This is a genomic window from Enterococcus sp. ZJ1622 (assembly GCF_011038845.1).
Classification (GTDB): domain Bacteria; phylum Bacillota; class Bacilli; order Lactobacillales; family Enterococcaceae; genus Enterococcus_B.
On record NZ_JAAKDW010000003.1, the window covers coordinates 1 to 56,559 of the forward strand.

General features: G+C 41.3%; 67 protein-coding genes (1 of these 67 only partly in view). 60 read left to right on the forward strand and 7 right to left on the reverse strand.

Going from position 1 to position 56,559, the window contains the following annotated elements:
- On the reverse strand, positions 1-613 hold a 613-nt coding region (locus tag G7Y42_RS03230), incomplete at its 3' end, for a transposase family protein (protein ID WP_165037817.1).
- Between the two features lie 395 nt (positions 614-1,008).
- Between G7Y42_RS03230 and rpsJ the strand changes: the two genes are divergently transcribed.
- From rpsJ to truA, 33 genes are all read left to right on the forward strand, one after another.
- A complete protein-coding gene (rpsJ, locus tag G7Y42_RS03235) occupies positions 1,009-1,317 on the forward strand; it encodes a 30S ribosomal protein S10 (protein ID WP_005880808.1) in 309 nt (102 codons plus the stop codon).
- A gap of 30 nt (positions 1,318-1,347) precedes the next feature.
- On the forward strand, positions 1,348-1,977 hold the full coding sequence (rplC, locus tag G7Y42_RS03240) for a 50S ribosomal protein L3 (protein ID WP_002290445.1): 630 nt from the start codon (positions 1,348-1,350) through the stop codon (positions 1,975-1,977).
- Positions 1,978-2,004: 27 nt separating this feature from the next.
- Positions 2,005-2,628 (forward strand): 50S ribosomal protein L4, encoded by a 624-nt coding sequence (gene rplD / locus G7Y42_RS03245; RefSeq protein WP_165003951.1) that lies wholly within the window; start codon positions 2,005-2,007, stop codon positions 2,626-2,628.
- Complete coding sequence (gene rplW / locus G7Y42_RS03250; protein ID WP_002290449.1) at positions 2,628-2,918, forward strand: 50S ribosomal protein L23; 291 nt, start codon at positions 2,628-2,630, stop codon at positions 2,916-2,918. The genes rplD and rplW overlap by 1 nt, the downstream gene beginning before the upstream one ends.
- Positions 2,919-2,955: 37 nt before the next feature.
- Positions 2,956-3,789: a 50S ribosomal protein L2 gene (rplB, locus tag G7Y42_RS03255; protein ID WP_165003953.1), complete on the forward strand. Its 834-nt coding sequence runs from the start codon at positions 2,956-2,958 to the stop codon at positions 3,787-3,789.
- Between the two features lie 42 nt (positions 3,790-3,831).
- A complete protein-coding gene (gene rpsS, locus G7Y42_RS03260; RefSeq protein WP_002288655.1) occupies positions 3,832-4,110 on the forward strand; it encodes a 30S ribosomal protein S19 in 279 nt (92 codons plus the stop codon).
- A gap of 22 nt (positions 4,111-4,132) precedes the next feature.
- Entirely contained in the window at positions 4,133-4,480 is a 348-nt protein-coding gene (rplV, locus tag G7Y42_RS03265) for a 50S ribosomal protein L22 (RefSeq protein ID WP_002288657.1), read from the forward strand.
- Positions 4,481-4,493: 13 nt separating this feature from the next.
- Positions 4,494-5,150 carry a 30S ribosomal protein S3 gene (rpsC, locus tag G7Y42_RS03270; RefSeq protein WP_165003955.1) on the forward strand — a complete coding sequence of 219 codons (657 nt, stop codon included), beginning with the start codon at positions 4,494-4,496 and terminating at the stop codon, positions 5,148-5,150.
- A gap of 2 nt (positions 5,151-5,152) precedes the next feature.
- Positions 5,153-5,587: a 50S ribosomal protein L16 gene (rplP, locus tag G7Y42_RS03275; protein WP_002288661.1), complete on the forward strand. Its 435-nt coding sequence runs from the start codon at positions 5,153-5,155 to the stop codon at positions 5,585-5,587.
- A complete protein-coding gene (gene rpmC, locus G7Y42_RS03280; protein WP_002288664.1) occupies positions 5,577-5,765 on the forward strand; it encodes a 50S ribosomal protein L29 in 189 nt (62 codons plus the stop codon). The genes rplP and rpmC overlap by 11 nt, the downstream gene beginning before the upstream one ends.
- A gap of 24 nt (positions 5,766-5,789) precedes the next feature.
- On the forward strand, positions 5,790-6,056 hold the full coding sequence (rpsQ, locus tag G7Y42_RS03285) for a 30S ribosomal protein S17 (RefSeq protein ID WP_005880796.1): 267 nt from the start codon (positions 5,790-5,792) through the stop codon (positions 6,054-6,056).
- 57 nt (positions 6,057-6,113) lie between these two features.
- Positions 6,114-6,482: a 50S ribosomal protein L14 gene (gene rplN, locus G7Y42_RS03290; protein ID WP_002288669.1), complete on the forward strand. Its 369-nt coding sequence runs from the start codon at positions 6,114-6,116 to the stop codon at positions 6,480-6,482.
- 36 nt (positions 6,483-6,518) lie between these two features.
- Positions 6,519-6,827, forward strand: a complete 309-nt coding sequence (rplX, locus tag G7Y42_RS03295; protein WP_002288670.1) for a 50S ribosomal protein L24 — start codon at positions 6,519-6,521, stop codon at positions 6,825-6,827.
- A 28-nt stretch (positions 6,828-6,855) separates the two neighbouring features.
- On the forward strand, positions 6,856-7,395 hold the full coding sequence (rplE, locus tag G7Y42_RS03300) for a 50S ribosomal protein L5 (protein WP_002288671.1): 540 nt from the start codon (positions 6,856-6,858) through the stop codon (positions 7,393-7,395).
- 18 nt (positions 7,396-7,413) lie between these two features.
- Entirely contained in the window at positions 7,414-7,599 is a 186-nt protein-coding gene (locus G7Y42_RS03305; protein WP_002356214.1) for a type Z 30S ribosomal protein S14, read from the forward strand.
- A 35-nt stretch (positions 7,600-7,634) separates the two neighbouring features.
- Complete coding sequence (gene rpsH / locus G7Y42_RS03310; protein ID WP_002288675.1) at positions 7,635-8,033, forward strand: 30S ribosomal protein S8; 399 nt, start codon at positions 7,635-7,637, stop codon at positions 8,031-8,033.
- Between the two features lie 31 nt (positions 8,034-8,064).
- Positions 8,065-8,601 carry a 50S ribosomal protein L6 gene (gene rplF, locus G7Y42_RS03315; protein ID WP_165003957.1) on the forward strand — a complete coding sequence of 179 codons (537 nt, stop codon included), beginning with the start codon at positions 8,065-8,067 and terminating at the stop codon, positions 8,599-8,601.
- 166 nt (positions 8,602-8,767) lie between these two features.
- Positions 8,768-9,124, forward strand: coding sequence for a 50S ribosomal protein L18 (gene rplR / locus G7Y42_RS03320; RefSeq protein ID WP_002288679.1), 357 nt, complete (start codon positions 8,768-8,770; stop codon positions 9,122-9,124).
- 20 nt (positions 9,125-9,144) lie between these two features.
- On the forward strand, positions 9,145-9,645 hold the full coding sequence (gene rpsE / locus G7Y42_RS03325; RefSeq protein WP_002288681.1) for a 30S ribosomal protein S5: 501 nt from the start codon (positions 9,145-9,147) through the stop codon (positions 9,643-9,645).
- Positions 9,646-9,659: 14 nt separating this feature from the next.
- Complete coding sequence (rpmD, locus tag G7Y42_RS03330) at positions 9,660-9,839, forward strand: 50S ribosomal protein L30 (protein WP_206215433.1); 180 nt, start codon at positions 9,660-9,662, stop codon at positions 9,837-9,839.
- A gap of 48 nt (positions 9,840-9,887) precedes the next feature.
- Complete coding sequence (rplO, locus tag G7Y42_RS03335) at positions 9,888-10,328, forward strand: 50S ribosomal protein L15 (RefSeq protein WP_165003959.1); 441 nt, start codon at positions 9,888-9,890, stop codon at positions 10,326-10,328.
- Positions 10,328-11,623: a preprotein translocase subunit SecY gene (gene secY / locus G7Y42_RS03340; protein ID WP_165003961.1), complete on the forward strand. Its 1,296-nt coding sequence runs from the start codon at positions 10,328-10,330 to the stop codon at positions 11,621-11,623. Before rplO ends, secY begins: the two co-directional genes overlap by 1 nt.
- A 59-nt stretch (positions 11,624-11,682) precedes the next feature.
- On the forward strand, positions 11,683-12,330 hold the full coding sequence (locus G7Y42_RS03345; RefSeq protein WP_165003963.1) for an adenylate kinase: 648 nt from the start codon (positions 11,683-11,685) through the stop codon (positions 12,328-12,330).
- Positions 12,331-12,521: 191 nt separating this feature from the next.
- Entirely contained in the window at positions 12,522-12,740 is a 219-nt protein-coding gene (gene infA / locus G7Y42_RS03350) for a translation initiation factor IF-1 (protein ID WP_002288695.1), read from the forward strand.
- Between the two features lie 32 nt (positions 12,741-12,772).
- The gene (gene rpmJ / locus G7Y42_RS03355) at positions 12,773-12,889 is read left to right on the forward strand and encodes a 50S ribosomal protein L36 (RefSeq protein ID WP_002288710.1); all 117 of its coding nucleotides are present in this window, start codon (positions 12,773-12,775) and stop codon (positions 12,887-12,889) included.
- Between the two features lie 17 nt (positions 12,890-12,906).
- Positions 12,907-13,272, forward strand: coding sequence for a 30S ribosomal protein S13 (rpsM, locus tag G7Y42_RS03360; RefSeq protein WP_002288713.1), 366 nt, complete (start codon positions 12,907-12,909; stop codon positions 13,270-13,272).
- 27 nt (positions 13,273-13,299) lie between these two features.
- A complete protein-coding gene (gene rpsK, locus G7Y42_RS03365) occupies positions 13,300-13,689 on the forward strand; it encodes a 30S ribosomal protein S11 (RefSeq protein WP_002288714.1) in 390 nt (129 codons plus the stop codon).
- Between the two features lie 79 nt (positions 13,690-13,768).
- Positions 13,769-14,707 (forward strand): DNA-directed RNA polymerase subunit alpha, encoded by a 939-nt coding sequence (locus tag G7Y42_RS03370; RefSeq protein WP_002288715.1) that lies wholly within the window; start codon positions 13,769-13,771, stop codon positions 14,705-14,707.
- A 27-nt stretch (positions 14,708-14,734) separates the two neighbouring features.
- A complete protein-coding gene (gene rplQ / locus G7Y42_RS03375; protein WP_165003965.1) occupies positions 14,735-15,115 on the forward strand; it encodes a 50S ribosomal protein L17 in 381 nt (126 codons plus the stop codon).
- 272 nt (positions 15,116-15,387) lie between these two features.
- On the forward strand, positions 15,388-16,227 hold the full coding sequence (locus tag G7Y42_RS03380) for an energy-coupling factor ABC transporter ATP-binding protein (protein ID WP_165003967.1): 840 nt from the start codon (positions 15,388-15,390) through the stop codon (positions 16,225-16,227).
- On the forward strand, positions 16,203-17,072 hold the full coding sequence (locus G7Y42_RS03385) for an energy-coupling factor ABC transporter ATP-binding protein (protein ID WP_165003969.1): 870 nt from the start codon (positions 16,203-16,205) through the stop codon (positions 17,070-17,072). The genes G7Y42_RS03380 and G7Y42_RS03385 overlap by 25 nt, the downstream gene beginning before the upstream one ends.
- Positions 17,062-17,859, forward strand: coding sequence for an energy-coupling factor transporter transmembrane protein EcfT (locus G7Y42_RS03390; protein ID WP_165003971.1), 798 nt, complete (start codon positions 17,062-17,064; stop codon positions 17,857-17,859). The genes G7Y42_RS03385 and G7Y42_RS03390 overlap by 11 nt, the downstream gene beginning before the upstream one ends.
- Before the next feature lie 191 nt (positions 17,860-18,050).
- Positions 18,051-18,797, forward strand: a complete 747-nt coding sequence (gene truA / locus G7Y42_RS03395; RefSeq protein ID WP_165003972.1) for a tRNA pseudouridine(38-40) synthase TruA — start codon at positions 18,051-18,053, stop codon at positions 18,795-18,797.
- Positions 18,798-18,934: 137 nt separating this feature from the next.
- Here the strand turns inward: truA and G7Y42_RS03400 are convergent, their stop codons facing one another.
- The gene (locus G7Y42_RS03400) at positions 18,935-21,601 is read right to left on the reverse strand and encodes a YfhO family protein (protein ID WP_165003973.1); all 2,667 of its coding nucleotides are present in this window, start codon (positions 21,599-21,601) and stop codon (positions 18,935-18,937) included.
- A gap of 335 nt (positions 21,602-21,936) precedes the next feature.
- Positions 21,937-22,125, reverse strand: coding sequence for a 50S ribosomal protein L28 (rpmB, locus tag G7Y42_RS03405; RefSeq protein WP_002290463.1), 189 nt, complete (start codon positions 22,123-22,125; stop codon positions 21,937-21,939).
- 270 nt (positions 22,126-22,395) lie between these two features.
- On the opposite strand from rpmB, the gene G7Y42_RS03410 reads away from it, so the two are divergent.
- The 20 genes from G7Y42_RS03410 (at position 22,396) to G7Y42_RS03505 (ending at position 47,703) form a co-directional block, all read left to right on the forward strand.
- The gene (locus tag G7Y42_RS03410; protein ID WP_165003974.1) at positions 22,396-22,758 is read left to right on the forward strand and encodes an Asp23/Gls24 family envelope stress response protein; all 363 of its coding nucleotides are present in this window, start codon (positions 22,396-22,398) and stop codon (positions 22,756-22,758) included.
- Positions 22,759-22,809: 51 nt separating this feature from the next.
- On the forward strand, positions 22,810-24,492 hold the full coding sequence (locus tag G7Y42_RS03415) for a DAK2 domain-containing protein (RefSeq protein WP_165003975.1): 1,683 nt from the start codon (positions 22,810-22,812) through the stop codon (positions 24,490-24,492).
- Positions 24,493-24,595: 103 nt separating this feature from the next.
- Positions 24,596-26,632 carry an ATP-dependent DNA helicase RecG gene (gene recG, locus G7Y42_RS03420; protein ID WP_165003976.1) on the forward strand — a complete coding sequence of 679 codons (2,037 nt, stop codon included), beginning with the start codon at positions 24,596-24,598 and terminating at the stop codon, positions 26,630-26,632.
- 47 nt (positions 26,633-26,679) lie between these two features.
- Entirely contained in the window at positions 26,680-27,681 is a 1,002-nt protein-coding gene (plsX, locus tag G7Y42_RS03425; protein ID WP_165003977.1) for a phosphate acyltransferase PlsX, read from the forward strand.
- Between the two features lie 113 nt (positions 27,682-27,794).
- Positions 27,795-28,037 carry an acyl carrier protein gene (gene acpP / locus G7Y42_RS03430; RefSeq protein ID WP_002294295.1) on the forward strand — a complete coding sequence of 81 codons (243 nt, stop codon included), beginning with the start codon at positions 27,795-27,797 and terminating at the stop codon, positions 28,035-28,037.
- 277 nt (positions 28,038-28,314) lie between these two features.
- A complete protein-coding gene (locus G7Y42_RS03435) occupies positions 28,315-29,319 on the forward strand; it encodes an ABC transporter ATP-binding protein (protein WP_165003978.1) in 1,005 nt (334 codons plus the stop codon).
- Complete coding sequence (locus G7Y42_RS03440; RefSeq protein WP_165003979.1) at positions 29,320-30,264, forward strand: ATP-binding cassette domain-containing protein; 945 nt, start codon at positions 29,320-29,322, stop codon at positions 30,262-30,264.
- Positions 30,264-31,226 carry an oligopeptide ABC transporter permease gene (opp4B, locus tag G7Y42_RS03445; RefSeq protein ID WP_165003981.1) on the forward strand — a complete coding sequence of 321 codons (963 nt, stop codon included), beginning with the start codon at positions 30,264-30,266 and terminating at the stop codon, positions 31,224-31,226. Before G7Y42_RS03440 ends, opp4B begins: the two co-directional genes overlap by 1 nt.
- 27 nt (positions 31,227-31,253) lie before the next feature.
- Positions 31,254-32,174: an ABC transporter permease gene (locus G7Y42_RS03450; protein WP_165003983.1), complete on the forward strand. Its 921-nt coding sequence runs from the start codon at positions 31,254-31,256 to the stop codon at positions 32,172-32,174.
- Between the two features lie 20 nt (positions 32,175-32,194).
- Positions 32,195-33,973, forward strand: a complete 1,779-nt coding sequence (locus tag G7Y42_RS03455; protein WP_165003985.1) for an oligopeptide ABC transporter substrate-binding protein — start codon at positions 32,195-32,197, stop codon at positions 33,971-33,973.
- A gap of 239 nt (positions 33,974-34,212) precedes the next feature.
- Positions 34,213-34,899 (forward strand): ribonuclease III, encoded by a 687-nt coding sequence (gene rnc, locus G7Y42_RS03460; protein WP_165003987.1) that lies wholly within the window; start codon positions 34,213-34,215, stop codon positions 34,897-34,899.
- Between the two features lie 22 nt (positions 34,900-34,921).
- Positions 34,922-38,503, forward strand: coding sequence for a chromosome segregation protein SMC (gene smc, locus G7Y42_RS03465; RefSeq protein WP_165004004.1), 3,582 nt, complete (start codon positions 34,922-34,924; stop codon positions 38,501-38,503).
- Positions 38,504-38,512: 9 nt separating this feature from the next.
- Positions 38,513-39,322, forward strand: a complete 810-nt coding sequence (locus G7Y42_RS03470; RefSeq protein ID WP_165004007.1) for a Cof-type HAD-IIB family hydrolase — start codon at positions 38,513-38,515, stop codon at positions 39,320-39,322.
- 11 nt (positions 39,323-39,333) lie between these two features.
- Positions 39,334-40,335: a signal recognition particle-docking protein FtsY gene (gene ftsY / locus G7Y42_RS03475; RefSeq protein WP_165004009.1), complete on the forward strand. Its 1,002-nt coding sequence runs from the start codon at positions 39,334-39,336 to the stop codon at positions 40,333-40,335.
- Between the two features lie 177 nt (positions 40,336-40,512).
- Positions 40,513-42,792, forward strand: coding sequence for a bifunctional glutamate--cysteine ligase GshA/glutathione synthetase GshB (gene gshAB, locus G7Y42_RS03480; protein ID WP_165004012.1), 2,280 nt, complete (start codon positions 40,513-40,515; stop codon positions 42,790-42,792).
- A 168-nt stretch (positions 42,793-42,960) separates the two neighbouring features.
- Complete coding sequence (locus tag G7Y42_RS03485; RefSeq protein ID WP_165004015.1) at positions 42,961-43,674, forward strand: hypothetical protein; 714 nt, start codon at positions 42,961-42,963, stop codon at positions 43,672-43,674.
- 107 nt (positions 43,675-43,781) lie between these two features.
- Positions 43,782-44,801, forward strand: coding sequence for a DUF916 and DUF3324 domain-containing protein (locus G7Y42_RS03490; RefSeq protein WP_165004017.1), 1,020 nt, complete (start codon positions 43,782-43,784; stop codon positions 44,799-44,801).
- Positions 44,798-45,121 (forward strand): LPXTG cell wall anchor domain-containing protein, encoded by a 324-nt coding sequence (locus G7Y42_RS03495; protein WP_165004019.1) that lies wholly within the window; start codon positions 44,798-44,800, stop codon positions 45,119-45,121. Before G7Y42_RS03490 ends, G7Y42_RS03495 begins: the two co-directional genes overlap by 4 nt.
- Positions 45,109-45,315 carry a hypothetical protein gene (locus G7Y42_RS03500; protein WP_165004021.1) on the forward strand — a complete coding sequence of 69 codons (207 nt, stop codon included), beginning with the start codon at positions 45,109-45,111 and terminating at the stop codon, positions 45,313-45,315. Before G7Y42_RS03495 ends, G7Y42_RS03500 begins: the two co-directional genes overlap by 13 nt.
- A gap of 21 nt (positions 45,316-45,336) precedes the next feature.
- Positions 45,337-47,703, forward strand: coding sequence for a BspA family leucine-rich repeat surface protein (locus tag G7Y42_RS03505; RefSeq protein ID WP_165004022.1), 2,367 nt, complete (start codon positions 45,337-45,339; stop codon positions 47,701-47,703).
- Positions 47,704-47,816: 113 nt separating this feature from the next.
- On the opposite strand, the gene G7Y42_RS03510 is transcribed toward G7Y42_RS03505, so the two are convergent.
- Positions 47,817-48,263: a YueI family protein gene (locus tag G7Y42_RS03510; RefSeq protein ID WP_165004024.1), complete on the reverse strand. Its 447-nt coding sequence runs from the start codon at positions 48,261-48,263 to the stop codon at positions 47,817-47,819.
- A 149-nt stretch (positions 48,264-48,412) separates the two neighbouring features.
- Here G7Y42_RS03510 and G7Y42_RS03515 point away from each other — a divergent pair, with 149 nt between their 5' ends.
- The 4 genes from G7Y42_RS03515 to G7Y42_RS03530 are packed head-to-tail and all read left to right on the forward strand — an operon-like array spanning position 48,413 to position 52,044.
- Positions 48,413-49,363 carry an iron chelate uptake ABC transporter family permease subunit gene (locus G7Y42_RS03515; protein ID WP_165004026.1) on the forward strand — a complete coding sequence of 317 codons (951 nt, stop codon included), beginning with the start codon at positions 48,413-48,415 and terminating at the stop codon, positions 49,361-49,363.
- On the forward strand, positions 49,356-50,315 hold the full coding sequence (locus G7Y42_RS03520; RefSeq protein ID WP_165004028.1) for an iron chelate uptake ABC transporter family permease subunit: 960 nt from the start codon (positions 49,356-49,358) through the stop codon (positions 50,313-50,315). Before G7Y42_RS03515 ends, G7Y42_RS03520 begins: the two co-directional genes overlap by 8 nt.
- Entirely contained in the window at positions 50,312-51,067 is a 756-nt protein-coding gene (locus G7Y42_RS03525; RefSeq protein ID WP_165004030.1) for an ATP-binding cassette domain-containing protein, read from the forward strand. Before G7Y42_RS03520 ends, G7Y42_RS03525 begins: the two co-directional genes overlap by 4 nt.
- Positions 51,068-51,090: 23 nt before the next feature.
- Positions 51,091-52,044 (forward strand): siderophore ABC transporter substrate-binding protein, encoded by a 954-nt coding sequence (locus G7Y42_RS03530; RefSeq protein ID WP_165004032.1) that lies wholly within the window; start codon positions 51,091-51,093, stop codon positions 52,042-52,044.
- 103 nt (positions 52,045-52,147) lie between these two features.
- On the opposite strand, the gene G7Y42_RS03535 is transcribed toward G7Y42_RS03530, so the two are convergent.
- A complete protein-coding gene (locus G7Y42_RS03535) occupies positions 52,148-52,447 on the reverse strand; it encodes a hypothetical protein (protein ID WP_165004034.1) in 300 nt (99 codons plus the stop codon).
- Between the two features lie 233 nt (positions 52,448-52,680).
- Here G7Y42_RS03535 and G7Y42_RS03540 point away from each other — a divergent pair, with 233 nt between their 5' ends.
- From G7Y42_RS03540 to G7Y42_RS03550, 3 genes are all read left to right on the forward strand, one after another.
- Positions 52,681-53,253 carry a GNAT family protein gene (locus G7Y42_RS03540; protein ID WP_165004036.1) on the forward strand — a complete coding sequence of 191 codons (573 nt, stop codon included), beginning with the start codon at positions 52,681-52,683 and terminating at the stop codon, positions 53,251-53,253.
- 61 nt (positions 53,254-53,314) lie between these two features.
- Positions 53,315-53,671, forward strand: coding sequence for an iron-sulfur cluster biosynthesis family protein (locus tag G7Y42_RS03545; RefSeq protein ID WP_165004038.1), 357 nt, complete (start codon positions 53,315-53,317; stop codon positions 53,669-53,671).
- Between the two features lie 9 nt (positions 53,672-53,680).
- Positions 53,681-54,580, forward strand: coding sequence for a metallophosphoesterase (locus G7Y42_RS03550; RefSeq protein ID WP_165004040.1), 900 nt, complete (start codon positions 53,681-53,683; stop codon positions 54,578-54,580).
- Positions 54,581-54,627: 47 nt separating this feature from the next.
- Here the strand turns inward: G7Y42_RS03550 and G7Y42_RS03555 are convergent, their stop codons facing one another.
- Together G7Y42_RS03555 and G7Y42_RS03560 are read right to left on the reverse strand one after the other, a co-directional pair.
- On the reverse strand, positions 54,628-55,749 hold the full coding sequence (locus tag G7Y42_RS03555) for a hypothetical protein (RefSeq protein WP_165004042.1): 1,122 nt from the start codon (positions 55,747-55,749) through the stop codon (positions 54,628-54,630).
- A gap of 185 nt (positions 55,750-55,934) precedes the next feature.
- Positions 55,935-56,559, reverse strand: partial view of a DeoR/GlpR family DNA-binding transcription regulator gene (locus G7Y42_RS03560; RefSeq protein ID WP_165004044.1) — the 3' portion only. It continues 146 nt past the right edge of the window; only the last 625 of its 771 coding nucleotides appear in the window; the start codon falls outside the window, past its right edge; the stop codon is at positions 55,935-55,937.

Genomic DNA, 56,559 nt, shown 5'->3' on the forward strand with positions numbered 1-56,559 from the left:
AATAAGCAACCAAATCTTTTTTTCTCCGGCTGGGCAAGATGTCAAAGAGTTTCCCTGTCTCTCCATCCATACAAGAAAAGGAGAACTTCCCATAGGAAGTTGAAAGAGAGCGAAACTCGTCGAATAGCAAACATTGAGGTAAATAGTCCAGTTTCTGCCGCATTGTTGCCGATAGAGCAGATAATGTCCGCTGAACGGTCGTCACTGAAAGATCACAACGTTTCGCAATTGTCTTTAACGCTTGACGCTCGGTCAACTCTTCTAATATTGTGTAATGGACTTGTTTCGAAATAAAACATGAAGGAGCGACAAGATACGTATGAGCAGTAAAATATTTCCCACATGCTCGGCAGTGATAACGTTGCTTTCTTAGTCGCAAGTAGGTTTGCTTATTTCCACTGCGGTTTAAGAGAACCATTGAAATCTTCTTGCCGTTTTTGACGATCTGCTTCGCAGATTCTTTACAAAATGGACAATGTTTAAAGGTCCGAACTAAATTTCCTTCGATTACGATGGCTTTCTTGTTCTTATAAATAGTTTCTTGAAAAGAATTAATTTCAATATTTTTATCTTTAATAGTGAAGAGCTCTTTGATAGAATGAGAGATGGACATACAAAAACTTCCTTTCAGATTGATGTTTTAGACGACTCTATTCTATCGGAATTTTTGTATGTCTGTTTGTTTTTTTACAAAAAAATCTAGGACCGACAGAAAATTCTATCAGTCCTAGAAATTATAGAGCCAATAAAAGAGTCGGCGTTTTCTAAATGAAAACTTATGAAAACAAATTGAGTTTTACAAAAAAAAGCCTTGCTTTGTGTGTTTAGATATATTATAATTACAAAGGTGCATTTACCATGGTAAATGCCACAGACGTGATCAATATGATTTCGTCGGCTAAGAAACGAGAGGTTGCGACACGCCCGGACGCTTTGCCACGAACGAGCGTGACGGAAATTTTCGTGGAGCTATGTCTACTTTTCAAAATAGGCGAAGGAGGGAACAAGATGGCAAAACAAAAAATTCGTATCCGTTTAAAAGCGTATGAACATCGTATTTTAGATCAATCAGCGGATAAAATCGTGGAAACTGCAAAAAGAACTGGAGCTAGCGTGTCTGGTCCAATTCCATTACCAACTGAACGCAGTCTTTACACTGTTATCCGTGCGACTCATAAATACAAAGATTCACGCGAACAATTCGAAATGCGTACACACAAACGTCTAATCGACATTGTGAACCCAACACCAAAAACTGTTGATGCTTTGATGAAGCTAGACTTACCATCTGGTGTGAACATCGAAATCAAATTATAAAACTAAAATAGAAATAATGGAGGTGTACTCATGACCAAAGGAATCTTAGGGAAAAAAGTGGGAATGACACAAATCTTCACTGAATCTGGTGAATTAATTCCAGTTACTGTTGTAGAAGCTACGCCAAACGTGGTATTGCAAGTGAAAACAATGGAAACAGACGGATACGAAGCTATCCAAGTTGGTTACCAAGATATGCGTGAAGTTTTATCAAACAAACCTGCGAAAGGTCATGTTGCAAAAGCAAACACGGCTCCTAAGCGCTTCATTCGTGAATTCAAAAATGTTGAGCTAGGAGAATATGAAGTAGGAAAAGAAATTACAGTAGATGTTTTCCAAGCAGGAGACATTATTGATGTAACAGGTACTACGAAAGGTAAAGGATTCCAAGGGGTTATCAAACGCCATGGACAAAGCCGCGGACCAATGGCTCACGGTTCTCGTTACCATCGTCGTCCTGGGTCAATGGGTCCAGTTGCACCTAACCGTGTATTTAAAAACAAACGTCTTGCTGGCCGTATGGGCGGCAACCGCGTAACAATCCAAAACTTGGAAGTTGTTCGCGTCGATGCTGAAAGAAATGTTATCTTGATCAAAGGTAATGTTCCTGGAGCGAAAAAATCATTAATCACTATCAAATCAGCTGTGAAAGCTAAATAATAGTAGGAAGAAAGGAGGAACTAAGGAATGCCGAATGTAGCATTATTCAAACAAGATGGAAGCCAAAACGGTGAAATCACACTTAACGAAGAAATCTTCGGAATTGAACCTAATGAAAGTGTTGTTTACGATGCAATCGTAATGCAACGTGCGTCATTAAGACAAGGAACACACGCGGTCAAAAACCGTAGCGCTGTTCGCGGCGGTGGACGTAAACCATGGCGTCAAAAAGGAACAGGTCGTGCTCGTCAAGGATCTATCCGCTCACCACAATGGCGTGGAGGTGGCGTAGTCTTCGGACCAACACCACGTTCTTACAGCTACAAACTTCCTAAAAAAGTTCGTCGTTTAGCAATGAAATCTGTTTTATCAGAAAAAGTTGCTGAAAACAACTTGGTAGCAATCGAAGGCTTGAACTTCGACGCACCAAAAACAAAAGAATTCAAACAAGTTCTTGCAAACTTATCTATCGACTCTAAAGTATTGGTTGTTCTAGAAACAGGTAACGACTTTGCTGCTTTATCAGCACGTAACTTGCCAAACGTTTCTGTAGTAACTTCTGATAATGTGAGTGTGCTAGACGTTGTTTCAAATACAAAAGTGTTAGCAACACAAACTGCTCTTACTCAAATTGAGGAGGTGCTTGCATAATGAACTTACTAGACGTAATCAAACGCCCAGTGATCACTGAAAAATCAATGCTTGCCATGGATGACAAGAAATATACTTTTGAAGTGGACACTCGTGCAAACAAAACTTTAGTAAAACAAGCGGTAGAAGCTGCTTTTGACGTAAAAGTCAAAAACGTGAATATCGTGAACGTACGTGCAAAATTCAAACGTATGGGCAAATATGCAGGATATACAAAAAAACGTCGCAAAGCGATCGTTACATTAACTGAAGATTCAAAAGAAATCCAATTATTCGAAGCTGCTGAATAAGCACTATAGCTAACTCATTAAATTAGGAGGGAAAAACGTGGCGATTAAAAAGTACAAACCTACCTCAAATGGTCGTCGTAACATGACAGGTTCTGATTTTGCTGAAATCACAACATCAACACCTGAAAAATCATTGTTACAACCATTGAAAAACCATGCTGGACGTAACAATAACGGCCGCATCACTGTACGTCACCAAGGCGGCGGACACAAACGCCAATATCGCGTGATCGACTTCAAACGTAACAAAGATAACGTTGTTGCAACTGTTCAAACGATCGAATACGATCCAAACCGTTCAGCTAACATCGCGTTAGTACACTATGAAGATGGAGTGAAAGCTTACATCTTAGCACCAAAAGGACTACAAGTTGGAATGAAACTTGTTTCAGGTCCAGATGCAGATATCAAGATCGGTAATGCTCTTCCATTAGAAAACATTCCAGTCGGTACTGTTATCCATAACATTGAAATGAAACCAGGAAAAGGTGGACAATTGATCCGTTCTGCTGGTACAAGTGCTCAAGTACTTGGTAAAGAAGGCAAATACGTATTGATCCGCTTGAACTCAGGTGAAGTTCGCATGATCTTAGCTGCATGCCGCGCAACAATCGGTTCTGTAGGTAACGAACAACATGAACTTATCAACATCGGTAAAGCTGGACGCTCTCGTTGGATGCGTAAACGCCCAACAGTACGTGGTAGCGTAATGAACCCTAATGATCACCCACACGGTGGTGGTGAAGGTAAAGCACCTATCGGACGTAAAGCACCAGTTTCTCCTTGGGGTCAACCAGCTCTTGGTTACAAAACACGTAACAAGAAAGCTAAATCAGACAAACTTATTGTTCGTCGTCGTAAAAATAAATAATTACTTTGACCATGTGTCGCACATTTTGAGAGGAGGTTCACCATGGGTCGTAGTTTAAAGAAAGGACCTTTTGTCGATGAGCATTTAATGAAAAAAGTTGAAGCTCAAGCAGGGGTTGAAAAGAAAAAAGTAATCAAAACTTGGTCTCGCCGTTCAACAGTTTTCCCAAGTTTTGTCGGATATACCATCGCAGTTTATGATGGACGTAAACATGTACCTGTTTACATCCAAGAAGACATGGTAGGACACAAATTAGGTGAATTTGCACCAACAAGAACTTATCGCGGACATGCTGCTGACGATAAGAAAACTAAACGCTAATTTGAGGGGAGGATAAATCCAAATGGCAGAACAAATCACATCAGCTAAAGCAACTGCAAAAACAGTTCGCACTTCACCTCGAAAAGCCCGTTTAGTAATTGACCTTATCAGAGGTAAAAGTGTTGCAGATGCAATTTCAATCTTGAAATTTACACCAAACAAATCTGCTGGAATCATTGAAAAAGTATTGATGTCAGCAGTTGCGAATGCAGAAAATAACTTTGACTTAGATGTTGAGAACTTGGTAGTATCTGAAGCTTTTGTTAACGAAGGACCAACAATGAAACGTTTCCGTCCACGTGCAAAAGGATCAGCTTCACCAATCAACAAACGTACAAGTCATATCACAGTAGTCGTATCAGAAAAATAAGGAGGGATAATCAGTGGGTCAAAAAGTACATCCAATTGGAATGCGTGTAGGCATCATCCGCGACTGGGATGCTAAATGGTATGCTGAAAAAGAGTATGCTGAGTTCTTACACGAAGATTTAAGAATCCGTAAATTTATTTCAACTAAACTTGCTGATGCTGCTGTATCAACAGTTGAAATCGAACGCGCAACAGGTCGTGTAAACATTTCAATTCACACAGCTAAACCAGGTATGGTTATTGGTAAAGGCGGTTCTGAAGTCGAAAGCCTAAGAAAAGAATTAAACAAATTAACTGGTAAAAGAATCCACATCAACATCGTGGAAATCAAAAAACCAGATCTAGATGCTAAATTAGTAGGTGAAGGAATCGCACGTCAATTAGAAAACCGTGTTGCTTTCCGTCGCGCTCAAAAACAAGCGATCCAACGCACAATGCGTTCTGGCGCTCAAGGGATCAAAACTCAAGTATCTGGACGTCTAAACGGTGCGGATATCGCTCGTTCAGAAGGATACTCAGAAGGAACTGTTCCTCTTCATACTTTACGTGCGGATATTGATTACGCATGGGAAGAAGCAGATACAACATACGGAAAACTAGGAGTTAAAGTGTGGATCTATCGTGGAGAAATTCTTCCAACTAAAAAAAACACTGAGAAAGGAGGGAAATAATCATGTTAGTACCTAAACGTGTAAAACACCGTCGTGAATTCCGCGGAAAAATGCGCGGGGAAGCTAAAGGCGGCAAAGAAGTAGCATTCGGTGAATACGGTTTGCAAGCTGTTGATTCACATTGGATCACTAACCGCCAAATCGAAGCTGCTCGTATCGCAATGACTCGTTACATGAAACGTGGTGGGAAAGTATGGATTAAAATTTTCCCTCACAAATCTTATACTGCCAAAGCAATTGGGGTACGTATGGGTTCTGGTAAAGGGGCACCTGAAGGATGGGTTGCACCAGTAAAACGTGGTAAGATCATGTTTGAAATCGCAGGCGTTCCTGAAGAAGTTGCTCGTGAAGCGTTACGTCTAGCTTCTCACAAATTACCAATGAAAACTAAGATCGTAAAACGTGAGGAAATGGGTGGTGAATCGAATGAAGGTTAAAGAAATCAGAGAATTAACCACTGCCGAAATGCTTGATCAAGAAAAACAATTGAAAGAAGAATTGTTTAATCTTAGATTCCAATTAGCAACAGGTCAATTAGAAAACACTGCACGTATTAAAGAAGTACGTAAATCGATTGCACGCATCAAAACTGTGTTGCGTGAACAAGCTAAGTAATTATGGAAGGAGGCCATTAAGCGTATGACTGAAGAAAGAAATCAACGCAAAGTTTATCAAGGTCGCGTGGTTTCAGACAAAATGGATAAAACAATTACCGTTGCTGTCGAAACAAAGAAAAACCACCCTATCTATGGCAAACGCATGAACTATTCTAAGAAATACAAAGTGCATGATGAAAACAACACAGCAAAAGTTGGCGACATCGTGAAAATTATGGAAACTCGTCCATTATCAGCTACAAAACGTTTCCGTTTGTTGGAAGTAGTCGAAGAAGCAGTTATTATCTAATAACACGAGATTTTCCTATATAGATTGAATGCAAAATCTGAAAGGAGGATACACAACGTGATCCAAGCAGAAAGTCGTTTAAAAGTCGCTGATAATTCAGGCGCACGTGAAATTTTGACGATCAAAGTCCTTGGTGGTTCTGGTCGTAAAACTGCTAATATCGGTGATGTGATCGTTGCTACGGTTAAACAAGCAACGCCAGGTGGGGTTGTCAAAAAAGGTGACGTCGTAAAAGCCGTTATCGTTCGAACAAAATCAGGAGCTCGTCGTACAGACGGTTCATATATTAAATTTGATGAAAATGCTGCAGTGATTATTCGTGATGATAAAAGCCCTCGTGGAACACGTATCTTTGGGCCAGTTGCACGTGAACTACGTGAAAACAACTTCATGAAGATCGTTTCACTAGCACCAGAAGTTTTATAATCTTGAGACACTTATCAAAGGAGGTGCGAAACAGTTATGTTTGTTAAAAAAGGCGATAAAGTTAAAGTTATCACTGGAAAAGACAAAAATAAAGAAGGCGTTGTGTTAGCAGCGTTTCCGAAAAAAGATAAAGTCATTGTCGAAGGTGTGAATGTTGTTAAAAAACACCAAAAACCTTCTCAAGCTGCTCCTCAAGGTGGAATCGTTGAGATGGAAGCGCCAATTCATGTTTCTAACGTGATGGTGGTCGACTCTACTGGCGTAGCTGGCCGTGTCGGCTATAAAGAAGTAGATGGCAAAAAAGTCCGTGTTTCTAAAAAAACCGGTGAAGTTTTAGATAAATAAAAAGTTTAAGGAAGGAGGGTCTTACTGAATGAACCGCCTAAAAGAAAAATATCTTAAAGAAGTAACTCCATCATTGATGGAAAAATTTAACTATAGCTCTGTTATGCAAACACCTAAAGTTGAAAAAATCGTCATCAACATGGGTGTTGGTGATGCGGTATCAAACGCTAAAAACTTAGACAAAGCAGTTGAAGAATTAACATTGATCACTGGTCAAAAACCAATGATTACAAAAGCTAAAAAATCAATCGCTGGATTCCGTTTGCGTGAAGGAATGCCAATTGGTGCAAAAGTTACATTGCGCGGAGAAAGAATGTACGAATTCTTAGACAAATTGGTTTCAGTTTCACTACCACGTGTACGTGACTTCCATGGTGTAAGTAAAAAAGCCTTTGACGGTCGTGGAAACTATACTTTAGGTATTAAAGAACAATTGATCTTCCCAGAAGTAGATTATGATTTAGTAGATAAAGTACGTGGTATGGACATCGTTATTGTTACAACAGCAAACTCAGATGAAGAATCTCGTGAGTTGTTGACACAATTAGGCATGCCATTCCAAAAATAATTAAAGGAGGCGAACTACGTGGCTAAAAAATCAATGATTGCTAAAAACAAACGTCCTGCAAAACATTCAACACAAGCTTATACTCGTTGCGAACGTTGCGGACGTCCACATTCAGTTTATCGTAAGTTCCATCTTTGCCGTATTTGCTTCCGCGAACTTGCCTATAAAGGTCAAATTCCCGGCGTGAAGAAAGCTAGCTGGTAAAAAAGTAAATTCGCATAGAAGGAGGTAAAAGTTCAATGGTCATGACAGATCCAATTGCAGATTTTCTAACTCGTATCCGTAACGCAAACATGGTTAAACATGAGTCTTTAGAAGTACCTGCATCAAAAATCAAACGCGACATCGCTGAAATCTTGAAACGTGAAGGTTTCGTTCGTGATGTTGAATACATCGAAGATGACAAGCAAGGCGTGATCCGTGTTTTCTTGAAATTCGGTAAAAACGGTGAACGTGTTATCACAAACTTAAAACGTATCTCTAAACCAGGTTTGCGTGCTTATGTCAAAGCTGACGAAGTACCAAAAGTATTGAACGGTTTAGGTATCGCAATCATTTCGACTTCTGAAGGTGTTGTCACTGATAAAGAAGCTCGTGAAAAAAATATCGGCGGCGAAGTTATCGCTTACGTATGGTAATCAAGTAGAATCTACAAGGAGGTGTCTTTAAGTGAGCCGTATCGGAAATAAAGTCGTTGTGATCCCTGAAGGAGTAACAGTTACTCAAGACGGAAACAACGTTACAGTTAAAGGACCAAAAGGCGAATTAACACGTACTTTCTCTTCAGATATCAAAATGAATATCGAAGGAAACGAAGTAACATTCACTCGTCCAAACGACAGTAAAGAAATGAAAACAATTCATGGAACAACTCGTGCGAACTTCAACAACATGGTTGTAGGTGTCAGCGAAGGATTCCAAAAAGCATTAGAATTAATCGGGGTTGGGTACCGTGCACAATTACAAGGATCAAAACTTGTATTGAACGTAGGTTACTCACATCCAGTAGAAATCATACCACCAGCTGGAGTAACTGTTGAAGTACCAGCTAACACACAAGTCATTGTGAAGGGTGCGAACAAAGAAGAAGTTGGCGAATTAGCTGCGAACATCCGCGGAACTCGTCCACCAGAACCTTATAAAGGTAAAGGTATTCGTTATGTTGGCGAATATGTACGCCGTAAAGAAGGTAAAACTGGTAAATAATAGAAGTTTAGAAAAATTGCATAGAAGCCAGCAGCAGGGAAAAAGGATTTTGCTGAAGTTTGCCTTCAATAAAAGAAGTTTTACTTGTGCCGCAGCTTCTATTTTTCGAAACTCATTTACTGCTTGAAATCAATAGTGGTACAATAAAAATAAAGAGGTGACAATTGTGATTACAAAACCAGATAAGAACAAAACACGTCAAAAAAGACATCGTCGTGTACGTAACAATATCTCTGGTACTGCTGAGCGCCCACGCTTGAACGTTTTTCGTTCTAACAAAAACATCTACGCGCAAATCATTGATGACGTAGCGGGTGTAACGCTAGCAAGTGCCTCTACCTTGGATAAAGAAATTTCAGGTGGAACAAAAACAGAAGCAGCACAAGCTGTCGGCAAACTAGTTGCTGAACGTGCAGCTGAAAAAGGCATTAAAGTAGTAGTCTTTGACCGTGGTGGATACCTTTACCATGGCCGTGTGCAAGCTTTAGCTGAAGCTGCTCGCGAAAATGGACTAGAATTTTAGAAGAAGGAGGAATACCATTCATGGTTTATATCGATCCAAAACATTTGGAATTAGAAGACCGCGTTGTTGCAATTAACCGTGTAACAAAAGTTGTTAAAGGTGGACGTCGTCTGCGTTTTGCTGCTTTAGTTGTTGTCGGTGACAAAAACGGACACGTAGGATTTGGTACAGGTAAAGCACAAGAAGTACCTGAAGCAATCCGCAAAGCAATTGAAGATGCGAAGAAAAACTTAGTTGAAGTGCCTATGGTTGGTTCAACAATCCCACACGAAGTAATCGGTGCTTTTAGTGGTGGTAGAATCCTAATGAAACCTGCTGTTGAAGGTTCTGGGGTTGCTGCTGGCGGACCAGTCCGTGCCGTATTGGAATTAGCTGGGGTAGCTGATATCACATCTAAATCTTTAGGCTCAAATACACCAATCAACGTTGTTCGCGCAACAGTTGAAGGTTTGAAACAATTGAAACGTGCAGAAGAAGTTGCAGAACTTCGCGGCAAATCAGTTGAAGAATTAATCGGATAAGGAGGACAAAAATAATGGCTGAATTAAAAGTTACTTTAAAACGCAGTATTATCGGACGTCCTCAAAACCAACGCGAAACAGTTAAAGCGTTAGGTCTTACAAAGATTAACAGTTCAGTGGTTAAGCCTTCTAATGAAGCAATCAAAGGCATGATCAATACTGTTTCTCACTTGGTGGACGTTGAAGAAGTTTAATTAAACATAAAAAAAATAGATTTAGAATATTAAGGAGGTGCCAAACCTATGAAACTTCATGAATTAAAACCTGCTGAAGGTTCACGCCAAGTACGTAACCGTGTTGGACGTGGTACTTCATCTGGTAACGGAAAAACTGCCGGACGTGGTCAAAAAGGACAAAAAGCTCGTTCAGGCGGCGGTGTACGTTTAGGATTTGAAGGTGGACAAACACCATTGTTCCGCCGTTTACCAAAACGTGGATTTACAAATGTGAACCGTAAAGACTATGCTGTTATCAACTTAGACGTATTGAATCGATTCGAAGACGGTGCTGAAGTAACACCTGTTGCTTTAGTCGAAGCTGGAATCGTGAAAAACGAAAAAGCTGGAATCAAAGTATTAGCTAATGGTGAATTAAGCAAGAAATTAACTGTGAAAGCAGCAAAATTCTCTAAAGCAGCTCAAGAAGCAATTGAAGCGGCTGGTGGATCAATCGAGGTGATCTAATGCTTAAACTATTAAAAGATGCTTTTAAAGTAAAGGACATTAGATCTAAAATCCTATTTACTGTATTTGTTTTGTTCGTATTCCGTCTAGGTGCGCATATCACTGTACCTGGCGTGAATGCTAGCTCTTTGCAGAATCTATCTTCTTTGCCATTTTTCAACATGTTGAACTTGGTCAGTGGTAGTGCGATGCAGAACTTCTCTATCTTCTCGATGGGGGTTTCTCCTTACATTACTGCCTCAATCGTCATTCAATTACTCCAAATGGATATCGTTCCTCGATTTGTTGAATGGTCGAAACAGGGTGAAGTCGGTCGTAAAAAGTTGAATCAGGCAACTCGATACTTGACATTAGTATTGGCATTCATCCAATCTGTCGGTATCACTGCTGGATTTAACCAATATGCCCAATTAGGTTTTGTGAACAACCCTAACGTAGCAACTTACGTAACGATCGGTCTGATCTTGACTGCTGGTACGATGTTTGTGACATGGTTAGGGGAACAAATCACAGAAAAAGGAATCGGAAATGGCGTATCAATGATTATCTTTGCAGGGATCATTTCACGTTTGCCTGAAAGTATCAAAGAGATTTATGAAGATTACTTTGTAAATATCGATCCTTCAGACATGTGGAAATCTGCTATTTTCATTGCCATTTTACTTGTAGCGGTCTTGCTGATCGTGACATTCGTAACATTTTTCCAACAAGCTGAACGCAAAATTCCGATCCAATACACAAAACGTGTAGCAGGCGCACCAACAAGCAGTTATCTGCCGTTGAAAGTCAATGCGGCTGGAGTTATTCCAGTTATCTTTGCTAGTTCGTTTATCGCTACACCAAATGCTGTATTACAGGCCTTGAGTGGTCGTTTCGGAGCTGAAAACTGGTATAAAGTAATGATGCAGATCTTTAACTATAATACGGCACCTGGTGCTACGATTTATACGATATTGATCGTTGCCTTTACTTTCTTCTATGCTTTTGTACAAGTAAACCCTGAGAAATTAGCGGAAAACTTGCAAAAACAAGGAAGCTATATACCAAGCGTACGCCCTGGTAAGGGGACTGAAGAGTATGTCTCGAGTTTACTGATGCGTTTGAGTACAGTAGGTGCGATCTTCCTCGGTCTAGTGGCATTGCTTCCAATCATTGCACAAATGGTATGGGATCTGCCTCAATCGATCGGGTTAGGCGGTACAAGCTTGCTGATCGTCATCGGTGTTGCTTTAGAAACTGCGAAACAGTTAGAAGGCTTAATGCTGAAACGTAAGTATGTTGGATTCATTGAGTAAGAAAGCGTGTTGAGGTTTTTCCTCAACACACGTTCTCACATTTATTAGGAGGGAAAACAATGAACCTCATTTTAATGGGGCTGCCAGGTGCAGGTAAAGGAACACAAGCAGAAAAGATCATTGATGCTTATGGGATTCCTCATATCTCAACAGGAGACATGTTTCGTGCGGCTATCCAGAATGAAACAGCTCTTGGCTTGGAAGCAAAGTCTTATATGGATAAAGGTGCATTAGTTCCTGATGAAGTAACAAATGGAATCGTGAAAGAGCGATTAGCTGAACCGGATACGGAGAAAGGCTTCTTATTGGACGGCTTTCCTCGTACGATCGAACAAGCAGAAGCTCTGGACGCAATGCTGAAAGAATTGAATAAAAAAATTGATGCTGTCATCGATATCCATGTTGGTGAAGAAATCTTGGTCGAACGCTTAGCCGGCCGATTCATCTGCAGCAACTGTGGAGCAACTTACCATAAAATTTTCAACCCTACAAAAGTTGAAGATACATGTGATCGTTGTGGTGGGCATGAATTCTATCAAAGAGAAGATGATAAACCTGAGACGGTTAAAAATCGTCTGGCTATCAACATCAAGAATAGTGAACCAATCTTGGCTCATTACAAAGAGCAAGGTTTGCTACACACTATCGATGGTGCTCGTGAAATCGATGCTGTATTTGCTGATGTACAAAAAATCATTGAAAAATAGCACGATTGCCCGTAGCCGACTTGCATTAAGCAGTTACTCTTGTCAAGTTCAATAAATTATGATAGAATATGTCAGTCCGACTTCTAGAGAAATCCTCTAGATGATCCATTTTGAGAATTTTGAGGTGGGAACTGCAGTTTCCGCCATTTTATCGTGTGAAAATGCGAAACAAGTACAAGGAGGTACTGTGCGTGGCAAAAGAAGATATGATTGAAGTCGAAGGTACAGTCGTCGAAACTTTGCCGAATGCAATGTTTAAAGTTGAACTAGAAAACGGACACCAAGTTCTTGCTACTGTTTCAGGTAAAATTCGTATGCATTATATCCGTATCTTACCTGGTGACAAAGTGACGGTTGAATTGTCTCCATATGATTTAAACCGTGGCCGTATTACTTATCGCTTTAAATAATTGTACTCCGTAAAACTACAGGAGGTATTATCATGAAAGTAAGACCATCAGTAAAACCAATGTGTGAACATTGTAAAGTAATTCGTCGTAAAGGACGCGTTATGGTGATTTGCCCAGCAAATCCAAAACATAAACAACGTCAAGGATAATTGGAGGTGCAATAAATATGGCTCGTATTGCAGGAGTAGATATTCCTCGTGATAAACGTGTAGTAGTCTCACTTACTTATATCTATGGTATTGGTAACACTACTGCTAAAAAGATCTTAGCTGATGCTGGTGTATCTGAAGATGTTCGCGTTCGTGAATTAACGAATGAACAAACAGATGCTATCCGTGCAGAAGTAGATAAGTTAAAAGTTGAAGGGGATCTTCGTCGTGAAGTGAACTTAAACATCAAACGATTGATGGAAATCGGTTCTTACCGTGGTATCCGTCACCGTCGTGGTTTGCCTGTTCGCGGACAAAACACGAAAAACAATGCACGTACTCGTAAAGGCCCAGCTCGCGCTATCGCTGGCAAGAAAAAATAATTCTTAAGTGAAGGAGGTTAAAACTTCATGGCAGCAAAAAAAGTGAATCGTAAACGCCGTGTGAAGAAGAATATAGAAGCAGGTATTGCACATATCCATTCTACATTCAATAACACTATCATCATGATCACTGATACCCACGGAAATGCATTAGCATGGTCATCAGCTGGTTCATTAGGCTTCAAAGGAAGCAAAAAATCAACTCCTTTTGCCGCTCAAATGGCAGCAGAAACTGCTACAAAAGCAGCAATGGAACACGGATTAAAGACTGTTGAAGTAACAGTTAAAGGACCTGGTTCTGGACGTGAAGCAGCAATTCGTTCATTACAAGCTACAGGTTTAGAAGTGACTGCAATTCGTGACGTGACTCCAGTTCCTCATAATGGTGCCCGCCCTCCAAAACGCCGTCGTGTTTAATGAGTGCCGCTCATTTTGAGTTCTATTAGTAACGTCATTGAACAAGACACTTTTCGTTTTGAAAGGGGTAAAGATAAGAATGATTGAGTTCGAAAAACCAAGAATCGCAAAAATTGATGAAGAAAAAGATTATGGCAAGTTCATCGTTGAACCTCTTGAAAGAGGGTATGGGACTACTTTAGGGAATTCCCTACGTCGTATTTTATTATCTTCTTTGCCAGGTGCTGCCATCACTAATATTCAAATCGATGGTGTACTGCATGAATTCTCTACCATCAAAGGTGTTAGAGAAGACGTCACTCAAATCATCTTGAACATTAAAGGTTTAGCACTGAAAATGTATGGCCAAGAAGAAAAAACCCTTGAAATCGATATTACCGGACCTGCTACAGTAACTGCTGGCGATATTATCGTTGATAGTGATGTAGAAATTCTTAACAAAGATATGTACATCTGTAGTGTCTCTGAAGGAGCTACGTTCCACGCTCGCTTAACAGTGAAACCTGGACGTGGTTATGTTCAAGCAGATGAAAACAAAAAAGAAGATATGCCGATCGGTGTACTTCCAGTCGATTCAATCTATACGCCCGTTCGCCGTGTGAACTATCAAGTAGAAAACACACGTGTTGGACATCGTGAAGATTTTGATAAATTGACGATGGAGATTTGGACAGATGGTTCAATCGAACCTTTGGAAGCAATGAGTTTATCTGCGAAAATCATGACAGAGCATTTAGATATTTTTGTGAACTTGACAGATGAAGCGAAAAACGCTGAAATCATGGTAGAAAAAGAAGAAACACAAAAAGAAAAAATGCTAGAAATGACAATCGAAGAATTAGACTTGTCTGTTCGCTCTTACAATTGTTTGAAACGTGCAGGAATCAATACTGTACAAGAACTTACGAATAAATCTGAGCCAGAAATGATCAAAGTCCGTAACTTGGGACGTAAATCATTAGAAGAAGTTAAAGCAAAATTGCATGACTTAGGTTTAGGTTTACGTAAAGAAGATTAAAACCTTTTACGAAGGAGGGAAACCAACGTGAGTTATCGTAAACTAGGACGCACATCTAGCCAACGTAAAGCGATGTTGCGTGATTTAACAACTGATTTATTAATCAATGAACGTATTGTGACTACTGAAGCTCGTGCGAAAGAAGTTCGCTCAACTGCAGAAAAAATGATCACTTTAGGCAAACGCGGAGACTTGCATGCACGTCGTCAAGCTGCGGCTTTCGTACGTAATGAAGTTGCTAGCGTACGTGAAGAAAATGAGGATGTTGTCATTGAATCAGCTTTACAAAAACTATTCAACGACATTGCACCTCGTTATGCTGAACGTCAAGGTGGCTACACTCGTATCTTGAAGACAGAACCAAGACGCGGTGATGGTGCACCAATGGTTGTATTAGAACTTGTCTAAAATCACACTAATAACATCACTTTATAGATGATTCATTTAGAGTGTTATGATGTTGGAAGTTACTTTTCCGAGTCTAGCTCAGCGCTGCTCCTCAAGCTATTTTAGTTTGGGGAGTATGCACTCATCATAAAGTGTTTTTTTATACCTTCAATTAACTGTCTTGACAGATTAGCTTGAAGGTATAAAAAAACATTTTAAACGAACGAGAAATAATTGAAAATTTAGTCTTTTTTTGATAGTGTTAATAGGAACTTTAGGAAGAAGGAGTAATCATGGAGCCAATTATTGAATTAGAAAAGATTAATTACAAATACCAGCCCGATGATCTTCGTCCAGCATTAAAAGATGTCTCCTTTACGATCAATAAGGGAGAGTGGATTGCGATTATTGGACACAATGGTTCAGGGAAATCTACACTTGCAAAAACAATCAACGGTCTGCTCCTGCCAGAATCAGGATCTGTGAAAGTCGGAAACCAGACACTCAATGAAGAGAATATTTGGACGATCCGCCGAATGGTCGGGATGGTCTTTCAAAATCCGGATAATCAATTTGTTGGTTCGACCGTAGAAGATGATGTAGCCTTTGGACTTGAAAACCAAGGTATACCTAGAGAGGAAATGCTTGTACGCGTGAAAGATGCTTTGGAGAAGGTAAGAATGTCTGATTTTGCTGCTAGAGAACCTGCACGTTTATCTGGCGGACAAAAACAGCGTGTCGCTATTGCTGGTGTAGTCGCTTTGCGTCCGGATATCATTATTTTAGATGAAGCAACAAGCATGCTTGATCCGGAAGGTCGGGAAGAAGTCATTTCTACGATCAAGAAAATCAAAGAGGAAAGCCAGCTAACAGTCATTTCGATCACGCATGATATTGACGAAGCTGCAAATGCCAATCGTATCTTAGTGATGAAGCAAGGAGAACTGGTCCAAGAAGGTGCCCCTGGAGAGATTTTCTCAGCAGGCCCTGAATTGATCAATCTCGGATTGGACCTGCCATTTCCTGAAAAACTAAAAAATGCGTTGAAGCAGCGAGGAATCGATGTACCTAATGAATATATGACCGAAGAAAGGATGGTGGACTGGTTATGGACATCCGTTTTGAACAAGTAGATTTTACGTACCAGCCTAATACCCCTTTTGAACAAAGAGCGTTGTTCGATATCAACCTGACGATTAAAGAAGGTAGTTATACTGCTCTTGTCGGTCATACAGGAAGCGGGAAATCGACCCTCCTTCAACATTTGAATGCGTTAGTCAAGCCGACAAGCGGAACAGTTCATATCGGTGACCGCTTGATTCAGCCGGATACCGATAACAAGAATCTGAAACCGATACGAAAAAAAGTAGGAATCGTCTTCCAATTTCCAGAAGCACAACTGTTTGAAGAAACAGTAGCAAAAGATATCGCTTTTGGACCTAAAAACTTTGGCGTCAGTGAAGAAGACGCACAGCTACTGGCGAAAGAAACACTTCAGCAAGTAGGCTTGGATGAAAGCTATTTGGAGCGGTCCCCATTTGAACTTTCTGGCGGACAAATGCGTCGGGTGGCGATTGCCGGCGTATTAGCTATGAAACCAGAAGTACTTGTATTGGATGAGCCGACAGCTGGACTTGACCCGCAAGGCAGGAAAGAAATGATGGAAATGTTTTTGCGCTTGCACAACGAGCAAAAGATCTCGATCGTTTTGGTCACTCACTTGATGGATGATGTCGCAAATTATGCTGATTTCGTTTATGTACTGGAAAAAGGAAAGATCGTTGAGAGTGGTCGCCCTCATGAAGTTTTCCAGCATCTTGACTGGTTGAAAGAAAAGCAGTTAGGGGTACCTACTGCGACTGAATTTGCGGAACAGCTGGCTGCAAAAGGCCTTCATTTTTCAGAACTGCCTCTTACCGCGGATGAATTGGCAGACGAGATCGCACGTTTAGCTGGAGGGACTGCGTATGATGAATAAATTGATATTTGGACGCTATATGCCGGGAGATTCTCTGATCCATCGACTTGATCCTCGTGCAAAGCTATTAGCCAGTTTTTATTTTATCGGTATCATTTTTTTGGCCAATAATTGGGAAACCTATCTTTTATTGGCTGTGTTCACCTTGATTTCTGTCTTCCTATCAAAAGTGGATATGAAATTTTTTATTCGAGGGATCCGTCCATTGATTTGGCTGATTCTCTTTACAGTAGCGCTTCAAGTACTGTTTACAAGTGGCGGTGATACATATTGGAGCTGGGGTGTTTTTAATATCACTGAATTTGGTGTGATGAATGGATTGTTCATCTTTTGCCGATTTGTGCTGATCATCTTTATGTCTACTTTATTGACATTGACAACACCGCCTTTGGATTTGTCAGATGCGATCGAATACTTGCTTCGTCCGCTAAAAGCCGTTCGTTTTCCCGTCCATGAGATTTCGCTGATGTTGTCGATCGCACTTCGCTTCGTTCCGACTTTGATGGATGAAACGGAAAAGATCATGAATGCGCAGCGTGCTCGCGGTGTAGATTTTGGAGAAGGAAGCCTGATCCAGAAAATGAAGGCTGTCATCCCATTACTGATCCCTTTGTTTGTCAGCAGCTTCAATCGAGCAGAGGATTTAGCGACTGCCATGGAAGCAAGAGGCTATCAAGGCGGAGAGGGAAGGACGAAATACCGAGTCCTACATTGGCATAATCGTGATACGGCAGTGCTGATTGCTTTTGCGGTGCTAACTGTGTTATTGATTTTTTTGAGAGGCTAAGATAAGGGAGCTGTGACAAAAGTCTTGTCACAGCCTCTTTTTCCGAATAAACGGTGTTTCAAAGACAGCCTATCGGAAATAAGGCTGGACAGCTTTTTCACAACCTCTTCTTTTTGTCTGCAACTCCCGATATTCAAGTATGAGGCAAAGGGCGATCAACGCACTTTTTCCAAAATAAAGGAGAGAAATAAATGGTACGTTACAAAGCAGTTATTGCGTACGATGGTACAAATTTCAATGGGTTCCAAAAACAGCCGAATGGACGCACCGTTCAAGAAGAGCTGGAAAAAACACTGAAAAAAATGGCAAACGGTACAGAGATCACCGTATTCGGTTCAGGTAGAACAGATGCTGGTGTCCATGCAATGGGGCAGGTGATCCATTTCGACTATCCTGAGGAACGACCGTTAGAACGAATGCGTTTTGCGTTAGATACACAGTCGCCAGAAGACATCGCGGTGAAAAACGTCGAGATCGTTTCGGATGCTTTTCATGCTCGCTATCTTGTCAAAGAAAAAACTTATCAATTTCGAGTAGATATCGGTAAACCGCGTAGCCCTTTTAGACGCTATTACGCCAGTTATTATCCTTATCCTCTTGATTTAGAGAAGATCCAGCGGGCATTGCCTGATTTGCTAGGGACGCATGATTTTACTTCGTTTTGTGCATCAGGAAGTTCGATCGAAGACAAAGTACGAACGATCTATGAGGCGAAGATGCAAGTCAATGAAGCAGGCGATGAGCTTTTGTTCACTTTCCGCGGGAACGGATTTTTATATAAAATGATCCGGATACTCGTTGGTACATTATTGAAAATAGGGAATGGACGGCTCCCAGAAGACTGTATCCCTGAAATCATTGCCAAGAAAGACCGCAATGCAGCTGGACCAACTGCACATCCGGAAGGGCTGTATCTTTATGAAGTAAAATATGAGTAAGGGACTTTGATAGAAAGATTCAGAATTGGAACAAAAAGGATGACTCAAAAAAGCAGGCGAAGTTTTCGCTTAAAATAAAAAATGGAACGCATTTCAGCTACCAGAACTCTGGTAATTGAAATGCGTTCCATCTTTTTTTATCTTCTTCTTCGGCGTCTATGACTGTTTTTCGGTTCTTCGATTGCTGGATCGATTCTTCCATAAAACGGTCTCTTTTGGCTAAGATACCAACTATAGAGGACGAATAGGGCAATACATAGAACAAAGAGAATTGCTCCTGGCTTAAAGCCTTTTGGTAAATAGCTGAAAGTCACTTTATGCTTGCCAGCTGGGACATCTATCATCACGAAAGCATCTTTGAAACTTTGGACTTTGACAGGTTTACCGTCTATTTTCGCTTGCCATCCCTGATCGTAAGGAATGGTCGTGACAAGCATGCTGTCTTCTGGACGATCGACTGTGCCAGAAGCTGTGCGCCCAGTCGTTGTCATATCGACGCCATTTTCCTTGATCTGGTTCATGGCCGCTTGATAAGCAACAACGTCTAAACCAACGACTTGGGGCTCCATGAAGCTGACATCCTTAGTTCCATAAAAACTTGCAGTAAAGGTGATGGTCGTATCTTGCGGATAATAACCTAAATCATAGTATTGTCCAGAAATATTGATCTGGGTCTTTCGAGAAGTCCCATTGACGATGATCGTGGCTGTCGAGCTTTCCAATTGTGCAAAGTTCGTAGGGAATAGACTCAAGTAGGCTTGTGTATTCGCAGGTACACGGACTTCCCAAGTCAGCTCTTTCGGCTGGTTGACCTTTGCTTCGGAATACGTGACGCCAGTCGTTGTTTTGGTGATCGTTGTATTCAACTGTTTTGTCAATGTCGGCTTGTAGAAAGTAAAGTACTGTTCATTCAAGCCGGAGAGACCGTTGATCAGATTGGTCTGACTAGTTAGATTGTCTGTCAGCGGCTGCTCGATCTCATTGATTGTCGTTGGTGCTGTAAAAGCAAGTGGCAGTGCATTGATATTTTTATATAAAGTATAATCGCCGCTTTGATCTGCCTGACGGAAACCGTATTTGCTGAAGGTACTGTCATTTTTGGCGATATTGTATTTGATGCCGGTAAATCCATCCATCAGCAAAGTATTATTGTTATAACGGATATTCAGATTCGTGCCTCTCGAACGGAACCCGAGCGTATCAAGGAAAGAAGATGAATTACGATTCCTGATCGAAGAGAACAGACTGATCCCGCTATAGCCGTAATTGATCGAATCATTTGGAGAAACAGGGTCAAGATTTTCTAGACGATAGAAAGTATCAGAATCTTTTTTTGTCTTTTCGACCAATGTTTTCAATTCTGGATAAGGTTCGGTATACAGGCTGCGTGAGGCGTAGTTCCAGTCATCTAAGATCCCGTGAATCATGCTATTCGTATTTACTGCCGCTTCTGCCGACATGATCAATAGCAACAGGACACTGAGATGCTTGAACAATCGCTTGTCATGCAGGAAGAATCCTACGGTACAAGCATAAAGCCCCAAGAAAACGATCGTTAGAACAAACGAAGTCGTCGTAACATACGTGTAGCTTTCCGCAGGCTTAAGCCCCCATGCAGCTGCAAAAATCGTTCCTAGAATCAAAAGGATCCCGATCAGCAAGTTGCGATCTTCTTCTTGCACTGTTTCCCATCCTTTTGCTGCAAGCAGCAGAACAAGGAAAGAAAACAGATAGGAGTAACGGAACAAGAACATGTTTGGTGCATGCATCCCATGCCAGAAAAGATTCAATGGAACGAGATAGAAACTTGCGATCAACAAAGCAAACAAACTGCCGAACAGAAACTTGTTTTTCAATGGGATCTTCCGGCTGACAAAGTAGAAAAGACATAAAACTAAAGGAAACAATCCGGCATAAATAAACGGAATCGAACCATATTTAGTCGTATCATAGACGCCGACCATGTTCTTCATGATCAAGTCCAAATAAGAAGTAGCTTCTGTTTTCAGCGTAGTGATCTGTGTCAGAGCTTCCCCGTTGGAACGAAGATCCAGTACAGCCGGCAGAATAATGATCATCGATGCCCCGCCAGCAAGTAAAGAGGTGATCCCATAAGGCAGGATCGATCGTTTGTACCACTTCCAGTTAGTCAGCAAGCGAGCAATAAAGTACAGGAAGGAAAAGACCCCGATCATAAAGCCCATGTAAAAGCTAGACAAGAACAACAGCAGATAGCTGACGAACAATAGTGTTGGCCGCTTCTGATCCATGACCCGATGAATGCCCAAGATGATCAATGGCAGATAAACGAATGCGTCTAACCACATGATGATCTCAGAATGAGCGGTAATAAAGGAAATGGAAGCATAGCTGACGCTAAGGGCGACATGTCCCCAGCGAGGTATCTTGAACGTTCGTGCGAGAAACCAGAAAGATAAGCCGGCACAGCCTACTTTGAGCAAGGTCAAAAAGTAAAGTGCATCTGGCATCATCTGATTTGGAAAAAAGAGAACGAGCGGAGTGAAGATCCCTCCAAGATAATAGGAAATCAAAGAGAGATAATTCAGTCCTAGCGATGCGTTCCATGTATAGAAAATGCTTTGTTTCCCTAGCAGCATATTGCGAAAGCTTGCATGAAAATTTGAGAATTGAGAAAAGGCATCACTTGCAAGGATACTTCGACTGCTTCCGGGATAGATTCCGATACTCAGATAGACAAGTGCAAGAATAACGAATGGAATCAAAAAACTGGCAGCTGCATAATAGCCGTTTTCTTTGAAGAATGTTTTTATCTTGTTTTTCATTTTATTTCCCACCAAATTTCTATGAATATGAAGCTGTATCCAGTTTATCACATCTAGGATTTTCTCCGCTTAAAAAGACTTCACTTTTCACAGAAAAATAAAATTTGAGTATAAATAAATTCACATTTCGTGACGAAAAAAGGTTGTGACAGAAGTGGGAAGCTTCCAGAAATTTCGACTTATTTTCGAAGAAGCTATTTCTGGAACACCACTTATTCGAAAAAAAGAGCTGTGACAAGTCTTTTGTCACAGCTTCTAAAAACGGCTCTATTATTAAGATAAGTAAAAAGAATAAAAAAACCGTCCACGAACTGAACGGTTCAGAGTTTATTCAATTAAACGCGTTCAACTTTTCCTGATTTCAAAGCACGAGTTGACACCCAAACTTTTTTAGGTTTTCCGTCGACCATCACGCGAACTTTTTGTAGGTTAGGTTTAACAGTACGTTTTGTTGAGTTCATAGCGTGTGAACGGTTGTTTCCACTTTTTGTCTTACGACCTGTAAAGTAACAAACTTTTGCCATGTTTATTTCCTCCTTTGCCTTGATTTGGAGCAATAGAATAATTCAGCTCATACCAGACTAACATATCATATAGGGTGGAAATTTGCAAGTATATTTTCAGAGATATAATTGACAACTAAAGAGAATAATTGTAAATTATACAGGGTTATTCCTAAATTTTTCAAGGGTTTTTGAGTACTTTTGGGTAACTGCCTTTTATTTCAAGGTGTGCTATGATAAAATATGATAGAAGAAAAATGGGAGTATTTTACCCGTTAAGGAGGCTCATTCATGGCTGTAAAAATTCAAACGTCAGCTGGAACCATTGAAATTACCAATGATGTGATTGCAACAGTTGTTGGGGGCGCCGCTACAGATGTGTTCGGTGTTGTAGGAATGGCCAGCAAGAATCAAATCAAAGATAATATTACTGAAATTTTGCGTAAAGAAAATTATTCTCGCGGAGTAGTTGTCCGCCAAGAAGACAATGGGATCGCTGTAGATGTTTACACGATCGTCAGCTATGGAACAAAAATCTCAGAAGTTTCTCGCAATGTCCAAGAAAAAGTAAAATACAACTTGGAGGCATTACTTGGTGTTGCAGCCAATTCAGTCAATGTCTTCGTACAAGGTGTTCGTGTACTGCCAGACTAGGCAGGAGACTGGCTGGTAACTCAGCGGTCGATCTGAAGGAGGATTATCTAGGTGAGTGTAACAGAAATAAGCGGAAGCCAGTTCCAGGAAATGGTTCAGGCAGGAGCGAATCGTCTGCAAATCAATGCAGAGTACGTCAATTCGTTAAATGTATTCCCGGTACCCGATGGTGATACTGGTACCAATATGAATTTATCAATGACTAGCGGAGCGAAAGCAGTAGTAGATTCGACTTCCGATAAAGTCGGAGAATTAGCAGCGTTGTTGTCAAAAGGACTGCTGATGGGCGCTAGAGGAAATTCCGGTGTCATTTTGTCCCAGTTGTTCCGAGGATTTTCAAAACAGATCCCGGATGTGACAGTGCTGAATGCTGCAGATTTAGCTGCGGCTTTTACTCATGGTGTTGAAACTGCCTATAAAGCAGTGATGAAACCTGTGGAGGGAACAATCCTGACGGTGGCTCGCGAAGCTGCAAAAGCAGGCGAAAAGAAAGCAAAATCTACGGATGATGTCGTCGAAGTAATGACAGCTGTCGTTAAGGGCGCAAAACGCGCTTTGGCAAAAACGCCCGATCTACTTCCAGTATTGAAAGAAGTCGGTGTGGTAGACAGTGGCGGGCAAGGTCTGCTGTTTGTTTATGAAGGATTCTTAAGCGCATTGAATGGCGAATTCCAAGCAGATGACGTCTACGAACCATCTCCAGCAGAAATGGATGATATGGTCAATGCAGAACATCATCGCAGTGTACAAGGCCAGTTAGCAACAGAAGATATCCATTACGGCTACTGTACGGAAATCATGGTGAAAATCGGCGAAGGTCCAACAGTAGACAGTACTTTTGATTATGAAGAGTTCCGTAATTATTTAGATGCTTTAGGGGATTCTCTTTTAGTCGTCAATGATGATGAGATCATCAAAGTCCATGTCCATACTGAAAACCCAGGTGAAGTACTGAATTACGGTCAAAAATTCGGTTCATTAGTCAAGATCAAAGTCGATAACATGCGTTTGCAGCATGAAACGATCTTGGAGCATGACGAAGAAGTCAACGAATTTGCACATAAAGAGACACCACGTGTGCCTTATGGTGTCGTAGCAATCGCAGCAGGCCAAGGAGTTCAAGAATTATTCAAGAGCCTAGGCGCCAATTATGTCATCAGCGGTGGTCAAACGATGAATCCAAGTACGGAAGATATCGTGAAAGCCATCCAGGAAGTCAACGCAGAGAAAGTACTTGTTTTGCCGAACAATAAAAATATCTTCATGGCAGCTGATCAAGCCGCAGAAGTGGCAGATATCCCTGTAGCGGTTGTTCCATCAAGAACGATCTCTCAAGGACTGACAGCCATGTTGTCATTCAATGACCAAGCATCTCTGGAAGAAAACAAACAAACGATGACAGAAATGTTGTCAAGCGTGGTCAGTGGACAAGTCACACATGCGATCCGTGATACATCTATTGATGGTGTGAAGATCACAGAAGGGGACTTTTTAGGAATGATCGATGGGAAAATCGTTCTTTCCAACCCGGATATCACTACAGCATCTTTAACAACACTTGAACAAATGATTCATGAGGATACAGAGATCGTGACAATATTAGCTGGTGAAGAAGGTACAGTGGACCAAGCAAAAGCTTTTGCAGCTAATCTGACAGAAAAACATCCAGATCTGGAAATCGAAATCCATCAAGGAGATCAGCCTGTTTATCCTTATCTGTTTTCTGCAGAATAAACGATCCTGACGCAGAAAAGCTTGTTAGAAAGGACACTCGGTTAACGATCGGTTTTGATCGTTGACCAAGTCCTTTTTTTGTTAAAGGAAAGGAGGGAATTAGATGCGTTCTTTAACAGATTCTGTGACGCTGCTGGCAGGTGTGGGTCAAAAAAGAGCGGAAAGTCTTGCTAGTTTGGGCATACATACAATAGAAGATTTGTTGACGTATTATCCTTTTCGCTACGAAGATATCCAAGAGAGAAATCTGAACGAGATCCAGGATCAGGAAAAGGTGACCTTGAAAGGATTAGTCGTATCTCCACCTGTGATGAGCCGATTCGGTTATAAAAAAAGCCGGCTGCAATTTCGGATGATGCAGGATCACGCAGTTTTCAATGTTTCTTTCTTTAATCAGCCTTACCTCAAAGACAAAGTCATTCTTTCGGAAGAAATTGCTGTCTATGGTAAATGGGATGCCAAGAGGAAAGCGTTGAACGGGATGAAAATCCTCGGTTCTCAGACCTTAGATGATTTTTCGCCCATTTATCATGTGAACAAATCGATTCGTCAAACGACGTTGGTCGATTTGATCAAGAAAGGCTTTGAAGAGTACGGGGAGCTGTTGGAAGAAAATCTTCCATTGTCTCTGGTTGAGAAATATCGGTTGCTCGATCGTCCAACGGCTGTGAAAAGCATGCATTTCCCGAAGAATCACGAAGAAAATCATCAAGCGAAGCGACGCATCGTCTTTGAAGAATTCTTTTTATTCCAAATGCGTCTTCAAGGACTGAAAAAAGCAGAAAAATCTGAACTGAATGGATTAGAAATCTTATATGATGTCCAGAAACTAAAAGCATTTACCCAAAAGCTGCCGTTCGAGCTGACAGATGCACAAAAACGAGTCACGAATGAAATCTGTCGTGATCTGAGAAGTCCGCAGCATATGCAACGACTGCTGCAAGGAGATGTCGGGAGCGGGAAAACAGTCGTTGCAGCGATTGCCTTGTATGCAACGGTCACCGCTGGTTTTCAAGGCGCTTTGATGGTCCCTACAGAAATCTTAGCGCAGCAGCATATGGAAAGTCTCATGCAATTGTTTGATCCAGAAGAAGTGACAGTGGGCTTATTGACAGGTTCGACAAAGACAAAAGAACGACGCGAGCTACTCGAAAAACTGGAAAAAGGAGAGATCGATGTCGTGATCGGGACTCATGCTTTGATCCAAGACGGCGTAGAATTCAAACATCTGGGTCTCGTCATCACAGATGAACAGCATCGCTTCGGTGTGAACCAGCGAAAAGTATTAAGGGAAAAAGGATGGCGACCAGACGTCTTGTTTATGACAGCTACACCGATCCCGCGAACACTTGCGATCACAGCATATGGTGAGATGGATGTTTCGATCATCGATGAACTGCCTGCCGGAAGAATCCCGATTGAGACGCGCTGGGTCAGGACACCGCAATTGGACAGTGTACTGGACTGGACAAAAAAAGAACTTGCTCGTGGGCATCAGATGTATGTGATTTGTCCATTGATCGAAGAATCTGAAGCGTTGGATGTAAAAAATGCTGTGGAAATCTATGAAAAACTGCGTGACCTCTTTGCACCTGAATATGAAGTCGGGCTATTACATGGTAAAATGAAGAATCAGGAAAAAGAATCGATCATGGAAGCATTCAAAGACAACCAAATGCAAATCCTGGTTTCAACGACGGTCATCGAAGTCGGTGTCAATGTGCCGAATGCTACAGTCATGCTGATCATGGATGCAGATCGATTCGGTTTAGCACAGCTCCATCAGTTGCGTGGACGTGTGGGACGAGGAAGCGAGGCATCTTATTGTGTGTTAGTCGCTAATCCCAAGAATGAACTCGGGGTCGAACGAATGAAGATCATGACTGAAACGAACAATGGTTTCGTTTTGAGTGAAAAAGACTTGGAGTTACGCGGACCCGGGGAAGTTTTTGGTTTCCGGCAATCCGGCTTGCCGCAATTTGCCATTGCGGATTTGGTTGCAGATGGGAACATACTCGAAGTAGCAAGAGAAGAAGCAGCTGAGGTCTGGCGAATGAAAAACTGGCAGTTACTGCCGGAATACCAACCTTTGGTAAGCAGCTTGCAGCTGGACGATCAAGATAATCGTTATTTTGATTAACAGACTGTGCTATACTTTAGGTGATGACGGAAAAAGGAGTGGGAATAATGAAAATTGCCGTAGATGCAATGGGCGGAGACCACGCACCACAAGCGATCGTGGAAGGTGTGGCTTTAGCACAGCAAGATTTCCCTGAAGTAGAATTCATACTTTACGGAAAAGAAGCTGAAATCAAAAAATACTTGAAAACAGAAAAGAATATCACTATCGTCCATACTGATGAGAAAATCAATAGTGATGATGAACCAGTGAAAGCGATCCGTCGAAAGAAAACAGCCTCCATGGTGCTTGCCGCACAAGCGGTGAAAAATGGAGAAGCAGATGCCGTTTTTTCTGCGGGGAACACAGGCGCGCTTCTTGCCGCTGGATTGTTCATTGTCGGACGGATCAAAAATATCGAACGCCCAGGATTGATGTCTACTTTACCCGTAGTTGGGAAAGCAGGAGCTGGATTTGACATGCTTGATCTTGGAGCGAATGCGGAAAACAAACCTGAGCATTTGCTGCAATATGGCATACTTGGCTCATTTTATGCAAGAAAAGTGCGAGGTATCGGACGTCCGAGAGTTGCTTTACTGAATAACGGTACAGAAGCGACAAAAGGCAGCGAAGTCACAAAACGTGCATTTGAGCTTCTCCAGAATGAAACAAGCTTGAATTTCATCGGAAACGTAGAAGCTCGTGAGCTGCTGAATGGCGTAGCAGATGTCGTCGTGACAGATGGCTTTACAGGAAATGCGGTGTTGAAGTCTATTGAAGGCACAGCAATGAACATGATGGGCTTGCTGAAATCAGCTATCTTAAATGAAGGCATCAAAGGAAAAATGGGTGCGATGCTGTTAAAAGACGGATTACGCTCATTGAAATCAGAAATGGATTACTCCAAACATGGCGGAGCTGTTTTGTTCGGCTTGAAAGCACCAGTTATCAAAACCCATGGTGCAACAGGTCCTGATGCTGTCCGCTATACGATCCGTCAAATCCATACGATGCTTGAAACAAACGTCGTTGGACAATTAGTGGAGCACTTTGAAAAAGTAGAAGAATAAAGGTACTTTGCTGTCAGAATAGACTTGCATTGAAAAAAAGGTGGACATTCCTGAAAAATGCCAGTAAAATTAGCCTTGACGAAGGTAGTGTACAATTCTTGGAGGTGAAAAAATTGACTCGTGAAGAAGTATTTAACAAAGTAGCGAAAATTATTTCAAACCATTTTGAAATAGATACAGATAAAGTCACAGATGAACTGAACATCAAAGACGATTTGAAAGCTGATTCAATTAGTATCATGGAATTCGTTCTGGAACTTGAAGACGAATTCGGTACAGAAATCTCTGATGAAGATGCGGAACAAATCGAAACAGTTGGCGGCGCAGTAGACTATATCAGCAGCCATCTAAAATAAGCAGTTCTTTAACATACACGAAAAAAGAGCGGAGAAGTCGGCCTAGACTTCCCCGCTCTTTTTTCTTTTTTATCTGTTTTTCTTAGAATACATACTTTTCTGACAATTCTGGCAATATTTCGAAATTATGTTGCAAAGTAAAGCGGTTTTCTATATAATTATTAATAATATATTACACTTTGTTAAGAATAAACTTTGTTATAAAACGTTTTATTCTGTGTAATACTATTTTTTTATTAAGAAAAACTTCCGTTAAGGGAGCAGAGGAGGTATTCGATTGTCGGATAATCAATTATTAGATGTTCAGAACCTACATACAGGCTTCCGTCTTAAAGACGAATATTACGATGCAGTAGATGACGTTTCCTTTACTTTGGATAAAAACGAGATCTTAGCGATCGTTGGCGAATCCGGTTGCGGTAAAAGTACATTGGCCACCACTATCATGGGGTTGCTTGATCCTAACAATACAAAAATCACAGGTGAGATTCTTTATAATGATTTGAATCTGATCGATCTGAACGAAACCCTGTACAATAAAATCCGCGGGAACGATATCGGCATGATCTTCCAAGATCCGTTATCTGCATTGAACCCTCTGATGAGAATCGAAGACCAGATCAAAGAAGGACTTTCTTATCATACTAAAATGAATGCAGAACAACGTCAGGCTAGAGCTTTAGAATTGCTGGAACAGGTAGGAATCCCCAATCCTGCAAGGGTCGGACGCCAATATCCTCACGAACTGTCAGGCGGTATGAGACAACGTGTGATCATTGCCATCGCTATTGCATGCAAACCTCCAATCGTTATCGCAGATGAACCAACGACCGCTTTAGACGTAACTATCCAAGCCCAAATCCTTGATTTACTGAAAGATCTACAGGAAGAAACAAAAACAGGGATCATTTTGATCACGCACGATCTAGGTGTCGTAGCTGAGATGGCCGATCGTGTAGCCGTCATGTACGGTGGACAATTCGTCGAAGTCGCAGGAGTACAAGAATTGTTCGATCATCCTCGGCATCCGTATACTCGTTCCTTACTGAATTCGATTCCGCAAGAAGGAAACCATGATGCAGAACTGCATGTGATCGAAGGGGTCGTTCCTTCCTTGAAAAATATGCCGCGTAAAGGTTGCCGCTTTGCTCCCCGAATTCCTTGGATCCCAGCAAGTGAACACGAAGAAAATCCGGTCCTTCATGAAGTTGCACCGAATCACTTGGTTCGCTGCTCGTGTTACAAGCATTTCCACTTTAGAGACGAAAAAGGAGAGGTGTAGATGTCAGAATTAATCACAATCAAGGATTTGAAAGTTCACTATCCTATTCGCAGTGGATTCTTTAACCGTGTGACAGATCATGTCTATGCAGTAGACGGTGTGGATTTCATTATCGAAAAAGGGAAAACATACGGCTTGGTCGGCGAATCCGGTTCAGGGAAATCGACAACCGGTAAAGCAGTCGTCGGGTTAGAAAAAGTCACATCTGGTGAGATTATCTATGAAGGAAAAGATGTCACACATCGAAGCAACCGAAAAAAGATCGGCTACAACAAAGATGTGCAGATGATCTTCCAAGATTCCATGTCCAGCTTGAACCCTAAAAAGCGAGTGTTGGATATCATCGCAGAGCCGATCCGTAACTTTGAACGCCTGAGCGATCAAGAAGAAAAGAAAAAAGTCAAAGGCTTACTGGATATTGTCGGTATGCCGGAAGATGCATTATACAAATATCCGCATGAATTCTCCGGTGGTCAGCGTCAGCGTTTAGGTGTTGCTCGCGCAGTTGCGACGAATCCCAAACTGATCGTGGCAGACGAGCCGGTATCAGCGCTGGACTTATCTGTTCAGGCACAGGTACTGAACTTTATGAAACGTATCCAGCAGGAATTCGGACTCAGTTATTTATTCATCTCTCATGACTTAGGTGTCGTGAAACATATGTGCGATAATATCGCCATCATGTATAAAGGAAGATTCGTTGAGATCGGTACGAGAGAAGATATCTATAATGATCCGCGCCATATCTACACAAAGCGCTTGCTTTCAGCTATTCCGCAGATCGATGTGGAAAACCGGGAGTTGCATAAAGAGACTCGACGTAAAGTTGAACGGGAGTATATCCAGAATCAAAAGGAATACTACGATGCAACAGGTCGAGTATATGATCTGCGTACAATCACAACTACGCATAAAGTAGCTTTGAAAGATGGAGGTGCGAGCTAATGTGGAAAACGATTCTGCGACGTATACTACTGATGATTCCACAAGTCATTATTTTGAGTATATTGATTTTTTTACTAGCACAAGCGATGCCGGGTGATCCATTTACCGGGTTGATCAATCCAAACCAGGATCCGGCTGTGATCGAACAGATGAGACAATCAGCTGGTCTGAATGATCCTTGGTACGTTCAGTATTTTCGATGGATCGGGAATGCGTTGCAAGGAGACTTTGGTCAAAGTTTCTTGTATAAACGGTCAGTAGCCGATCTGATCGGTGAACGGATCATCAATACACTTTATTTATCGATCTTGACGGTCGTTATTACTTATTTGATTGCTGTTCCTTTAGGGATGCTGGCAGGCCGTTACCAGAATTCGATTTTGGATAAGATCGTTGTGATCTATAATTTCTTCAGTTTTGCGGTTCCGTTATTTATCTTTGGTCTGATCATGCTGTTTGTTTTCGGCTATCGTCTGGGCTGGTTCCCGACAAGCGGTTCACAGACACTTGGTTTGGAAGGCGGATTCTTCGCACAATGGGTCGATCGTTTGAAATATATTCTTTTACCATCGATCACTCAAGCATTTTTAGCAACAGCAGTGACGATCCAATACCTTCGAAGCGAAGTGATCGATTCGAAGTCGCTTGATTTTGTTCGAACAGCCCGATCAAAAGGGGTGCCGACGAATAAAGTGTTCAGTCGTCATATTTTCCGAAATGCGGCTTTGCCGATGGCTTCACAGATGGGTTATGAGATCACTTCCTTGATTGCTGGTTCAGTCGTTATTGAAAAGATCTTCGGTTATCCGGGTGTCGGGAAACTGTTTATTGATTCCATTGGTCAGCGCGACTACACAGTGATCACATCCTTAGTACTGATTTTAGGAATCGCTACGCTAGTGGGTACTTTGCTGTCAGATATCATCATGAGTATTGTAGACCCGCGTATTCGAATCCAATAATAATCGGACAGAAAGGAGAATGGATCAATGAGTGAGAAACAGAACACAGCCGCAGCGGTTCAGGAAAGTATCCCACCAATGGGCATACGAATGATTGCACGGGAATTCAAAAAAGATAAAATAGCCATTTTTTCATTAGGCTTACTAGTTATTTTGTTATTGACGATTTTCATCGGTGCTATCATCATCGATCAGGACAAGGTGATGTATGTCAGCATCTTTGACAAATATGCAGCGCCGGGCGCTATTTCGACAGAAGGACAAAAGTTCATCCTAGGTGCAGATGAAGGTGGTCGGGATGTGTTAGGCCAGCTGATTATCGGTGCGAGAAACTCCGTACTGATCGGTTTTGCCATCACGATCATTACTTCGATCATCGGGGTAGGTCTAGGGATCGTTTCCGGATACTACGGAGGGATCATTGACAACATCATGATGCGTATCGTCGATTTTATCATGATTTTACCGATTATGCTGATCATCATTGTTTTTGTATCGATCATATCAAAATACAATGTCTGGTCTTTCATCATGATCATGAGTGCGTTTTATTGGGTAGCAAAAGCCCGATTATTCCGAAGCAAGACGTTATCAGAAGCAAGACGAGATTATGTCAGTGCTTCAAAAACGATGGGAACAAGTGATTTTAAAATCATGTTCCGTGAAATCATGCCGAATCTGAGTTCGTTGATCATCACAAACTTGACGATGAACTTTGCGGCAAATATCGGGATCGAGACAACTTTGACTTTCTTAGGGTTTGGATTGCCAGCAAATGTCCCAAGTTTAGGTACATTGATTGGTTATGCAAGTAATGGTGAAGTCTTAGTGAATCGACAATGGATCTGGTTACCTGCATCAATTTTGATTTTGGTATTGATGTTGAGTATCAATTATGTTGGACAAGCATTCAAGCGTTCTGCAGATGCGCGCCAACGATTGGGATAGAAGCAAAGGGGGAAAAAGGAATGAAAAAAACGATTTTTGGATTTGCAGCAATGCTGTCCGTGCTGGCTCTTGCAGCGTGCGGAGGCGGTAGTACAGATTCTTCTGGCAGTAAGTCAGCAGAGAACAACGAACAAAAAAACTTGTCGTTTCCGATCGCCACTAAAAACGATGGTGACGCGATCAAGGATGGCGAACTGGAAGCAGCAGTAGCAACAGACAGCCAATTCAAAGGGTTGTTCCAATGGGAGTTTTACCAAGATGCTTTTGATAGAGCATTCATGGAACCTTCTCATGAGCCATTATTCTCAAATGACGACAGCTTCAAAATCACTGATGACGGTGCAGCGACACTTGATTTAGACCAAGAAACGAAAAAAGCTACGATCAAAGTGAAAGATAACGTCAAATGGTCAGACGGCAAAGATGTAACAGCAGATGACGTGATCTTCCCATATGAAATCATTGGTCATAAAGACTATACAGGGATCCGGTATGACGATACGTTCCGTAACATCGTAGGGATGGAAGAATATCATGACGGAAGTGCAGATACGATCTCAGGGATCAAGAAAGTCGATGACAAAACAGTTGAGATTGAATACAAAGATGTCAATCCAAGCATGCTGCAGTCAGGTGGCGGTATCTGGACTTATGCAGCACCAAAACACACATTGGAAGGTGTTGCGATCAAAGACATGGAATCAAGCGACCAGGTTCGTAAAAATCCAGTGACATTCGGTCCTTATTACATGAGCAATATCGTTGCAGGTGAATCAGTAGAGTACTTGCCGAATGAGTATTACTGGAGAGGTACACCAAAACTGAAGAAGATCACGATGAAATCCGTGCCGACTGCCAGTGCAACAGAAGCATTGAACTCGAAGCTTTATGATATGATTTTCCAAATGCCGACGGATACTTATGATACGTATAAAGATATTTCCGGCTATACAAACTTAGGTCGTGAACAAACATCTTATACGTATATCGGATTCAAATTAGGTAAATGGGACAAAGAGACTAAGAGTGTCGAATACAACCCGGATTCAAAAATGGGTGACAAGTCTTTACGTCAAGCAATGGGCTACGCATTGAACAACGATGCAGTAGGTGAACGTTTCTACGCTGGTTTGAGAAGCAACGCGACTTCATTGATCCCTCCAGTATTCGAAGCTTACCACGATGGCGATATGAAGGGATACACAGAAGACTTAGACAAAGCGAAAAAATTGTTAGATGACGCTGGCTACAAAGATGTAGATGATGACGGATTACGTGAAGACAAAGACGGGAACAAGCTGACCATCAACTTTGCTTCCATGTCAGGTGGAGAAACAGCACAGCCATTAGCAGATTACTATATCCAGCAATGGAAAAAGATCGGTTTGGATGTGAAATATACGACAGGACGTCTGATCGAATTCAACTCATTCTATGATAAGTTAGAAAATGACGACCCAGAAATCGATGTTTACCAAGCAGCTTGGAGCACAGGGACAGATCCAAACCCAATCGGACTTTGGGGACCAAATGCGGCATTCAACTACACTCGTTTCGAGTCAGATGAAAACACGGAATTGATCAATGACATCAATTCAAGTAAAGCATTTGATGAAGAGTACCAAAAAGAAGCTTATAAAAAATGGCAGGAATATGCATTTGAAGAAGCATTTGCGATTCCAACATTGTTCCGTAACGAAGTATTACCAGTCAATGATCGTGTCAAAGATTGGAACTGGTCATATGATGAACCAAATCCATGGGCGAATGTTTCTGTGACTGCAGATTCACGTTCATAATAAAGAATGAATGACCGGAAAAGGGTGGACTGCCTTTTTCCGGTTTTTATATATAAAACGAATATAGATAAAACAGACGTTACTTTCCTATTTATTTAGAAAGACCAACTAGCCACAACCATTAGATCACTAGGATTATTAAAGCTTTACTTACCTTTCGTTCGAACCATTTCAAATTTAACCAAAAACCAGTATAATAAGGAAGTATTGAAAAAATAGCCATAAAAGGAATGTGGAAAATGGACAACCAGCTGACAAAAGAGTTAAAAGAAAAGTATAATATCGTTTTTCACGATCTAAGTTTGCTTGAACAAGCGTTTACCCATTCATCCTATGTGAATGAGCATCGCAATTTGCAGTTATCTGATAATGAACGACTTGAATTTTTAGGAGATGCCGTTTTAGAATTGATGGTCTCAGAATACTTATATCGTTTGTATCCAGATATCCCGGAAGGAAAGTTGACGAAAACACGAGCTGCGATCGTTCGCGAAGACAGCTTGTCAAAATTTGCCAAAGAATGTCACTTTGATCAGTATATCATGTTGGGCAAAGGAGAAGAAAACTCTGGAGGACGTACGCGCCCATCACTTCTTTGTGATCTATTCGAAGCCTTTTTAGGTGCATTGTACCTCGATCAGGGATTCGAAAAAGCCCATGCCTTTATTGAACAAGTGATCTTTCCAAAGGTTGAAGCAGGTGCTTTTTCACATGAGATGGATCATAAAACAAAATTGCAGGAAGTCCTGCAAAAATCAGGAGATGTATCGATCGAATATCGGTTGATCAACGAAGAAGGTCCAGCCCATGAACGAGTTTTCTGGATCGAAGTTTATGTCAACGACCAATTGATCGGGACGGGACAAGGAAAATCGAAAAAATTAGCAGAACAAGCTGCGGCGGAAAATGCATTAGCAGCACTGTAAAAGTAAGTGAGGGAAAGCTTTCGTGTATTTGAAACGAATTGAAATAGCCGGTTTTAAATCATTTGCAGACAAGACGGTCATTGATTTTGAGAACAGCGTCACTGCGGTAGTCGGACCAAACGGCAGCGGGAAAAGCAATATCACAGAAGCGATCCGCTGGGTATTAGGCGAACAATCAGCTAAAAGTCTGCGCGGCGGGAAAATGCCAGATATCATTTTTGCCGGTTCAGACTCTCGCAAACAGCTGAACGTTGCAGAAGTCACCGTGATCTTGGACAACACGGATCATTACTTGCCGCTGGAATACAATGAGATCAGCGTGACGCGTCGCTATCGCCGAACAGGAGAAAGCGAGTTCTTTATCAATAAGCAGCACTGCCGATTGAAGGACATCCAAGAATTGTTCTTGGATTCAGGTTTGGGAAAAGAATCGTTCTCGATCATTTCTCAAGGGAAAGTCGAAGCGATCTTTAGCAGCAAACCGGAAGATCGCCGCGGTATCTTTGAAGAAGCTGCAGGCGTTTTGAAATATAAACAGCGGAAGAAAAAAGCAGAACAGAAACTTTTTGAAACAGAAGACAATCTCAGCCGCGTCCAGGATATCATCCATGAATTGGAAGAGCAGTTAACTCCTTTGGCCGCCCAGAGTGAGGCAGCAAAGGAGTTTTTACGGTTAAAAGAAACACTGACTCAAACCGATATCTCTTTGATGATCGCAGAAATCAAAACAGCTAAGACAAACTGGAACCAAAAGCAGGAACAATTGAAGGAGTTCAATCAAGAACTGGAAAAATTGACTGCCGAGATCCAAGAACAAGAGAAAACATTAGCTACACAGCGCAAACAAAACGTTCAGACGGACCGGCTGATCGAAAAGAACCAGCAAACACTTCTGGGACTTTCAGAAAGTCTGAAACAAACAGAAGGACAAAAAGACGTACTTCTAGAACGTACGAAACATACGCAGAAAAGCTCGCAGGAGTATCAGGCTTCTCTTGCTGAGGCGAAAAAGAAAGTCAAACACTTTGAAAAACTGCAAGAAAGCTTGAACAAAGAAGTAGCGGAAAAAGAATCAGAGATCCAAACAGCTGAGACGCATTTGATGCACACACAGCAGGAGTTGGAAAAATACCAAAAATCGACAAAAGAGCTGTTAGCAGAACTACGGGATCAGTATGTTGATTTGATGCAAGAACAAGCTGAGGTCGGGAATGAACTGAAATATTTAGACCGCCAATATCAGCAGGAAACATCAAAAAGCCAGCAGACACTAGCTAAGCAATCAGAAGTGGAAGCATCCGTCACGCAATTGGCAGCCCAAAAAGAAGAATTGACACAACGTCAGAATAAGCTGCAAGCATCTTTAGCAAAAGCAAAAGAAAAATTGGAGCAGATCCAGTCAAACGGCAAAAAACTCCAAGAACAATTGGCTCAAGAACAGCCGAAGATGTATCAGCTGATGAATCAAGTCCAACAACTGCGTGCACGCCAAAAAAGCTTGCAGGAAATCCAGGAAAATTATTTTGGATTTTATCAAGGTGTCCGGTTGGTCTTGCAGCATAAGCATCAGCTTTCAGGGATCGTCGGTGCGGTAGCTGAGTTGATCGATGTGCCAGCAGATTTCACGTTAGCTGTCGAAACTGCTTTAGGGGGAGCTGCGCAGCATATCATCGTTGAGAATGAAGTAGACGCACGTCAAGCCATCACTTACTTGAAGCAGCAAAGAGGCGGGCGAGCAACTTTCTTGCCTTTGACAACGATCAAACCTAGACAGCTTCCTGCACATATTCTGACACAGGCAGCTTCTGTAGAAGGATTCATGGGGATCGCAAGTGAGCAGATCACTTTTCCTGATCAAATCCAGACAGTCGTCCAAAATCTATTGGGCACGATCCTTTTCGCTAGAGATCTAGAGAGCGCAAATGCGATCGCTCAGACGATCCGTTATCAGTACCGTGTCGTTTCTCTTGAAGGAGATGTGATGAATGCGGGCGGTTCAATGACAGGTGGAGCAAACAAACGAGGGAACCAAGGCAGTCTATTCGCCCAGAATCAAGAATTGAAACAGCTGACAAGTGAATTTGAACAAGCAGATCGGAAACTCCAGGATCAAGAGAAAAAGGTTCAGGAAATCCAGCAGGAAATCACCATCTTAGGCGAAGAACAAGAACAATTACGCGCCCAAGGAGAGCAGCTGAGATTTGAAGAACAGGAAGTGACGAATCAGCTCCAAAATGTGGCCAATGATCTCACACGTTTTGAAAAAGAAAAACAAATCTCGACCTTCGAAACGCGAGAGTTGCAGCAGTTCATCGAAAATTACCAAAAGCAGAAAACAGAATTGACTGCCAAGCAAAGCGAATTGGAGCAACAGCGTCAATCGATCGATGAAGAAATCAAGACGCTTAGCCAAGAAAGCGATCAGATGGAAGCAAAAAGAGCACAGGTACAAGCACGAAAAGCACAGGAACAAGCTGATCTTGCGGTGCTTAAGGAGCAGTTCAATCACCTACAGATCCAGCTTCGCGGCGCACGTGTCCAAAAAACAGAGGCATATGAACGTCAAGAAAGCTTGGAAAAACAATTAGCTGCATTGACTGCGGATTTCACAGACCATGAAGTGACCGAAGAAAGTCTCGACAAAAAAATCGAAGAGCTGTCAGCCAAACGAAGAATGCTAAAAGCAGAACTTGAAGAAGCCAAAGCGGATCGTGATGCGCGGCAGGTCGAGATCGACAGACTGGAAGCGGAATTAGCGAAACAGAACAGTCAGCAAAAAGCACGATTGACAGAACAGTCAAAATTAGAAGTACAAAAAGATCGTGCAGAAATGGTTTTGGATAATCACTTGAACTATTTGCAGACTGAATATCAGATCAGTTTTGAAAAAGCGGTCCAAGAGTATCAGGAAACAGAAAACATCGAAGAAAGCCGAACCACAGTCGCTTCATTAAAAGCACAGATCGATGAACTAGGACCAGTGAATCTAAGTGCGATCGAGCAATACGATCAGGTCAGCGAACGCCATACTTTCTTAGCTACGCAGCGAGACGATCTGCTTTCGGCGAAAAACCAGTTGTTTGAAACCATGGATGAGATGGATGATGAAGTACGTACGCGTTTCAAAGAAGTATTCGAAGCGATCCGACAAGAATTCAAGGTAGTCTTTCCGAATATGTTCGGTGGCGGACGTGCAGAGCTTGTATTGACCGACCCAACAGATCTTTTGAAAACCGGGATCGAGATCGAAGTGCAGCCGCCTGGCAAAAAATTACAAAGTTTGAGCCTGCTTTCTGGTGGGGAACGTGCATTGACTGCGATCGCGCTGCTCTTTTCTATCATTCGTGTCTGTCCAGTACCGTTTTGTATTCTGGATGAAGTAGAAGCAGCTTTGGATGAAGCCAACGTCAAGCGGTTTGGCCGTTATTTGAGTGACTTCCAGGACGATACTCAATTCATCGTGGTCACGCATCGAAAAGGAACGATGGTAGCAGCAGACGTGCTTTATGGCGTCACGATGCAAGAATCCGGCGTTTCAAAAATCGTTTCTGTGCGGATGGAAGACATCAATGAAGAAGGAAAATTGAGCGAAACGAAAGTGTAGGAAAAAAGTATGATCAAATTAGTGGCAATCGATTTAGATGGAACCTTATTGAATGAAGAAAAAAAGATCTCAGAAGAAAACAAACAGGCATTGGCAAAAGCCAAAGAACAAGGCGTCAAGATCGTCCTGTGTACAGGGCGCCCGTTAGCTGCTATGGCTCATTATCTGCAAGAATTGGGTCTTGTAGACGAAGGTGATTTCAGTATTACTTTCAACGGCAGCCTTGTACAGAAAAACGATACAGGTGAGATCATCGAGAAGAAAGTGATGGAAGTAGCAGACATCCATCGATTGTATAAATTGGCTCAGCAATTGGAATTGCCATTGGATGTATTATCTGATAACGTGGTCTTGCAGCTTCCAAGTGCGCCGAAGAAGCAATCATTATATAATGTATTGAACAAATTATTGCAATTTCAGCCGGCGTCTTTATCAGACATCACTGATCAGTTTGTCTTGAACAAAGCGGTCATTGCCTATCCACAAGAAGAACTAGACCCTAAAATCAAAGAGATACCAGCTAGCTTCCATGAAAAATACGAAATCATCAAAACTCGTAGCATGTTGCTGGAATTTATGCCAAAAGGTGTCACGAAGGCTTATGGGATCTCTTTGCTGGCAAAAGATCTAGGGCTGGAAAAAGAAGAGATCATGGCGATCGGAGACGAAGAAAACGATCTGCCGATGATCGAATATGCAGGATTAGGTGTGGCAATGGCTAATGCTGTTCCTTTCGTCAAAGAAGCGGCAAACTATGTCACTGCAAGCAATGAAGAAAATGGCGTAGCTGAAGCAATCAAAAAATTTGTTTTGGAATAGGGGGGAATCAAATGGGTTTTTTTGATAAAATCAAGCGAGCATTTACGGGAGAAGAGAAAACAGAAGAAGTCGAAGTACAGGAGAAGTACGACAAAGGACTAGAAAAAACGAGAAAGACATTCGGCGAGCGGATGAATGAGCTTTTTGCGAATTTCCGAACCGTGGATGAAGATTTCTTTGAAGAATTGGAAGAAACACTTATCGGCGCCGATGTGGGCTTTGAGACAGCCATCCAGATCACGGAGTCACTGCGTCAGGAAGTAAAGCTTCGAAATGCGAAGAAACCTGCAGAAGTGCAGAATGCGATCATTGAGAAATTAGTGGATCTTTATGAACAAGAAGGGATCAACGAAGTCAATGAACTGAATATCCAAGAAGACGGATTGACGGTCATCTTATTCGTCGGTGTCAATGGTGTAGGGAAAACGACGAGCATCGGAAAGCTTGCTCATCAATTCAAGAATGAAGGTAAGAAAGTATTGATGGCTGCTGCTGATACCTTCCGTGCTGGTGCGATCGATCAATTAGTCGTATGGGGCGAACGCGCTGGAGTAGAAGTAGTCCGCGGGAAAGCTGGTGGTGATCCGGCTGCTGTCGTGTATGATGCGATGGAAAAAGCCAAAGCAGAACAAGCCGACATTTTGTTGGTAGATACAGCAGGACGTCTTCAAAACAAAGTGAACCTCATGAATGAATTAGAAAAAATCAAACGAGTGATCCAACGCGAAATGCCAGACGCACCGCAAGAAACATTGTTAGTGTTAGATGCGACAACTGGACAAAATGCGATGATCCAGGCAAAACAGTTCAAGGAAACGACAGACGTGACAGGACTTGTCTTGACGAAACTAGATGGTACGGCAAAAGGTGGGATCGTGTTAGCGATCCGAAACGAACTGCATTTGCCAGTCAAACTAGTCGGCCTTGGTGAAGGGATCGATGATCTGGAACCATTCGATCCAAATGACTTTGTGGTCGGATTGTTTAAGGGTCTATTGAAGGAAGAAGAATAATTTTTAGAAAAAAAGAAGTTGTGGCAGAAGTCGCGACTTCTTTTTTGGATAGTAAGAAACTCAAGAGAGGGAAAGTAGCTGGACTTCTACTATTTTGTAAGCGATAATCAAACAATTTCGTTCTTTTTCTGCAGTTTTTTTATTATAATAAGAGTCATATGAATTGGAGGACATTTGATGATGAATTTTAAGCAATTATTACTGCATCCCAGTTCACGTCCCTTTATCGATCAAGGCCGCTATGGTATTGAACGCGAAGGACAGCGCGTGGACCTTTCTGGGAATTTAGCCCATACTGATCATCCGGCCGTTTTTGGCAATCGTACGTATCATCCGTATATTCAAACAGATTTTAGTGAAACTCAGGTAGAAATGATTACGCCGGTAACTGATTCAGTTTCTGAGTTGTTCCAGTACTTAGCAGCTATTTATGATGTCACTTCCCGCTCTATGTCAGAAGAGGAAATGATCTGGCCCCTAAGTATGCCACCTGCATTACCGGAAAAAGACGAAGAGATCATGATTGCGAAGCTAGAAAGCTTTGAAGATGTCTTGTATCGACGTTATTTAGCAAAAGAATATGGAAAAAGAAAGCAAATGGTCAGCGGGATCCACTTCAACTTTGAATTTGGCGAAGATCTATTGAAAGCATTGTTCGCACAACAAGAAGAGATCTCAACATTTACTGATTTCAAAACAGAATTGTATTTGAAAGCTGCACGTAATTTTTTACGTTATCGCTGGCTGATCACATATTTGTTCGGTGCTTCTCCAACAAGTGAAAATAATTATTTTATGGATAAACCGCGACCAGAAGAGCCTGTTAGAAGTATCCGGAACAGTTCATTTGGCTACACCAATCCTCCAAATGTCAAAGTTTCTTATGCTTCGATGTCTAAGTATCTGGCAGATATCGAACGAATGGTGGAAGAAGGCAAATTGTCAGAGGAAAAAGAATTCTACACGCCGATCCGTTTTCGCGGAGGCAAGAAAGTAGCTGATCTGGCAAAATCAGGTGTTCGTTACATCGAATTACGGAATATCGACTTGAATCCTTATGCACGTTTAGGGATCGATCAAGATCAAGTCCGGTTCCTGCAGCTGTTCATGACCCTGATGCTTTGGATCGAAGAAGGCTCGGATATCGATCAATGGGTGGCAAAAGGCGCTCAGCGAAATGAACAGGTCTCTTTAGAACAGCCGATGAACCAAACAGCATTCTATCAAGAAGGCATGGATCTTATCCGTGAAATGAAGCAGATGGTGAAAGAGCTAGATTGGCTAGATTCGCTTTCTCTAGTCGAAAAAGCAGAGATGCTGCTGGAAACTCCTGAAAAAACGCTAGCCGCTCGTTTGTATCAAGAAGCACAACAAACAAGTCAGCACGAAACCGCTACAGCATTAGGGAAAAAATACTATGAACAAAGTCATGAACGGCCTTATCAGTTAGCTGGTTTCCGTGAAATGGAATTGTCTACACAGATATTTATTTATGATGCTATCCAAAAAGGGATCCAAGTAAAAGTGATCGACGAATCAGACCAGTTCCTGCGTTTGCAGCATCAAGAGCATGTGGAGTACGTAAAAAATGCCAATATGACTAGCAAAGATAGCTATATTGTCCCGCTTATCATGGAAAACAAGACCGTAACGAAAAAAGTCTTGAAAGAAGCAGGATTTCGCGTACCAGACGGCGCTGAATTCTCATCCATGGAAGAAGCGCTGAAGGCTTATCCGAGATTTGCCGATCAGGCTTTTGTCATCAAACCCAAATCAACGAATTACGGACTGGGGATCACGATATTCAAAGACGGAGCAGATCTATCAGATTATCAAGCAGGTTTGACGATCGCTTTTCGTGAAGATACATCGGTCTTGGTAGAAGAATTCATGCCGGGAACAGAATACCGCTTCTTTGTCATTGATGGAGAGGTTCAGGCGATCATGCTTCGAGTGCCGGCAAATGTGATCGGAGATGGTATTCGTACGGTTGAAGAATTAGTTGCTGAAAAGAATCTTGACCCATTACGCGGGACGAATCATCGCGCACCACTGGAACTGATCCAGTTAGGTGAATTAGAACAATTGATGTTGAAGGAACAAGGATTGAACATCCATTCGGTCCCTCAAAAAGATCAGGTCGTTTATTTGAGAGAAAACTCCAATATCAGTACAGGTGGTGATTCGATCGATATGACTGATGAGTTTTCTGAAGCATACAAGCATATCGCTGTCTCAGCAGTCGAATCACTAGGCGCGAAAATCAGCGGGATCGATCTGATCATTCCAGACAAGGAGATCGATCCGAATCATCATGAACAAGCATACGGGATCATCGAAGCAAACTTCAATCCGGCGATGCATATGCATGTCTACCCATTTGCGGGAAAAGGCAGAAGACTGACCATGCATGTATTGAAATTGTTATATCCAGAACTAGGAATCACTCCTGATTAGGCTATAATCAGGAGTTTTTTTATGTTATTCTTTAAATTTTATCGAATCATCTAGTCAAATTAAAAAAAACAAAAAAATGAATTGGGCATAACTATGATATCGTTCAGTTGTTTCATAAATAATATCTTAAATATCTGATATTCATATGAAAGAAAGTGAGTGATAAGAGTGAAACATAGTATTTGTTTCGTCGGTGCAGGGATCTTATCCTGTACGATTTTAGCAACAGGAACTGGAGTGTATGCTGCAGATACAGCGATTAGTCCTGATCCAGCAACTGCACAAACGCCGATTACGGCACCTCTTCAATTACCGGATAACGGAGGGAGTAATCCGACACCTCCAAGTAAGACGACAAATCCTTCAGATCCGACTGATCCCGGCAATCAGTCCAATGATCCTACTGTCGCTTTTGGGATTGCCTATCAACCCGGTATTTTTTCCATACCAGCAACAAAATTAAACGAAAGTGGCCCCCAAACGATCAATGTGACGATGCCTCAAAAATCCGGTACTTTTGATGTTGGGGTGAAAGATAAGACACGTGGCACAAAAGGATGGACATTAAAAGCTCAGCTAGTTTGGGACAATAACGAACAGGGGATGTCGATCCAAACCGGCCATACTGGAACAGATGCAAAAGTCAACACAGGAGGGGGCAACTTGGTTGATGCACCAGCTGGATCTGTGACAGCTGTACCTAATGTAGCAATCACCTCTGATGCACAAGCATTGCTGATGACAGGAACGCAGGGATTTATCCATAACGATACCTATGATTACGATCTCGGAGCTGTGTCTCTCAAAATAGCTAATGCAAAAACCACTGCAGCAGGTACACACAAAGGGCATGTCGAATGGAATTTGTCAGTTGCACCGTAGTATTGAAAAAAGGGAAAGAAACGACTCTTTTCCTTTTTTTGATTAAGGAGGCTGGGATAGAGCAAGATAACGACCTCACTGATCAAAAAAAGAAAGGAAGAGTTTAATTGATAAAGAGACTCATTCAAATAGCAAGCATAGCGTTGATTATATTAGGCGTAGGAAGTCCCTTCGTTCAAGCCGAAGAGATAGGAGGGTATACCATCGAAGGCGTGCCCAATGCAAAGCAGATCGATCCTGATTTAGGTTATTTTTATCTCAACGAAGGAATAGGTGCGAAAGACAAATTGAAAATCAAGCTGATCAACAGTTCGGATAAAGCGAAAAAGCTTCAAGTGAAAGTCACCAATGCTAATACGAATTCGAATGGATTATTGGACTACACCGGGAATTTGAAGGATAACAAATCTCTCAAAATCCCATTAACATCCATAGTGAAAGTCTCGCAATCTGAAGTCACAGTCCCGCCAAAAAGCGAGAGTGAGACAACGCTTGATGTCACCATGCCTAGCCATCGCTTTTCGGGTGTCATTATTGGCGGGGTCGTCGTTTCTGAAAAAGATGAAGATCAGCTACCAAAAACTGAGACAAATGTGTCCGTAAAAAATACTTACAGTTACACGATAGGCGTTGTTTTGACCAATGATCCGAAATCAGCGATGAAGAAAAATAGTTCAGTAAGTTTGGAGAAGGTTGCCCCTGTGTTATCGGATGGCAGAAAAATCATCCAAGCTGATATCTTGAACCCAAATCCATATATCTTCGGAGAAGCTATTGTATCAGGTGAGATTCTTGAAAAATCAACGAACAAACTAGTCAAAAAACAAGAAAAAACAAATATAAATATCGCCCCTTATTCTGTCTATCCTTTTCAATTCGATTGGAAAAAAGAAGACTTAAAAGCAGGTAAGTATCTTTTTACAGGAACCGTTCGAGCAGGCGGGAAAGAATGGCGATTAAAAAAGGCATTTGAAATCACTTCTTCTGCGGCTGAACATATCAACGAGAAATCCATTTATCATGTAGTTATCCCAATCTGGTTGAAAGTAAGTATGGGGATTTTCATCATACTAAATGTTATCGGGACAGCGTACCTGATTATCATAAAAAAGAGGAACCCAATGTGAAAAAATTTACTGTGATTTCTATCATAATCTTGTTTGTATCTTTGGTATTTGGCAGACAAGTATATGCTGAGCAGCCGACATTGGCGAAAGAGACACCGATCTCTGTATTTTTGTTTCGAAAGATTATGCCAGGTATATTGCCCGGTGAGACACAGGAGAAAGATCAATATGGAAGTAAAGAAGAACGGTCGCATTCGCAGGTTTTGCCAAAAACAGGTTCTACTGGGAACAATGATTATTGGTACACTGGTTCTCTAGTGATTGGAACGGTTTGGCTTATTTATGTCATCAGGAGGAGGAAAAAAAGATGCCTACAGTAGCGATGTTGATTATCCTGTCTGGAGTTACTTTTTTATTTTTAAACATCTACTTATTTTTAGATAACTATAAAAAATTAGTAACCGGCTATACAAATAAAAAAAATGTATATATAAATGTTTTGGTGATTGTTTCTTCCATGATATTGATCGCGCTAGGTATAGTTTATTTAATTATCATGAATCAACAACTGTAACATGAGAGGGAGAAGTTGAATGTGAGAAAGACGAAGTATATATCTATTCTGTTTTTCCTGTTTGGGCATATGATGTTCTATGGGGAAGTCGTTCATGCTGATAGTGATGTAGGGCAACATATCGCTTCTTCTATGAGTCGTTCTTTTTCTACTTCCGACAGCACTAGCAAGCCATTAGCAGAAGAATCACCGGAAATGAGAACTGGTGTGTACAAAAGTATTTCCTATATACTAAAAAATAACGAATTAGAACTTACAGGGATAACAACTGGAAAGATTCCGACAGATATCGTGATAGACAATCACTTTTTGGATGCAATTGCCCCATCTATCGATAAAATCACCTTCATGCCAGAGTTTTTTTATTCAATAAAAGGACAAGCTGTCAGAACATTTACCGTATCATCTTCACTTAAAGTAGTGCCATATGTTTTTGAGGAGCCGACAGCGCCAGTCAAATGGAAAAATACATTTAGCGGAAATCATATCTTAGAAAAAGTTGATTTTGGTGATACAGATTTCAGCGAGATGTTCGCAGATTGTACGCAATTAAAGTCTGTCTGGTTCAATAAATTAGATGCTGCTAATCTGGAAGGGATGTTCATGGGGTGTACCAATCTGAGAGAAATAACGATCCTACAAAATACAGCCCCTGTGAATGTAACGAATATGTTTAAGGACTGCCAAAATCTAACCGCAATACAAGGAATCGACCATTGGAATACGACAGAAATAAAGAATAAAGAAGGAATGTTTTCAGGATGCACGAGGCTTTTTGAAGTTGATTTAGACAGTTGGAGAGACAACAGGGAAAACTTTTCTGTGAAAGCAGTTGGAGGAGAACCAAATGATGATAAGAAATATGGAACAAAGAATGATCGCGCGGAATTTGCTTCCTCTGACTGGCAGTTTCAGTTAACCCCTCAAAAAGATAAATATATATTGACAAAATATGTCGGAAGAAGCACAGATATCGTGGTGCCGACGTCTATCAATGGAAAACCAACAGTTCTGCAAGACATCAACACGACCGTTATCCCAAGCTATAATACTGTCACGAGTTTTAAGATAGAACCAGGCAGTAAAGTCCCTATCCAAGATACTGATCTGAGATATGCATTTCAATTTTGGTCTGCTTTGAAAGAAGTGGATCTGACAGGATTGGATACTAGTGCAGTGACTAATACGGGTGCTATGTTTGCCAATGACCCTTCTTTGGTCAATGTTAATTTGAGCGGTTGGGATACTTCTCATGTCATCGATATGAATTACATGTTCAATGTTTCTTCTCAAATACAGGACCTGGATTTGTCCGGCTGGGACGTTACCAAAGTGACAAATATGGCCCATATGTTTGCAGGACTCAAAAAACTGAAAAAACTAGATTTGAGTTCTTTTCGGACAGATAACGTGACAAATATGAATTACATGTTTGGCGGAACAGATGAGCTGAATCTATTGAATCTAAGCAATTTCGATATGAAAAACGTACAGGATATGAGCAAGATGTTTTTTTCTAATAACAAGCAAACACCACTGTTAGTCATTGCCAAAGATAACCGATTACTTAATTATGATTACTACTCTGACAATCGAGCCGTTCCTGGTCCTGTGTTTGATGCTAATGGCGGCGTATTCCAAGATCAAGTCACGAGTAAATATTATTTCCAGACAATCGCAGTACAACCGACAGATCCTAAACTTCAAGTGCAGACATTCCAGGATTTCAAAAAGGGATTAGTCGTAAAAAAAGAACATAGCATTTTTTCTGGCTGGATAGATGGAGTCGAAAATCCCACTGATGTGACGACATTGACGTCGACAATTTATCAGGCAAGTTGGCTCTCGCTACCCAACATTCCTTCAAGTTCAGATAACATTAGTCCAGAATCAGTGAGCATCTATGGACTGGCGTATTTTCCTGGAAAATTTTTCTTTCCTCCGATTCTTTTGAAGGAATCTGGCGCACAAAAGATTCCATTTACTAAAGCGAACTCTTTTCATGTAGGTGTTTGTGATAAAAGTAATACAGATCATACTTGGACATTGCAAGCACAACTTGTTTGGGAAAATGGGGGGACACTCCCAGGAAGCAAGATTACTACTACAAATGCCGGTGTGGTTAAGAAAAATAGTAATGATGGTACTTCACCATTCAATCCAATAACTGATTTGACCGATAGCACTAATGAAGTTCAAGGTGCTAGCCAGCCTAGTATCGCTACCACAGCTCCTGTGATTATTATGAGAGCGAATCAAGTAAAGCATGATGCTGTTTATGATTATGATTTCGGCGATGTCGCTTTGGAAATAGCTGATACAAAATCTGTTAAGCCAGGAAATTATGTAGGGCATGTCGAATGGAATCTTGTCAATGGACCAAGTTGACTTGTTCGCTGTATATCATTATACAAGTCAAAAAACGTTCTGTTCTTGATCTTGAGGATCAAGAGACAGAACGTTTTTTTGCGCTAGAACTAGCAGAAATCTTCCAGAGAGAGTTAAAACAAACGATCCCAAAAACTCTTTTTCTTTGGTTTTTCCTCGTCTTTTTTTGCTTCTTCTTCCGGATACTTTTTCTCCACGTCGATCACAGGTTCATTGACTGCTTCTTTTGCGGTCAAAAGTAGTCCGAAACTATCCGGTTCTGCAGATACAAAGTCATTGATGACAGTAAAACGAACATTGTTTTTCGTTGCTAGCTGAATATACTGGTTTTGGATCGAAAGGGGGAGCGCCCCATTCAAGCGTATCGAAACATCGGTGTGTTTATTGAGTTCTTTCAAAAAGTTCTCTTTGTTCTTAGGATCGCTCATCTCAGCGACAGTCATACTAAGGTAACAGCGTTCTCTGAAGGTGCCTAAATACTTGTGCTGTTCTTCAGGATTCACTAAAGGCGTGCCGTAAAGTCCTTTGTCCAAGTGGCTTTTCACATCATCTTGTGCCATAAAGATTTCCCTCCCTTTTCTCCATTTGATACCTCGATTATAGCATAATCCGAACAAATAACTAAAACATATAAAATAGCGGTTGCTTTTGCTCATTCATTCACTTAAAATAAGAATGAAAATCATTCTCAATTAGATAGGAGGATTGGATGCGTTACGGACGATGGATCGTATTATTAAGTGTATTAAGTATAGTTTCTCTTTTTATCGGTGTTTCCAATGTCCAAATAGCAGATCTGCTACATGGAAGGGAACAAAGTCTCCAAGTATTGACAGCTACGCGTATTCCCAGAACGATCTGTTTGATTTTAGCAGGAGCAACAAGCAGTATTTGCGGGTTGATCATGCAGCATCTGACACAGAACAAATTCGTCTCGCCGACAACTGCCGGGACGATGGACAGTGCACGCTTAGGGATTTTAGTGGTGATGCTGTTTTTACCTAGCGCTTCTTTATGGGTACGTTCAGTGACTGCCTTTTTGTTCGCGTTCGCAGGAACATTGCTGTTTTTATCATTTGTTCGACTGTTCCCCCAAAAGAATCAACTGATGCTCCCACTGATTGGTGTCATGATGGGGAACATTATCGGTTCAGCTGCGACTTTTTTTGCCTATCAGTTCCAGCTCGTGCAAAACATGTCTTCTTGGCTGCAAGGAAATTTTGCGACAGTGATGCGAGGAAGCTATGAGCTAGTCTATGTCACCGTGCCGTTACTGGTGATCATTTGGCTATTCGCTTATCGATTCACGATTGCAGGTTTAGGCGAATCTTTTGCTGTAAATCTGGGGATGGATTATCGGAAAATGCAGCTTTTAGGCATCGGATTGGTGTCGCTAGCAAGTGCGGTCGTGTTGATCATGGTAGGGACGATTCCTTTTTTAGGTGTGATCATTCCCAATATCGTTTCAAGGATGTATGGGGATCAGGTACATAAGACATTAGGTCTGACTGCTCTGATAGGCAGTGTGTTCTTACTTAGCTGTGATATTCTTGCCCGTCTTTTGATCTATCCATATGAAATTCCTGTTAGTGTGATCGTAGGGATCATCGGTGGCGTGATCTTTCTTTATTTACTGGTGAGGGGGAGAAAGCATGCTTAAGGAAAAGAAGCTCCTCTTTGCAGGATTGATCAGCAGTGTCCTGATCGTCTGTCTCGTCTATTTGCTGATCCACACATATGGAAACTGGCAGTTTGCCTGGGCTTTGAGAAGTAAAAAAATAGGGGCGTTTCTCTTGGTCGCGTTGGCGACGAGTGGTGCGACGATCAGCTTTCAGACGGTTACGCATAATCAGTTTTTGACCCCTTCTGTATTAGGACTAGATTCCTTGTACGTGCTGGTCCAAACAGTGCTTTTCTTTCTGTTAAGCGGAGTGACGATGCTTCAGCAGAAAGGTATGGCTTTCTTCTTGTTGAATATTGTATTGATGGTCGGTCTGAGTCTGCTGTTGTTTTTCTTTTTATTGAAAAAAGGAAAGGCAGATCTTTTCTTATTATTGATGACCGGTATGATCTTAGGGACGCTTTTCGGCAGTATCAGTACATTTTTGCAAGTAGTGATGGACCCCAATGAATATGACCTGCTGCAAGGAAGGCTATTTGCCAGCTTTGGGAATATCCAAAGCCAGTATCTCGCTCCGGCAGCATTGCTGATCATCGGCAGTTGGCTTCTCTTGTTTCATGCAAGGCATCTGCTGGATGTGTTCCATTTAGGGACAGAACAGGCAATCAATTTGGGGATCGATACGGATCGGGTCCAGTTTTTTGTGTTATGCGGCGTCAGTTTGATGACCGGTACAGCTACAGCGCTTGTTGGTCCAATCACTTTTTTGGGTTTCATCGTAGCCAATATCAGCTATCGGCTGTTTGCAACCTATCGGCATGGAGTGCTGTTTTTAGGGAGTTTTTTGATCGCCATGCTTTTTTTAACTGGTGGACAGTTGATCGTTGAGCAGATTTTTGGTTGGAACACAACAGTCAGTGTCGTTATTGAATTTATCGGAGGCATTTATTTTGTGACAAAATTGATTCGTGAAAGGAAGAGTATCGGATGATCGATTTGCAAAAAGTCAATAAAAGTTATCATGGGAACGCTGTGGTAAAAGATGTCCAATTGACGATCCCAGAACGCCAACTGACCGCTTTTATCGGACCGAACGGAGCAGGGAAATCAACAGTTCTGTCTATGATCAGCCGCTTGATCCAAAAAGATACAGGTGAGATCTATCTTGACCACAATGAAGTGAAATCTTGGAGATCCAATGAATTAGCAAAAAAACTGTCGATCTTGAAGCAATCGAATGAAATCAACGTACAAATCACCGTGAAAGAACTTATCGAATTTGGTAGATTTCCTTATACGAAAGGGCGGCTGACAGGAAAAGACCATGAGATCGTCCAAGAATCCATGCATCATTTAGGCTTGGAAAAACTGGCAGAACAAACGATCGACACACTATCTGGCGGACAGTTGCAACGTGCGTATATCGCGATGGTTCTCGCGCAAGATACAGACTATATCTTGTTAGATGAGCCTCTCAATAACTTGGATATGAATTTTGCTGTACAGATCATGCAGATATTGAAAAATCTAGTACAGGAGCTTGGAAAAACAATAGTGATTGTACTCCATGACATCAATTTTGCCGCGAGTTACGCCGATGAGATCATTGCGATGAAAGACGGCGAGTTATTCACACAAGGAAAAACGAATGAGATCATTCAAAAGCAAGTGTTAGATGAATTGTACGAAATGGACATACGAATCTGCGAAATCGAAGGACGCCGGTTCTGTCTTTATTTCTAAAAAAACAACTTAGGAGAGAAGAGATGAAAAAATTAGTAGCAGGATTTTTGATTGTTGCATCATTTGGGTTAGCCGCATGCGGAAATAATGAAGGCGACAGCCAGGCACAAACCAAAGAAAGTAGTACGGAAGTGGCAAAAACCCTATCGGTAACTGACAGCAACGGGAAAAAAATCGAAGTAACGAAAAATCCGCAAAAAGTGGTCGTGTTCGACAACGGGTCCTTAGACACCATGGATGCGCTCGGTGTAGGCGACAAAGTAACGGGTGCAGCTACAAGTAATTTACCAGAATATCTATCGGATTATAAAAAGGTAGAATCAGCTGGCGGCATCAAGGAACCAGATCTTGAGAAAATCAACCAGATGAAACCAGATCTAATTATTATTTCCGGACGCCAAAGTGACTATCAGGAAGAACTGAGCCAGATCGCACCAACGCTCTTCTTATCTGTGGACACAAAAAAACCATGGGAATCGATCCAGCAAAATGTCACGACCTTAGGGAAAATCTTTGAAAAAGAAGACAAAGCAAAAGAACAACTGGCTGAATTGTCTACAGAAATCGATGAGACGAAGAAAAAAGCGGAAGAATCGGACAAAAAAGCATTGGTGACCCTAGTAAATGAAGGCCAGCTGTCTGCTTATGGCTCAGGTTCCCGTTTTGGATTCGTCCATGATTTGTTCGGATTCAAGCAGGCAGATGAGCAAATCGAAGCATCGACACACGGCCAAAGTATTTCATACGAATATGTGTTGGAAAAAAATCCGGATATCCTATTCGTCGTCGATCGGACAAAAGCAATCGGTGGAGATGACAGCAAAGATAATGTTGCGTCCAATGAACTCATTGCCCAGACGAACGCCGGGAAGAACCAGGAAGTCATCTCTTTAGAACCAGATGTATGGTATCTGAGTGGCGGTGGTCTTGAGTCATTGAAACTGATGATCGAAGACGTGAACCAAGCATTTAAATAAACTCGTCGATTCAGTATTTGGAATAGATAATAAAACACACTAGGACTGTTCATAAAAGTGATCAGTCCTGATGTGTTTTTGCTTGAAACGATTCATAGCTCGTTCATCGGGGATAGTTTTCTGCTAATGTACGATAATTCAAAATGTTCATTTTGCGGTAGAATTCAGCAGGAAGATGGCTCCAGCGTTTCAGCAGCTGATAGAAATAGCTTTCTTCTGCTTTGATTTTGTACGCACTTAAAACCAGTCCGAATGTACGAGATGATTTTTTTGCTAGTTTTTCGTAGAAGGAAACGGCTTTTTCTTTGTCGTCATTGACAAAAAGAGTTTTGACTTCGATGAAAGACCCTTCGATATTTTGAGTCTCTTCAATAAAATAGATCGTTTTCGTATATTCCTCCATAGTGATTCCTCCAAAGCAAGTCTTTTAGTTGATAAGATCACTTTATCGAAAAGATGTTAATAATCCGTGAACAAAAGTTTATTCTTTTTCTATCAGAAATTAAAGCTTTTATATATTTCTCGATCGTTGTGCTACTTTAAGAAAAAAATAAGAAAAGTCTGGATAGATACTTGTTGCTTCTTGGGAAAACGGATAAAGTAGTAGGTGATATAAAAAGACAGGTGGGCAATAAAATGGAACTGACGATCAATCGAAATCTAATCTTTGCACAGTATCAACAGATAGAAACGAAGCGATTACGCTTGCGGCCAGTGACACTGGAAGATGCGGTAGATATGTATGAATACGCAAGCGACGAAGAGAACACATTTTTTGTTTTCCCTCGGCATCAGACGCTTTCAGATACAAAAAACTGTATCGCTGACTGGTTCATGAAGGAGCCTCTTGGTAAATATGGCATCGAACAAAAAGAAACCGGGAAACTGATCGGCACGATCGATCTTCGCGTGCAGGAAATAAATAGGACAGCAGAGATCGGCTATATCTTGAATAAGAGGTATTGGGGAAACGGGTATGTCCCAGAAGCAGCTGGAGCACTATTGCGATTAGGCTTCGAAAAGTTGGAACTGGTTCGGATACATGCTTGGCATAACAGTGACAATCCTAATTCTGGACGAGTGATGGAGAAACTCCATATGAAGCAAGAAGGATTCATCCCAGATGCACAGATCGTAAAAGGAGAGCTCATCTCGATGGTGCTGCGTGGAATCACGAAAGCGGAATGGCTGGCGCTACAGCAAGCTTGAGCAGACAAATTAGTTGCATCCAGAGAGTAAAGTGATTATTCTAAGACTTGAGGTGAGACGTATGAAATTAGAAGTGACAAAAGAAGCACAAGAAGTATTGAAAAATAAAATCGAAGCAGATGATCAGATCTTGTTAGACATCGAAAATGGCGATGGACCGTTTGCAGAAAGTCAGGTCAGTTGCCAATTGGATACCGCTTTTCGTTTGATTTTAGTCAAAAAAGATACACAAAAAGACTTGAGCCTGTATTCTGTCATTGCTGACACACCAGTAGGACCAGTCAAGATCAAAGACAGTGCGATCCTTTACATGGATGATCCGACAACTCTGGCTTTAGAACCAACCTATAATAGTTTACAATTAAAAGGTCCAAGTGGATTAAGAAAAGGCAACCTTCAAGTGGTGCGAAAAGAGTAGAGGGATAAAATGGGAAACTTAGCGATCATCAGTGATTTACATGTAGATATCAATAAATTCGGTGAAGCAGAATTGATGATCCTATGGGAAGTCTTACAGCAAAAAAAGATTACTCGCCTGCACTTGGCAGGAGATACGGCGAATAAAGTCGACCGCTGTTTAGCAGTTGTCGACTTTTTTGCGAACAAAGGATTGCCAACCACTTTCCATTTCGGCAATCATGAGCTAGCTGATATAACAGGGGAAGCGATGATGGCGCATTTTCCAGATCCGCATTTTTTGAATGAACGTTATCTTGCCTTGAATGATCAGACAGTCCTTTTAGGGATGAATGGCTGGTATGATTATCGTTTTTCAGAGCTTGAAGAAGAGGATGCGATCGTGCGCATGAAGCGGCTGTACTGGTATGACCGCCTGATCCAGCGTGAAGGAACAGACCTTGAAGTCAATGGAAGATTGCTGTATTCAGCAGGGAAAATCCTTGATTCACTTGCAGGAAAGGGGCTCGAAGTGATTTTGTCTACCCATTTCGTCCCAAAGAGAGAATTCATCGTCTATCAGACGGCTCCTTATGAGCGCTGGAATAAATTGAACGCTTTTTTAGGCTCAGAATCATTCGGAGAATTGCTTGACAGATATGACAATATCAAACAAGTGGTCTTTGGCCATACCCATCGACGCTTTGAGGATAAAATCATCAATCACACGATCTACAGCTGCCGTCCTTTCGGCTATTATTACGAATGGCAGCTGACCCGTGCTTTCGTACGTGAGAACCGATTGATCGAAAGCTATGATCCGATGAAGCTTCGTGTTCTCTTGCGTGCGCATCATCCCGCATTCAGTGAGTATCAAAAAGCGCATCTGCATGAAGAATTCGAGCAGGCAATGACTATGGTGCCGTATTGAAGCTCCATCAGCTGTCTATAAGTAAGAATAATAAATACCACATACGGTTAAAGTGTGTGGTATTTATTATTTATGGAATGTTTTTTTACGGGATTTATTTCTTTTTTTCTTTCCTTTGCTACCTGGATCTTATCAATTAAAGAGAAAAATTGCTTTGTTTCAAGATCATTAGAAAAAGTATCTGCGACATACTTGTTGGCTGCCTTGGAGAAAGAGTGATAATCTGTGATTTTACTGTCGGTTTTTTTTTCTAAAATAGAATGTGTCTCTTGGTCTTTCCATCCATGTGTTTTTATTTTCTTTTTCTCCAGATAATACTGGAATAGTTTATCTGCCATTTTGTTGATAGATGTGATGTTTAATGCTGGATCGTCTAACTGGATCGCGCTATTGATCATTTGTTTTTTCATGGCAAGAGTAAAATAATAACGCATTTTTAATGTACTGGCTAAAGAATTATTCCATTTGGGTGTAGTGGAAGAATCTTTAGAATAATAATTGATGCTATGATTGCAACGATGCAAAGCTACTTTGAAAGCTGCTTCTATATTTTTGATATAACAGTTACCAATCGTTTGTAAGGATAGGGAGATATCTGTCGGTAAAAAGAACTTTTCTTCAGATAAATCAACGATTTTACGTAAATTTTCGAATGGAGAAGCGCCAGGCAAGCGATAATTTAATTTTTCCTCCAGTAAGATCTTACTTAGTTTAGTCAGCTTATCGGCGGGGATAGTAAGAAAATTTACCGATGTACGTTTATCGATATTTCTGTTTTTATCGATATTATAAATAAGATAGTCTTTGTTTTTATTTTTATACAAAAGCAACCCAGAAGCATGAGAAGGGGTGTTCTTTTCTCTCTCGTCTCGACAAAGGATGAAAGAAGAAGGAGTTTCGGATTTTAATTGATGGATCAGTTGTTCGGCTTCTTCTCGAGTTTCAGCATGAGAGAAACGAAGGGAACGGTCTAAAGATTCAAGAACATCAGAAAGTTTTTGGTTATCGATAAAAAATTTGTTTTGATTTTGTTTCAGCATCGTTTTGTAAGTGGAAAACAAAATCTGGTCGTTTTTCTTTCCTTCGGCATCTCCATATATCAGAGTACCGCTATATTTCAGCCCTAGTGCAACTGCTAAGATATCAAAATGGCGTTTTAAATCATTCATATACCCTCGCTCCTTTTGTACGAATAACTTATTTTTTTACTGTAACACAAGAGAGAATAGCAGAAGTGATGTGCGAGAACTATTTTTTCTCAAAAACAAAAAACTTGGTACGGCGGTTGCGTACCAAGTTTTTTTATAATTACATCATCAGCGTACAAGAAGCAGGGATGTTTCATGCAGGTTTATTATGGATCAGGAACCAACAGATGGAGGATTTTGCCAAATAATGCCCGATCTTCGGCTGTGATGTTGGAATCCGTGATGAGATAATCGGCAGATTCTAAAGGATAGAAGCCGTAGAAGTCTTTTTTATTCAGTTTATGGTGATCTGCGACAATGAATTTTTTTTCGGCGATATTCAATGCACATTTTTGTGTCAGTCCCTCATCTTCATTAGAAGTATAGACAGCTGAGTGGTCTAAGCCGTTGACACCGATAAAGCTTTTGGTCACATGGATACTAGAAATAAAATCATTTGCGATCGTGCCAACGAACGCGCCTGTTTTGCTTCGGTATGATCCGCCAATCAGAATCAGCTCAAATCTTGGGTCTTGTTTGAACTTATCAAAAACATGGATCGAATTCGTGATGATTTTTGCACGATTCACAGTTAAAAATTCATAGACTAATTCAATCGTCGTTCCAGCCCCTAAAAAAACAGTCTCGTCTTCCAAGATGTTCTCAGCGATCAATTTCGCGATTTCCATTTTTTCAGTCAGATGTATATGTTGTTTTTCTCTATGGCTTAATTCAGTCAGTATGCTGTTTTTATTATCTTCAATAATTCTTGCACCACCATGAACGCGAATG

Excerpts from the sequence above, each read along its gene's own strand:
- G7Y42_RS03525 (WP_165004030.1), top strand. The coding sequence starts at position 50,312 with ATGATCGATTTGCAAAAAGTCAATAAAAGTTATCATGGGAACGCTGTG.
- rplC (WP_002290445.1), top strand. The coding sequence starts at position 1,348 with ATGACCAAAGGAATCTTAGGGAAAAAAGTGGGAATGACACAAATCTTC.
- G7Y42_RS03530 (WP_165004032.1), top strand. The coding sequence starts at position 51,091 with ATGAAAAAATTAGTAGCAGGATTTTTGATTGTTGCATCATTTGGGTTA.
- rpsJ (WP_005880808.1), top strand. The coding sequence starts at position 1,009 with ATGGCAAAACAAAAAATTCGTATCCGTTTAAAAGCGTATGAACATCGT.
- rnc (WP_165003987.1), top strand. The coding sequence starts at position 34,213 with ATGGACAACCAGCTGACAAAAGAGTTAAAAGAAAAGTATAATATCGTT.
- opp4B (WP_165003981.1), top strand. The coding sequence starts at position 30,264 with ATGTGGAAAACGATTCTGCGACGTATACTACTGATGATTCCACAAGTC.
- G7Y42_RS03450 (WP_165003983.1), top strand. The coding sequence starts at position 31,254 with ATGAGTGAGAAACAGAACACAGCCGCAGCGGTTCAGGAAAGTATCCCA.
- G7Y42_RS03520 (WP_165004028.1), top strand. The coding sequence starts at position 49,356 with ATGCTTAAGGAAAAGAAGCTCCTCTTTGCAGGATTGATCAGCAGTGTC.
- G7Y42_RS03470 (WP_165004007.1), top strand. The coding sequence starts at position 38,513 with ATGATCAAATTAGTGGCAATCGATTTAGATGGAACCTTATTGAATGAA.
- gshAB (WP_165004012.1), top strand. The coding sequence starts at position 40,513 with ATGATGAATTTTAAGCAATTATTACTGCATCCCAGTTCACGTCCCTTT.
- rpmB (WP_002290463.1), bottom strand. The coding sequence starts at position 22,125 with ATGGCAAAAGTTTGTTACTTTACAGGTCGTAAGACAAAAAGTGGAAAC.
- rplW (WP_002290449.1), top strand. The coding sequence starts at position 2,628 with ATGAACTTACTAGACGTAATCAAACGCCCAGTGATCACTGAAAAATCA.
- G7Y42_RS03370 (WP_002288715.1), top strand. The coding sequence starts at position 13,769 with ATGATTGAGTTCGAAAAACCAAGAATCGCAAAAATTGATGAAGAAAAA.
- G7Y42_RS03455 (WP_165003985.1), top strand. The coding sequence starts at position 32,195 with ATGAAAAAAACGATTTTTGGATTTGCAGCAATGCTGTCCGTGCTGGCT.
- rplV (WP_002288657.1), top strand. The coding sequence starts at position 4,133 with ATGGCAGAACAAATCACATCAGCTAAAGCAACTGCAAAAACAGTTCGC.
- G7Y42_RS03535 (WP_165004034.1), bottom strand. The coding sequence starts at position 52,447 with ATGGAGGAATATACGAAAACGATCTATTTTATTGAAGAGACTCAAAAT.
- rpmC (WP_002288664.1), top strand. The coding sequence starts at position 5,577 with ATGAAGGTTAAAGAAATCAGAGAATTAACCACTGCCGAAATGCTTGAT.
- rpsS (WP_002288655.1), top strand. The coding sequence starts at position 3,832 with ATGGGTCGTAGTTTAAAGAAAGGACCTTTTGTCGATGAGCATTTAATG.
- rplO (WP_165003959.1), top strand. The coding sequence starts at position 9,888 with ATGAAACTTCATGAATTAAAACCTGCTGAAGGTTCACGCCAAGTACGT.
- rplE (WP_002288671.1), top strand. The coding sequence starts at position 6,856 with ATGAACCGCCTAAAAGAAAAATATCTTAAAGAAGTAACTCCATCATTG.
- G7Y42_RS03540 (WP_165004036.1), top strand. The coding sequence starts at position 52,681 with ATGGAACTGACGATCAATCGAAATCTAATCTTTGCACAGTATCAACAG.
- G7Y42_RS03380 (WP_165003967.1), top strand. The coding sequence starts at position 15,388 with ATGGAGCCAATTATTGAATTAGAAAAGATTAATTACAAATACCAGCCC.
- rplD (WP_165003951.1), top strand. The coding sequence starts at position 2,005 with ATGCCGAATGTAGCATTATTCAAACAAGATGGAAGCCAAAACGGTGAA.
- rpsQ (WP_005880796.1), top strand. The coding sequence starts at position 5,790 with ATGACTGAAGAAAGAAATCAACGCAAAGTTTATCAAGGTCGCGTGGTT.
- rpmD (WP_206215433.1), top strand. The coding sequence starts at position 9,660 with ATGGCTGAATTAAAAGTTACTTTAAAACGCAGTATTATCGGACGTCCT.
- ftsY (WP_165004009.1), top strand. The coding sequence starts at position 39,334 with ATGGGTTTTTTTGATAAAATCAAGCGAGCATTTACGGGAGAAGAGAAA.
- G7Y42_RS03385 (WP_165003969.1), top strand. The coding sequence starts at position 16,203 with ATGGACATCCGTTTTGAACAAGTAGATTTTACGTACCAGCCTAATACC.
- G7Y42_RS03545 (WP_165004038.1), top strand. The coding sequence starts at position 53,315 with ATGAAATTAGAAGTGACAAAAGAAGCACAAGAAGTATTGAAAAATAAA.
- recG (WP_165003976.1), top strand. The coding sequence starts at position 24,596 with ATGCGTTCTTTAACAGATTCTGTGACGCTGCTGGCAGGTGTGGGTCAA.
- rpmJ (WP_002288710.1), top strand. The coding sequence starts at position 12,773 with ATGAAAGTAAGACCATCAGTAAAACCAATGTGTGAACATTGTAAAGTA.
- G7Y42_RS03555 (WP_165004042.1), bottom strand. The coding sequence starts at position 55,749 with ATGAATGATTTAAAACGCCATTTTGATATCTTAGCAGTTGCACTAGGG.
- G7Y42_RS03500 (WP_165004021.1), top strand. The coding sequence starts at position 45,109 with ATGCCTACAGTAGCGATGTTGATTATCCTGTCTGGAGTTACTTTTTTA.
- truA (WP_165003972.1), top strand. The coding sequence starts at position 18,051 with ATGGTACGTTACAAAGCAGTTATTGCGTACGATGGTACAAATTTCAAT.
- G7Y42_RS03550 (WP_165004040.1), top strand. The coding sequence starts at position 53,681 with ATGGGAAACTTAGCGATCATCAGTGATTTACATGTAGATATCAATAAA.
- G7Y42_RS03410 (WP_165003974.1), top strand. The coding sequence starts at position 22,396 with ATGGCTGTAAAAATTCAAACGTCAGCTGGAACCATTGAAATTACCAAT.
- G7Y42_RS03345 (WP_165003963.1), top strand. The coding sequence starts at position 11,683 with ATGAACCTCATTTTAATGGGGCTGCCAGGTGCAGGTAAAGGAACACAA.
- rpsE (WP_002288681.1), top strand. The coding sequence starts at position 9,145 with ATGGTTTATATCGATCCAAAACATTTGGAATTAGAAGACCGCGTTGTT.
- G7Y42_RS03510 (WP_165004024.1), bottom strand. The coding sequence starts at position 48,263 with ATGGCACAAGATGATGTGAAAAGCCACTTGGACAAAGGACTTTACGGC.
- G7Y42_RS03390 (WP_165003971.1), top strand. The coding sequence starts at position 17,062 with ATGATGAATAAATTGATATTTGGACGCTATATGCCGGGAGATTCTCTG.
- rpsK (WP_002288714.1), top strand. The coding sequence starts at position 13,300 with ATGGCAGCAAAAAAAGTGAATCGTAAACGCCGTGTGAAGAAGAATATA.
- G7Y42_RS03400 (WP_165003973.1), bottom strand. The coding sequence starts at position 21,601 with ATGAAAAACAAGATAAAAACATTCTTCAAAGAAAACGGCTATTATGCA.
- secY (WP_165003961.1), top strand. The coding sequence starts at position 10,328 with ATGCTTAAACTATTAAAAGATGCTTTTAAAGTAAAGGACATTAGATCT.
- rpsH (WP_002288675.1), top strand. The coding sequence starts at position 7,635 with ATGGTCATGACAGATCCAATTGCAGATTTTCTAACTCGTATCCGTAAC.
- rplP (WP_002288661.1), top strand. The coding sequence starts at position 5,153 with ATGTTAGTACCTAAACGTGTAAAACACCGTCGTGAATTCCGCGGAAAA.
- plsX (WP_165003977.1), top strand. The coding sequence starts at position 26,680 with ATGAAAATTGCCGTAGATGCAATGGGCGGAGACCACGCACCACAAGCG.
- G7Y42_RS03440 (WP_165003979.1), top strand. The coding sequence starts at position 29,320 with ATGTCAGAATTAATCACAATCAAGGATTTGAAAGTTCACTATCCTATT.
- rplX (WP_002288670.1), top strand. The coding sequence starts at position 6,519 with ATGTTTGTTAAAAAAGGCGATAAAGTTAAAGTTATCACTGGAAAAGAC.
- G7Y42_RS03515 (WP_165004026.1), top strand. The coding sequence starts at position 48,413 with ATGCGTTACGGACGATGGATCGTATTATTAAGTGTATTAAGTATAGTT.
- rpsM (WP_002288713.1), top strand. The coding sequence starts at position 12,907 with ATGGCTCGTATTGCAGGAGTAGATATTCCTCGTGATAAACGTGTAGTA.